Source organism: Mesorhizobium sp. B2-5-7 (genome assembly GCF_006440875.1).
GTDB classification, from domain to species: domain Bacteria; phylum Pseudomonadota; class Alphaproteobacteria; order Rhizobiales; family Rhizobiaceae; genus Mesorhizobium; species Mesorhizobium australicum.
In genome coordinates, this window is record NZ_VFUO01000008.1 from 115,344 (window position 1) to 172,230 (window position 56,887).

52 protein-coding genes and 1 tRNA gene (2 of these 53 only partly in view) are annotated in these 56,887 nt (G+C 62.9%); 28 read left to right on the forward strand and 25 right to left on the reverse strand.

Going from position 1 to position 56,887, the window contains the following annotated elements:
- From FJ543_RS28350 to FJ543_RS28360, 3 genes are all read right to left on the reverse strand, one after another.
- Positions 1-361: the start of a penicillin-binding protein 1A gene (locus FJ543_RS28350; protein WP_140618563.1), read on the reverse strand. Its footprint begins 1,793 nt before the window's first position; the window shows 361 of its 2,154 coding nt (coding positions 1-361); its start codon is at positions 359-361; its stop codon lies beyond the left edge, outside the window.
- Positions 362-584: 223 nt separating this feature from the next.
- Complete coding sequence (locus tag FJ543_RS28355; protein ID WP_140663165.1) at positions 585-1,517, reverse strand: dimethylarginine dimethylaminohydrolase family protein; 933 nt, start codon at positions 1,515-1,517, stop codon at positions 585-587.
- 41 nt (positions 1,518-1,558) lie between these two features.
- On the reverse strand, positions 1,559-3,145 hold the full coding sequence (locus tag FJ543_RS28360; RefSeq protein ID WP_181174102.1) for an amidohydrolase: 1,587 nt from the start codon (positions 3,143-3,145) through the stop codon (positions 1,559-1,561).
- 75 nt (positions 3,146-3,220) lie between these two features.
- Between FJ543_RS28360 and FJ543_RS28365 the strand changes: the two genes are divergently transcribed.
- From FJ543_RS28365 to FJ543_RS28385, 5 genes are all read left to right on the forward strand, one after another.
- Positions 3,221-4,117, forward strand: coding sequence for a LysR substrate-binding domain-containing protein (locus FJ543_RS28365; protein WP_140878508.1), 897 nt, complete (start codon positions 3,221-3,223; stop codon positions 4,115-4,117).
- Positions 4,118-4,239: 122 nt separating this feature from the next.
- Positions 4,240-5,334 carry an ABC transporter ATP-binding protein gene (locus FJ543_RS28370; RefSeq protein WP_140878510.1) on the forward strand — a complete coding sequence of 365 codons (1,095 nt, stop codon included), beginning with the start codon at positions 4,240-4,242 and terminating at the stop codon, positions 5,332-5,334.
- 70 nt (positions 5,335-5,404) lie between these two features.
- On the forward strand, positions 5,405-6,517 hold the full coding sequence (locus FJ543_RS28375; protein WP_015318633.1) for an ABC transporter substrate-binding protein: 1,113 nt from the start codon (positions 5,405-5,407) through the stop codon (positions 6,515-6,517).
- Positions 6,518-6,539: 22 nt separating this feature from the next.
- The gene (locus tag FJ543_RS28380; RefSeq protein WP_015318632.1) at positions 6,540-7,373 is read left to right on the forward strand and encodes an ABC transporter permease; all 834 of its coding nucleotides are present in this window, start codon (positions 6,540-6,542) and stop codon (positions 7,371-7,373) included.
- The gene (locus FJ543_RS28385; protein ID WP_140878512.1) at positions 7,373-8,188 is read left to right on the forward strand and encodes an ABC transporter permease; all 816 of its coding nucleotides are present in this window, start codon (positions 7,373-7,375) and stop codon (positions 8,186-8,188) included. Before FJ543_RS28380 ends, FJ543_RS28385 begins: the two co-directional genes overlap by 1 nt.
- Here the strand turns inward: FJ543_RS28385 and FJ543_RS28390 are convergent.
- Positions 8,185-8,973 (reverse strand): fumarylacetoacetate hydrolase family protein, encoded by a 789-nt coding sequence (locus FJ543_RS28390; protein ID WP_140878514.1) that lies wholly within the window; start codon positions 8,971-8,973, stop codon positions 8,185-8,187. The two genes, FJ543_RS28385 and FJ543_RS28390, sit on opposite strands and share 4 nt — an antisense overlap.
- 322 nt (positions 8,974-9,295) lie before the next feature.
- Here FJ543_RS28390 and FJ543_RS28395 point away from each other — a divergent pair, with 322 nt between their 5' ends.
- The 14 genes from FJ543_RS28395 (at position 9,296) to FJ543_RS28460 (ending at position 24,832) form a co-directional block, all read left to right on the forward strand.
- Entirely contained in the window at positions 9,296-9,703 is a 408-nt protein-coding gene (locus tag FJ543_RS28395) for a DUF3168 domain-containing protein (RefSeq protein ID WP_015318629.1), read from the forward strand.
- A 170-nt stretch (positions 9,704-9,873) separates the two neighbouring features.
- Positions 9,874-10,173, forward strand: a complete 300-nt coding sequence (locus tag FJ543_RS28400; RefSeq protein WP_015318628.1) for a hypothetical protein — start codon at positions 9,874-9,876, stop codon at positions 10,171-10,173.
- Positions 10,174-10,251: 78 nt separating this feature from the next.
- On the forward strand, positions 10,252-10,917 hold the full coding sequence (locus FJ543_RS28405; RefSeq protein WP_015318627.1) for a response regulator transcription factor: 666 nt from the start codon (positions 10,252-10,254) through the stop codon (positions 10,915-10,917).
- Between the two features lie 46 nt (positions 10,918-10,963).
- Positions 10,964-12,334 carry an ATP-binding protein gene (locus tag FJ543_RS28410; RefSeq protein WP_140878516.1) on the forward strand — a complete coding sequence of 457 codons (1,371 nt, stop codon included), beginning with the start codon at positions 10,964-10,966 and terminating at the stop codon, positions 12,332-12,334.
- A gap of 186 nt (positions 12,335-12,520) precedes the next feature.
- Positions 12,521-12,961, forward strand: a complete 441-nt coding sequence (locus FJ543_RS28415) for a hypothetical protein (protein WP_041163489.1) — start codon at positions 12,521-12,523, stop codon at positions 12,959-12,961.
- 121 nt (positions 12,962-13,082) lie between these two features.
- The gene (gene ccmI / locus FJ543_RS28420) at positions 13,083-14,219 is read left to right on the forward strand and encodes a c-type cytochrome biogenesis protein CcmI (protein WP_140878518.1); all 1,137 of its coding nucleotides are present in this window, start codon (positions 13,083-13,085) and stop codon (positions 14,217-14,219) included.
- An 8-nt stretch (positions 14,220-14,227) separates the two neighbouring features.
- Complete coding sequence (gene ccmE, locus FJ543_RS28425; RefSeq protein ID WP_015318623.1) at positions 14,228-14,671, forward strand: cytochrome c maturation protein CcmE; 444 nt, start codon at positions 14,228-14,230, stop codon at positions 14,669-14,671.
- Between the two features lie 32 nt (positions 14,672-14,703).
- Positions 14,704-16,689 (forward strand): heme lyase CcmF/NrfE family subunit, encoded by a 1,986-nt coding sequence (locus FJ543_RS28430; protein ID WP_140878520.1) that lies wholly within the window; start codon positions 14,704-14,706, stop codon positions 16,687-16,689.
- Entirely contained in the window at positions 16,686-17,153 is a 468-nt protein-coding gene (locus tag FJ543_RS28435; RefSeq protein ID WP_140878522.1) for a cytochrome c-type biogenesis protein, read from the forward strand. The genes FJ543_RS28430 and FJ543_RS28435 overlap by 4 nt, the downstream gene beginning before the upstream one ends.
- Positions 17,154-17,285: 132 nt before the next feature.
- Positions 17,286-18,836 carry a Do family serine endopeptidase gene (locus FJ543_RS28440; RefSeq protein ID WP_140618544.1) on the forward strand — a complete coding sequence of 517 codons (1,551 nt, stop codon included), beginning with the start codon at positions 17,286-17,288 and terminating at the stop codon, positions 18,834-18,836.
- A gap of 353 nt (positions 18,837-19,189) precedes the next feature.
- Complete coding sequence (locus FJ543_RS28445; protein ID WP_041163488.1) at positions 19,190-19,864, forward strand: response regulator transcription factor; 675 nt, start codon at positions 19,190-19,192, stop codon at positions 19,862-19,864.
- Positions 19,865-19,872: 8 nt separating this feature from the next.
- Positions 19,873-21,348 carry an ATP-binding protein gene (locus tag FJ543_RS28450; RefSeq protein ID WP_140878523.1) on the forward strand — a complete coding sequence of 492 codons (1,476 nt, stop codon included), beginning with the start codon at positions 19,873-19,875 and terminating at the stop codon, positions 21,346-21,348.
- A complete protein-coding gene (locus FJ543_RS28455; RefSeq protein WP_140878525.1) occupies positions 21,348-24,338 on the forward strand; it encodes a bifunctional [glutamine synthetase] adenylyltransferase/[glutamine synthetase]-adenylyl-L-tyrosine phosphorylase in 2,991 nt (996 codons plus the stop codon). The genes FJ543_RS28450 and FJ543_RS28455 overlap by 1 nt, the downstream gene beginning before the upstream one ends.
- Before the next feature lie 20 nt (positions 24,339-24,358).
- Positions 24,359-24,832, forward strand: coding sequence for a hypothetical protein (locus FJ543_RS28460; RefSeq protein WP_140718127.1), 474 nt, complete (start codon positions 24,359-24,361; stop codon positions 24,830-24,832).
- A 51-nt stretch (positions 24,833-24,883) separates the two neighbouring features.
- On the opposite strand, the gene FJ543_RS28465 is transcribed toward FJ543_RS28460, so the two are convergent.
- Positions 24,884-27,205, reverse strand: a complete 2,322-nt coding sequence (locus tag FJ543_RS28465; protein ID WP_140878527.1) for a PAS domain-containing sensor histidine kinase — start codon at positions 27,203-27,205, stop codon at positions 24,884-24,886.
- A gap of 196 nt (positions 27,206-27,401) precedes the next feature.
- Positions 27,402-30,047 (reverse strand): aminopeptidase N, encoded by a 2,646-nt coding sequence (pepN, locus tag FJ543_RS28470; protein WP_140878529.1) that lies wholly within the window; start codon positions 30,045-30,047, stop codon positions 27,402-27,404.
- Between the two features lie 270 nt (positions 30,048-30,317).
- Between pepN and FJ543_RS28475 the strand changes: the two genes are divergently transcribed.
- Positions 30,318-31,283 (forward strand): DMT family transporter, encoded by a 966-nt coding sequence (locus tag FJ543_RS28475; RefSeq protein WP_140618532.1) that lies wholly within the window; start codon positions 30,318-30,320, stop codon positions 31,281-31,283.
- Here FJ543_RS28475 and FJ543_RS28480 read toward each other — a convergent pair whose 3' ends face one another.
- The 3 genes from FJ543_RS28480 to FJ543_RS28490 form a co-directional block, all read right to left on the reverse strand.
- On the reverse strand, positions 31,284-32,087 hold the full coding sequence (locus tag FJ543_RS28480) for a helix-turn-helix transcriptional regulator (protein WP_140878531.1): 804 nt from the start codon (positions 32,085-32,087) through the stop codon (positions 31,284-31,286). It abuts the gene before it with no gap.
- A gap of 53 nt (positions 32,088-32,140) precedes the next feature.
- Complete coding sequence (locus FJ543_RS28485; RefSeq protein WP_140878533.1) at positions 32,141-33,010, reverse strand: uracil-DNA glycosylase; 870 nt, start codon at positions 33,008-33,010, stop codon at positions 32,141-32,143.
- Positions 33,011-33,100: 90 nt separating this feature from the next.
- Positions 33,101-33,745: a hypothetical protein gene (locus FJ543_RS28490; protein WP_015318610.1), complete on the reverse strand. Its 645-nt coding sequence runs from the start codon at positions 33,743-33,745 to the stop codon at positions 33,101-33,103.
- Positions 33,746-33,965: 220 nt separating this feature from the next.
- Here FJ543_RS28490 and FJ543_RS28495 point away from each other — a divergent pair, with 220 nt between their 5' ends.
- Both FJ543_RS28495 and FJ543_RS28500 read left to right on the forward strand, forming a co-directional pair.
- Entirely contained in the window at positions 33,966-35,645 is a 1,680-nt protein-coding gene (locus FJ543_RS28495; RefSeq protein WP_140878535.1) for an electron transfer flavoprotein-ubiquinone oxidoreductase, read from the forward strand.
- 137 nt (positions 35,646-35,782) lie between these two features.
- On the forward strand, positions 35,783-36,379 hold the full coding sequence (locus FJ543_RS28500; RefSeq protein ID WP_140823785.1) for a DUF922 domain-containing protein: 597 nt from the start codon (positions 35,783-35,785) through the stop codon (positions 36,377-36,379).
- Between the two features lie 63 nt (positions 36,380-36,442).
- Here the strand turns inward: FJ543_RS28500 and FJ543_RS28505 are convergent, their stop codons facing one another.
- From FJ543_RS28505 to FJ543_RS28520, 5 genes are all read right to left on the reverse strand, one after another.
- Positions 36,443-37,453, reverse strand: a complete 1,011-nt coding sequence (locus FJ543_RS28505; RefSeq protein ID WP_181174107.1) for an endonuclease/exonuclease/phosphatase family protein — start codon at positions 37,451-37,453, stop codon at positions 36,443-36,445.
- Positions 37,454-37,599: 146 nt separating this feature from the next.
- Positions 37,600-39,060, reverse strand: coding sequence for an AMP nucleosidase (locus FJ543_RS28510; RefSeq protein WP_224584541.1), 1,461 nt, complete (start codon positions 39,058-39,060; stop codon positions 37,600-37,602).
- 117 nt (positions 39,061-39,177) lie between these two features.
- Complete coding sequence (locus tag FJ543_RS28515) at positions 39,178-39,372, reverse strand: hypothetical protein (RefSeq protein WP_015318605.1); 195 nt, start codon at positions 39,370-39,372, stop codon at positions 39,178-39,180.
- 40 nt (positions 39,373-39,412) lie between these two features.
- Complete coding sequence (locus tag FJ543_RS31615) at positions 39,413-39,568, reverse strand: hypothetical protein (RefSeq protein ID WP_181174103.1); 156 nt, start codon at positions 39,566-39,568, stop codon at positions 39,413-39,415.
- Positions 39,569-39,776: 208 nt separating this feature from the next.
- Positions 39,777-40,118: a DUF2147 domain-containing protein gene (locus tag FJ543_RS28520; RefSeq protein WP_140878539.1), complete on the reverse strand. Its 342-nt coding sequence runs from the start codon at positions 40,116-40,118 to the stop codon at positions 39,777-39,779.
- Positions 40,119-40,556: 438 nt separating this feature from the next.
- Here FJ543_RS28520 and FJ543_RS28525 point away from each other — a divergent pair, with 438 nt between their 5' ends.
- Together FJ543_RS28525 and FJ543_RS28530 are read left to right on the forward strand one after the other, a co-directional pair.
- Positions 40,557-40,823 (forward strand): sel1 repeat family protein, encoded by a 267-nt coding sequence (locus FJ543_RS28525; RefSeq protein WP_010915070.1) that lies wholly within the window; start codon positions 40,557-40,559, stop codon positions 40,821-40,823.
- A gap of 427 nt (positions 40,824-41,250) precedes the next feature.
- Entirely contained in the window at positions 41,251-42,372 is a 1,122-nt protein-coding gene (locus FJ543_RS28530) for a branched-chain amino acid ABC transporter substrate-binding protein (protein WP_140718108.1), read from the forward strand.
- 81 nt (positions 42,373-42,453) lie between these two features.
- Here the strand turns inward: FJ543_RS28530 and FJ543_RS28535 are convergent, their stop codons facing one another.
- The 7 genes from FJ543_RS28535 to FJ543_RS28565 form a co-directional block, all read right to left on the reverse strand.
- Positions 42,454-44,439, reverse strand: a complete 1,986-nt coding sequence (locus FJ543_RS28535; protein ID WP_140878541.1) for an acetyl/propionyl/methylcrotonyl-CoA carboxylase subunit alpha — start codon at positions 44,437-44,439, stop codon at positions 42,454-42,456.
- A gap of 49 nt (positions 44,440-44,488) precedes the next feature.
- Positions 44,489-44,863, reverse strand: a complete 375-nt coding sequence (locus FJ543_RS28540; RefSeq protein ID WP_181174104.1) for a hypothetical protein — start codon at positions 44,861-44,863, stop codon at positions 44,489-44,491.
- A 120-nt stretch (positions 44,864-44,983) separates the two neighbouring features.
- Positions 44,984-45,514, reverse strand: a complete 531-nt coding sequence (locus FJ543_RS28545) for an O-acetyl-ADP-ribose deacetylase (protein ID WP_140663113.1) — start codon at positions 45,512-45,514, stop codon at positions 44,984-44,986.
- Position 45,515: 1 nt separating this feature from the next.
- Positions 45,516-47,123: a carboxyl transferase domain-containing protein gene (locus tag FJ543_RS28550; protein WP_140878542.1), complete on the reverse strand. Its 1,608-nt coding sequence runs from the start codon at positions 47,121-47,123 to the stop codon at positions 45,516-45,518.
- A gap of 1 nt (position 47,124) precedes the next feature.
- A complete protein-coding gene (locus FJ543_RS28555; RefSeq protein ID WP_140878544.1) occupies positions 47,125-48,288 on the reverse strand; it encodes an isovaleryl-CoA dehydrogenase in 1,164 nt (387 codons plus the stop codon).
- On the reverse strand, positions 48,257-48,907 hold the full coding sequence (locus FJ543_RS28560; protein ID WP_140878546.1) for a TetR/AcrR family transcriptional regulator: 651 nt from the start codon (positions 48,905-48,907) through the stop codon (positions 48,257-48,259). Before FJ543_RS28560 ends, FJ543_RS28555 begins: the two co-directional genes overlap by 32 nt.
- Positions 48,908-48,973: 66 nt before the next feature.
- On the reverse strand, positions 48,974-49,258 hold the full coding sequence (locus FJ543_RS28565; RefSeq protein WP_140788136.1) for an acylphosphatase: 285 nt from the start codon (positions 49,256-49,258) through the stop codon (positions 48,974-48,976).
- A gap of 68 nt (positions 49,259-49,326) precedes the next feature.
- On the opposite strand from FJ543_RS28565, the gene FJ543_RS31620 reads away from it, so the two are divergent.
- On the forward strand, positions 49,327-49,596 hold the full coding sequence (locus tag FJ543_RS31620; RefSeq protein WP_181174105.1) for a hypothetical protein: 270 nt from the start codon (positions 49,327-49,329) through the stop codon (positions 49,594-49,596).
- Here FJ543_RS31620 and FJ543_RS28575 read toward each other — a convergent pair.
- Positions 49,593-50,705 carry a pyridoxal phosphate-dependent aminotransferase gene (locus tag FJ543_RS28575; protein WP_140878548.1) on the reverse strand — a complete coding sequence of 371 codons (1,113 nt, stop codon included), beginning with the start codon at positions 50,703-50,705 and terminating at the stop codon, positions 49,593-49,595. The two genes, FJ543_RS31620 and FJ543_RS28575, sit on opposite strands and share 4 nt — an antisense overlap.
- Before the next feature lie 120 nt (positions 50,706-50,825).
- On the opposite strand from FJ543_RS28575, the gene FJ543_RS28580 reads away from it, so the two are divergent.
- Both FJ543_RS28580 and FJ543_RS28585 read left to right on the forward strand, forming a co-directional pair.
- Positions 50,826-52,490, forward strand: coding sequence for a tetratricopeptide repeat-containing sulfotransferase family protein (locus FJ543_RS28580; protein WP_140878550.1), 1,665 nt, complete (start codon positions 50,826-50,828; stop codon positions 52,488-52,490).
- 236 nt (positions 52,491-52,726) lie between these two features.
- Positions 52,727-54,388 carry a sulfotransferase gene (locus tag FJ543_RS28585; protein WP_140878552.1) on the forward strand — a complete coding sequence of 554 codons (1,662 nt, stop codon included), beginning with the start codon at positions 52,727-52,729 and terminating at the stop codon, positions 54,386-54,388.
- Between the two features lie 124 nt (positions 54,389-54,512).
- On the opposite strand, the gene FJ543_RS28590 is transcribed toward FJ543_RS28585, so the two are convergent.
- The 3 genes from FJ543_RS28590 to FJ543_RS28600 form a co-directional block, all read right to left on the reverse strand.
- Positions 54,513-55,706: a porin gene (locus FJ543_RS28590; protein WP_015318591.1), complete on the reverse strand. Its 1,194-nt coding sequence runs from the start codon at positions 55,704-55,706 to the stop codon at positions 54,513-54,515.
- A gap of 96 nt (positions 55,707-55,802) precedes the next feature.
- On the reverse strand, positions 55,803-56,054 hold the full coding sequence (locus tag FJ543_RS28595; RefSeq protein ID WP_140618505.1) for a GIY-YIG nuclease family protein: 252 nt from the start codon (positions 56,052-56,054) through the stop codon (positions 55,803-55,805).
- A gap of 94 nt (positions 56,055-56,148) precedes the next feature.
- Positions 56,149-56,239, reverse strand: a tRNA-Ser gene (locus FJ543_RS28600).
- A gap of 451 nt (positions 56,240-56,690) precedes the next feature.
- Between FJ543_RS28600 and FJ543_RS28605 the strand changes: the two genes are divergently transcribed.
- Positions 56,691-56,887 carry the start of a porin gene (locus FJ543_RS28605; protein WP_015318589.1) on the forward strand. The gene runs 940 nt beyond the window's last position, so 197 of the gene's 1,137 nt are visible here — the first part of the coding sequence; its start codon is at positions 56,691-56,693; the stop codon falls past the right edge of the window.

The window sequence follows — 56,887 nt, forward strand, 5'->3', positions numbered from 1 at the left end:
GCACGGAATCGCGCTGTATGATGCCGCGCTGGCCGATCTCGTTGCCATAGCGGTCCAGGAAGGTGACGGCGAAGTCGCCCTGGGCACGCCAGTCGCCGGTGGTGTCCTGGAAAGCGGGTATCGCCAGCGCCAGCATCACCACCATGCCGCCGGCGCCGAGTGTAAAACCTTCGCTCAAAAGTTCTATGAAGCCGCGGCGCCAGCCCTTGAGACGGAAGCGCCGCGAGAAGATCGTCGCGGCCTCCCAGAACTGGCGCGCCTTGAACCCGATTTCATAGAGCGAGGAGTCGAGCCACGCGTCCAGCGCCAGCAACCAAGCGGCGATCGGACCTCTTCTCTTGCGTGGTTCAGGGCTGACCATTCAAAAAACCCGGCTCGGTTCTGGCGCGACCTGAAAACCGCAAGCGGGCAATTTCAGGGCGGCGCCCTGTCCGACTATTCATCCATTTACCGACACTCACAAGGGCGGCGAGGACACAGGGGCACGGTTTGTTGATGGAAGAGCCAGGTACCCGGCGGCCGGTTCCTCGCCCGCCAGGTACTCGATCCGGCGAGCGGGGGCAGTTTTGCCGTTTTCCCGACTATCAGGCCGCCTCGCGTTTCAGCGCCTGTGCCATGCAATGGATGCCGCCGCCGGTCTTGGAGATTTCGCTCATGTCGACGGCCGCGACCTCGAAGCCGCGCGCCTTGAGCTTTTCGATCAGCGTCTTGCTGGACGTCGGCGCGATCACCCGGTCCTTGCCCAGCGACATGAAGTTGCAGCCGAGCGCCATCGTATCCTGGAAGGGAACGTCGATGATCTCGTGACCCTTGCCCTTCAGCCAGTCGACGATGCCAGGCTCGGTGCAGGCGAGGCAGACGGCGGTGAGCTTTTCGGCGATCGGCACCACCATCAGGTCGATATGGACGTAATATTCGTCGATGAAGGCAATGCGTGTCTCCCAGCCTTCCTTCTCGAACCAGGCCTGCACCTGCCGGGCGCCTTCCTCCTGCGTGCGGGCGCCGCCGCAGCCGATCAGCACCACGCCGTCCTCGATGACATTGAAGTCGCCGCCCTCGAAAGTGCCGGCCGTCACCATGTCGTAGATCGGGATGCCGAGCTTTTCATAGGTGCGGATGGCGGCGTAGTTCTCGCCGCGCCGCCACCAGTTGGCCATGGCGGTGATGATGGCGCCATAAGGCGTCATCACGCTGGAATCGCGGGAATAGACCTGCATCGGCAGTTCCGGCGTCGGCTCGTGCCAGTGAATGTTGACGCCGAAATGCTCGTAGGCCGCGACAAGATCCTTGTGCTGTGCCTGCGCGATCTGAACGTTGCAAGGGGCTTCACGCAGGTGCTTGCGCGACAGCGAACTGGTCGACAGGTGGCGCAGGAAATTCGGCGATCCGAGCAGCACGTCGGTCAACACGTCGGTTTCGTTGGCGAAGCCCCAGACGGTCAGCGGCTGGGTGCCGCCGGCCGGGTTGCGGCGTTGCAGCGAAAACGGCTCGGTGATGATGCGGTCATGGACGGTCATGCGGGTTCTCCTCGTGGGCTCGTTCTAAAGGGTTGGTCAGGTCATGCATTGCTTGGGATCCACCAGTCGCGGCCGCGCGCGGTGGTGACATATTCCGGCCAGCGAAAGTTGATCGGCGGGTCGTAGTCGCAGAGCGGCGCGATCCAGTTGGAGCCGCCGACGCCACCGCCGGTACGGGTGATGAACTCGTCCATTGCCGCATCGCGGGCGGTCTGGTCCTCGAGCAGGCGCAGCGCCGCCAGCGCGACCGTCTTGGCGGCGCAGATGACCATCGGGTCGATCGTCGCGGGAATGCCACCCAGCGCATTCATCACCCAGGAGGGATAGGCACCGCCATTCGCCGAGCGGAGCGCTGGGCGGGCGACATAGAAGCGGGCGGTCGGCGCTTGCCAGCTCATGTCGGTGTAGTCGTCGGAGGTCGAGTTCACCTGGGACGGTGGCAGGTCGCGGCGCAGGATCGCCTCAGCCTCTTGTGGCGAAATCAGCCGCTCAAGCTCATCGATAAAGGGGTTTTCGGTAGCAGTGCCGCCGGCATTGACCTGGATTTCCCGCGCGATTGTTCTGGCCAGTTGGTCCCAGCGTGGCGGCCCGACTGTCGACAAGGCTTCATAGGCAATCCCGGCCATGGCGTGGTTCGCGAGCCCCGGCCGTGACTTCGACACCCAGTGCCGCTCGTAGCGGCAGCCGCTGATCGCGGCCGCGGCCGCGGCGTTGCGGTCGAGCACCGCCGTTACCTGCTCGGCCATGCCGATGGTGGGCACGCGGATCATGTACTGGATCTCGGCCAGTCCCGCCGGCAGATTGTCGGCCGTGGCCTGGCCGGCCGTCAGGATAGCCTCGCTGATCGACCAGCCGCCCTGGTGTGGCAGCATGGAATCGCGCAACGCCTTGGAAGCCATGTACATGGTCATCAGTGCATCGTTGGCGCCCGGTGCCCTGACCGCCGAATGCGCCTGCGGGATCGGTGCGCCGTCGCTTGCGCGAACCCAATTTTCGGGTTCGTCGCAGACGAACCGATAGATCATCGCGTAGGCCGCGCCGCAATGCGTGTCCCAGCGCGCGGTATTGCAGAGCGGCAGCATGTAGAAGGGATGGAAGGAGATCATGCCAGCAAGGCCGTCATAGTAGCCTTTTGCCGCATGGATCGGCTTCGAACCGCGCACTTTCTCAGCCGGCTCGCCGGTAAAGCGCAGCGTGCCTTGAATGTCGTGGCGCTGCATGGCGGCTTTGGTGGCGAGCAGGCCGCCGAGACTTGCTATGCCGAGCCCCGAATGCGGGTCGGTATGGCCGCCGGCCTCGGCGCCAAGGCCAGGTCGCGGCTGCCTCACCGTCACGGCGTCCTGGCAATTGCCGGGCACGGCATCATATTCGGCATACATGCCCACTGTCGGTCCGGCACCGTTCGTCCAATGGGCGCAAAAGGCGGTCGGCATGCCGCCCGAGCCTTCCTCGACCGAAAATCCCTCGCGCTTGAGTCGATCGACATACCAGGCGGCCGATTGGTACTCGCGCCAGGCGGTCTCGCCGAAATCGAAGATGGTGCGTGTCCATGCCGACAGCAGGGGCTGGATGCCGTCGAGGCAGGCAAGCGCGGTCTCTTGCGCCGATGTCGTCACCGGTTTGTCCATGCGTCAAAGAAAGCAGTGAAGTGGTTCGCCAAAAAGTGATATGTTTTCGTGGTTCATGCAAATTCGGTTCACCTCTTGAGAATTCCATCGACACAGGCGCTACGCGCGCTCGACAGTTTCGCCAGGCATGGCAGCGTCTGGCGCGCCGCCGACGAACTGCACCTGACCCGCAGCGCGGTGAGCCACCAATTGCGGCTGCTCGAGCGCGATCTCGGCTTCGATCTGCTGGAGCGGATCGGCAAGGGGGTGGCGCTCACCCCGCGTGGGCAGCGCTATGCCAGCGACGTGCGCAAGGCGCTGACCGTGCTGGGTGACGCGGTGACGCGCGATGCCGGCACTGGCGTCGGCGGCTCGTTCGCCGTCTCCTGTACGCCGGGTTTCGCCTCGCTGTTCCTGTGCACCCATATCGGCGAGTTCCGGCAGATGTACCCTGATGTCGCGCTGCGCATCCTGACGCCCCGGCGGCTCGACGATGTCAGCAATGCCGACGCAGACGCCTTCATCGCATTTGGCGTGGGCAACTGGCCGAACCGCATGGCCGATCTGTTGTGCGAAATCTCGTTCACGCCGCTCTGCAGCCCGACGCTGCTCAACAAGGTCGGAGGCCTTTCCAGGCCGGCGGACGTACTGCGCGCCAATCTGCTTCATCTCGACGACACCGAGGATTGGGCACGCTGGCTGGCGCTGTCCAAGGTCGAAAACCCGGACACCGAAGGCGGCATCTTCTTTTCCGACATGAACCTCGTCTTCTCGGCGGCGATTGCCGGGCAGGGGATCGCCATGGGTGACGAACTGACCAGCCGCCGTGCGCTGAGCGAAGGCCGTCTGGTCAGGCCTTTCGACATCGCGATCAAATCGCCGCGCTCCTATTTTCTGGTCTCCGAACACGCAAAGGCCTCGCACCCGGTCCTGGAAGCGTTCGCGGGATGGCTGAGGTCGACTCTCTCCGAGAATCGCATTCAGCCTTATTGAGGGGCAGGGTGGCGTCAGCCCGCCATAGATGAATGAAATTTGCCGATCAGGCGAAAACTATTCGGTTGCGGTGAGCTTCCGCCCTGCCTACGATTTGGCTCAACGGTAAGGATAGAGGCAGGATGCAGCAACCCGGCCGGGCCGCAGAGATCAAGGCAATCGGGATCGGCAAGAGCTTCGGCTCGTTCCGTGCGCTGGACAATCTGACGCTCGACATAGGCCGCGGCGAATTCCTGACGCTGCTTGGGCCCTCCGGCTCCGGCAAGACCACCTTCCTGATGATCCTGGCCGGCTTCGTGCAGCCGAGCGAGGGCAGGCTTTTCAGCGACGGCGCCGATATCACCGACCGCCCGGCCGAGCAGCGTGCCGCCGGCATGGTGTTCCAGGGCTATGCGCTCTTTCCGCATATGAGCGTCGAGGCCAACATCGCCTTCCCGCTCAAGGTCCGCAAGAAATCGGCCGCCGAGATCAAGAAGCGTGTCGGCGAGATGATCGAGCGCGTCGGTCTGGTCGGCCACGAGAAGAAATTGCCCTCGCAGCTTTCCGGTGGCCAGCAGCAGCGCGTCGCGCTGGCCCGGGCGCTGGTGTTCGAGCCGGGCGTGCTCCTGCTCGACGAGCCGTTTTCGGCGCTGGACAAGAGCCTGCGCGGCCAGATGCAGGCAGAGATGAAGCGCCTGCACCAGGAGACCGGCACGACCTTCGTCTTCGTTACCCACGACCAGAGCGAGGCGCTGGCGCTGTCTTCGCGCGTCGCCATCTTCAATCATGGCAAACTGCTGCAGGTCGGCGCGCCGGACGAGGTCTACGACCGGCCGGACAATCGCTTCGTCGCTGAGTTCCTCGGTGAGATCAACATGCTGCCGCTGAAGGGGGTTAGGCCTGTCGACAACGGCTCGACCGGCCTCTGTGAGGACCGCGCGGTAAGTATCCACTGCAAGGCTGAGAAGGTGCGTGGCGACGCCATCCTGGCGATCCGGCCCGAACACATGTCGATAGCACGCGAGGCCGCCGCCGGAGAGAACGGCATTGCCGCGACGGCAATCGCCTCGACCTATCTGGGGGCGGCGACCAAACTCGACCTCACCACGCGCCAAGGTGCCAAAGTCACCGTCTCGGTGCCCAACGAGGTCGCGGCGGCGGCGCTCAGCAAGGGCAATTCCGTGTGGCTGACATGGCCGGCGGAAAAGGGTTTCCTCCTTCCGGACGGAGGACAATGAGCGCCGGCGCGGCCTGATCAGCCGCACCGGCTTCCGGAATCAAAATCAACGAAAACAAAGGGGAACTGACATGAACGACACCAAGAAACAGGCCATCGAAACGCTGTCCGAAAGGACGAGACGCGGCGAGATCTCGCGTCGGCAGTTCGCGCAACTCGCTGCCCTCGTGCTCGCCGGCACGCCGATGCTGCTGCGCTCGACCGGTGCCTTTGCCGCAGCGAAGGAACTTGTGCTGGTCAACTGGGGCGGCGATGCCATCACGGCCTACGACGCGGCCTATGGCCAGGCCTTCACCAAGGATACCGGCATTACGGTCAAGATGGACGGGTCGGGCCCGACCGAAGGCGCGATCGCCGCGCAGTCCAAGAGCGGCGCCCCGACCTGGGACCTGGTCGACGTCGACCCGTTCTCGGCCATTACGCTCGGCGCCCAAGGCATGCTCGAGCCGATCGACTACAACATCGTCGACAAGAAGAAGATGCGGCCGGGCTTCGGCTGGGACTATGCCGCCTCGACCTATTTCTTCTCCTATGTCATCGCCTACGATTCCGAGAAATACGGCAAGGATGCACCGACTGGCATGGCCGATTTCTTCGATGTGAAGAAATTCCCGGGCAAGCGTTCGCTCTACAAATGGGGCGTGTCGAGCTGGGAAGCGGCCCTTTTGGCCGACGGCATCGCGCCGGCTTCGCTCTACCCGCTCGACCTAAAACGTGCGCATGACAAGATATCAGCCTTCAAGGAAAACGTCGTCGCCTATTGGGGCGGCGGCGCCGAGAGCCAGAGCGTGCTGCTCAATGGCGAAGCCTCCATGGCGATCGTCTGGTCGACGCGCGCCTCGCTGATCGAGCAGGATTCCGGCGGCAAGATCAAGTTCATCTGGGACCAGGGCCTGATCTCGCCCGGCGCGCTGGCCGTGCTCAAGAACAACCCAGGCGGCAAGGATGCGGCGATGAAGTTCATCGCCAGCGCCCAGGATCCGGAAAAGCAGCTCGTCATGTTCGACAAGCTTGGCCAAGGTCCGGCCAATCCGGCGGCCGACGCGCTGATCCCCGCCGACAAGAAGCGCATCAACCCCGTCGATCCCGAGAACATGAAGAAGCAGATCCCGCTCGACATGGACTGGTACGCCAAGAACTATGGGCCGGCGCTCGACGAATACACCAAGATCATCTCCGCCTGACCAGCGGCGATGCTGATCTGACATGAGAGGCGTTCTCTCTGACAGGATGGGCGCGGCGCTGTTGATGGCGCCGCTGCTCCTTTTTCTCGGCCTCGCCTATGCCTGGCCATTTCTCGGCGTGGTGAAGTGGAGCTTCACCTTGCCGACGCCCGGGCTTGGCCAGTACGAGGCGTTGCTCACCGACGATCTGGTCCAGTCGGTGTTCATCCGCACGCTGCGCATCGCCGCGATCGTCACTATAGTGTCGGTCGCTGCCGCCTATGCTATTACGGTCGTCTGGGTTCGCGGCAGCCCGGCGCAGCGCCTCATCGCCGAATTCTGCATCCTGGTGCCGTTCTGGATCTCGGTGCTGACACGCGCCTTCGGCTGGGTGGCACTGCTGTCCAATCGCGGCCTGATCAACACCTGGCTGCAGTCGATCGGTTTTATCTCCGAACCGCTGACTTTGGTACGCAACGAATTCGGCGTCATTGTCGGCATGACGCATTTCCTCATTCCTTTCGCCGTCTTTCCGCTGGCTTCGGCCATGCGCAGCCTTGACGAGCGTGTTCTGCTCGCCGCGCGCGGCCTCGGCTCAAGCCGCATGCGCACCTTCTGGACGGTGTTCGTGCCGATGACGCGCTCCGGCATCATCGGCTCCGCGATGATCGTGTTCGTCTTCTCGCTCGGTTTCTTCGTCACGCCGGCGATTCTCGGTGGCGGGCGCAGCGTCATGATCGCCGAACTGATCTATCTCAGGATATTCCAGAGCCCGGACTGGGGGCTGGGGGCCGCGATCAGCGTCGTGCTAGTACTGTTCGTGGGCGCGCTGATGGCGCTCTTGTTTCGTTATGTCAGACCGAAGCAGCTGATCTGATGCCGACTTATCGCCCCGGTCCTGTCTCGCTGGTTATCGCCGCCCTGGTGGCGCTGTTCCTGCTGTTGCCGCTGCTGGCCGTCATTCCCGTGTCGCTGACGCCGAGCCGCATGCTGGCGATGCCGACGGGCGAATTGTCGTTGCGCCACTACCGATCGTTGATCGAGGATCCGCGCTGGCTCCAGTCGATCCTGCTTTCGATCCGCATCGGCATCGTCAGCAGCGCCATTTCAACTGTGCTGGCGCTCTGCTTCAGCCTCGGCGTCTGGATGTTCCAGCCGCGCTTCACCGCGACCCTCGTCGGCTTCGTGCTGTTGCCGATGGTGGTGCCACCGGTGGTTTCGGCGGTCACGCTCTACTTCCTGCTCACCTCCATCTCGGGCGTCAGTTCCTTCTTCGGCTACGATACCTGGCTCGGCGTTGCCATGGCGCATTCGGTGATGACGGTGCCGTTCGCGACGGTGCTGATCCTGGTCTCGCTCAGCCAGCTAGACCGACGCATCGACCTTGCCGCGCGGGGGCTTGGCGCAAGTGTCTGGGCGCGCGCCACGCGCGTCATCATGCCCAACATCAAATTCGGCATCGTCACCGCGGCGCTGCTGTCCTTCGTGCTGTCCTGGGAAGAGATCGGCGTCACTTTGTTCATCACCTCGGTCAACGCCATCACGCTGCCGCGCCTGATGTGGATGGGACTACGTGACAACATCGACCCGGCGATCGCCGCCCTGTCGGTGATTTTGATCATCATCACCGTGCTGGTTCTGGCGGTGAGGAGCGTCGTGGTCAGGCTGAACCGGGGGAGCAAGCCGGTCTAGACGAATCGCACCGAGACTTTGCCGAACCTGCCCAAATCGCCAATGACTTCGTCACCGGCGGCGACGCTGATCGGTGTCACGCAAGTTCCGGTGATCACCACCTGTCCCGGTTGGGGCGCTATGCCAAGCCGCGACAGCTCATTGACCAGCCATGTCAGCGCGATACGCGGGTCGCCGAGGACAGCCGCGCCCGTTCCGTCGTGCCGCGACTTACCCGAAACGAGACCGGTCACCGGGTACTCCGCCAGGTTCACGTCGCGCCAATCGTCTTCGGCAGGCTGGCCGATGACAAACAGATTGGCGCAGGCATTGTCCGCGATCAGCTGCGGCGCGCCGACAGCGCAGAAATCATCATATCGTGAGTCCGGTATTTCGATCGCCGGATGCAGGGTCGCCACGGCGTCCATCACGTCAGCGATTTCATAAGGTGCGGCGCGAGGTGGGATCTGGCGGCCGAAACGGAACGCGAATTCGACCTCGGCGACCCGCATCTTGCTCGTCGCCAGCGAGACGATCCCGCCGACCTCGACCGCTTTTTCGGCGAGCAGACGCCCGGCCATCGGGCCGTCGACGTTGATATGCCTTTGACCGGCCAGGCTGGTTGCCGCGATCTTCCAGCCGAAAAGCGGGGCCGCCGAATGCTCCATGACATGCGACTGGATGGCGTAACCTTCGGTGCGCGTTTTCGGCCGCAGTTCCTCGGGTATGGCGTCGACATGGGTGCCATTGTCCCAATGGCCTACCAGCAGACGTGACGCGGCCCTGGCCTTTTCTGGATCGAGCATGGTCAGCTCCGGAAATCGGGAACATGCTCCTCTGTCCGGCCAAGCCGGCAAGGAACATTCCGTCGTATGGACCAGCCTATATGGGGCAAGATCGCGTGACCAGACAATCAGAGGCAAGCTCATGGTCAATTTGCCAGGCCCTATCGCGCCGACTGACGAGATTGTCGGCAAGTCGTATTTTCGAGATCATCGGCGTTCATGATTCCGATGACGAATCGCCATCGTCTTCGCGTGGCGAACCGCTATATCTGAGAAGGGATGCGGACATGGGCAGGCTTTGGAAAAGCATTGTCGGTGGCGCAACGGCTTGAGGAAATGGACGATGACCGCGCCCGGCGATTTGCAGCAGGCCCTGTTTCTAAGACTGAAAAGCGATGCGTCGCTGTCGGCGCTGCTGGGTGGCGCCGGACTGCTCGAGCGGGCAACCGACAACGTCGCCTTTCCCTATGTGACTTCAGGCCAGACTTCTGCCTTTGACTGGGACACCGGCGCCGAGAACAACGACGACCAGCTGATCACGCTGCATGTCTGGTCGAAGGCGCATGGCGAGGCCGAGACCCGGGCGATCATGGATGCCATCAAGGCGCGGCTTGCCGGAGCGGTGTTGGTTATAGGCCCGCGTGGCCAGACGCGGCTGTCGCTGGAATTCAGCGAGGCGCGTTACGATGAGGAACTCCTTGTCCACCATGGCCTGCTGCGATTCCGTGCGCTGACGCAGGAAAACGCCTGACGCACTTTCAATATCACCAAAACGGAGTCTAGACTGAGCTTTCGCGGGTTTCACTGGGGGGCGGTGAAATCCAAGATGTCTGTCTCGCGTTGCAGGGGTGTGGCGAGCATGGTTTCAGGGCCGTTCACTGTTCATTTCACGTTCAGCACCGATGCGTTACAACGCGGGTCATGAAAACGCTTCGCTCCCATTTCCGAACCGCGACCCTGGCGCTTAGTGCCGCCGGGCTGTTTGCGTCGCAGGCAATGGCGATACCGGTCATCGAGCCCGACCAGGCCAGCCCAATCGTCCTGGCTGCATCCGACTGCTATGCGATCGGTCAGCAGGTGGCTCAGCAGAATGGCGGAACGCTCGCCAAGGCTTCGGCATCGACGCGTGGCGGCCAGCCGGTCTGCGTCATCGTCGTGCTCGTGCCCGGCAAGGACGGACAACGTCCGCGCCGCTCCGAAATCGTCGTTCCGCAGAACTGACCGGTCTTCCCTCCGTTTCCCAGGCCGGCGGAATCGGCCTATATCTGAAATCTTCAATCAACAGGCATTGGTCCCCGTATGCGCGTACTCGTCGTCGAGGATGACAAGGATCTCAACCGGCAGATCTCGGATGCGCTGGTCGATGCCGGCTATGTCGTCGATCGTGCCTTCGACGGCGAGGAGGGCCATTTCCTCGGCGACACAGAGCCTTACGATGCCGTTGTGCTCGACATCGGCCTGCCGCAGATGGACGGCATCAGCGTGGTCGAGCGCTGGCGTCGCGGCGGCCGCAAGATGCCGGTGCTGATCCTGACCGCGCGTGACCGCTGGAGCGACAAGGTCTCCGGCATCGACGCCGGCGCCGACGACTACGTCACCAAGCCGTTCCACATCGAGGAGGTGCTGGCGCGCGTCAGGGCCCTGATCCGCCGCGCGGCCGGCCACGCCTCGTCGGAACTGACCTGCGGGCCGCTGCGTCTCGACACCAAGGCTTCGAAGGCCGATGTCAACGGCGTGCCGCTGAAATTGACCTCGCACGAATTCCGGCTGCTTGCCTATCTGATGCACCACATGGGCGAGGTCGTTTCGCGCACCGAACTGGTTGAGCATCTCTACGACCAGGACTTCGACCGCGATTCCAACACCATCGAGGTCTTTGTCGGACGATTGCGCAAGAAGATGGGCATCGACATGATCGAAACCGTACGCGGCATGGGCTACCGCATGCGCGAGCCGGAGGCGTAAGGCGGAACCGCTCCCCACCAACCCGACCGCGGGCAGACGGCTCTCGCTGCGCGCGTGGCCGCGCTCGCTGACGTTCCGCGTCATCGCCTTCTCCACCGTGTGGGCGATCCTGACCCTGGTCGTCATCTTCACCCTGATCACAACGCTCTACCGACAGGCCAGCGAGCGGGGCTTCGACAGCCTGTTGTCGGCGCATCTGTTCAACCTGATCGGCTCCATCGGCATCTCCGACAGCGGCGCGTTGACCGGCTCCCCCGATCTTGGCGATCTCCGTTTCTCGGAACCGAATTCGGGCTGGTACTGGTCCGTCGAGCCCGCCTCGGAAGGCGTGCATGGCGATCTTCACTCGTCGTCCATGACCCGGACCATCCCGTCGCCGGACGTGGCGGATGTTCCCTTCAACGCCAATTTCCAGCGCAGCTATGCCGCGCAAGGCATCAATGGCGAGGAACTGGTGGTGTTCGAGAGCGAATTCGTTCTCGACGCGAAGAACCGCGCCGCGCGCTTCCGCGTCATGGGCAACAAGACCGAGTTGGAGCAGGAAATAGGAACGTTCCAGCGCCGCCTGCTGACCTATCTCGGCCTGTTCGGCATCGGCATGATCGCCATCAACGCCATCGCCATCCTGTTCGGGCTGCAGCCGTTGCGCAGGGTCCGGAACGCACTCGCCATGGTGCGCGAGGGCACCGCACAGAGGCTCGACGGCCGCTTCCCGGCCGAGATCGAACCGTTAGCCAACGAAACCAACGCCTTGATAGAAAACAACAAACGCATCGTCGAGCGCTCGCGCACCCAGGTCGGCAACCTCGCCCATTCCCTGAAGACACCGCTTGCCGTTCTGCTCAACGAGGGCCGGGCGCTTGGCGGCGCCAAGGGACAGTTGATCGCCGAGCAGGCCGCCTCCATGCAAAAGCAGATCGACCATTACCTGCAGCGTGCCCGCGTCGCGGCGCAGCGCGACAGCGTCGTCTATCGCACGCCGGTGGCACCGCTGGTGCAGCGCATGGTGCGCGTTTTGCAGAAGCTGAACCCGCGGACCAGCCTGTCGCTGTCGCTGCCGGCCACCGAGATCGTCTTTGCCGGCGAACGCGAGGACCTCGAGGAACTGCTTGGCAATCTTCTCGAAAATGCGGTGAAATGGGCAAGGAGTGCTGTCGCGATCTCGGTCGTGCCCTTCGCCGGCAAGGATGAGAGCCTGTTCGAGATCAGCATCGAGGACGACGGACCGGGTATTCCCGAGGACAAGGCCCGTGAAGCGCTGAAGCGAGGGCGGCGCCTCGATGAGACCAAGCCTGGGACAGGCCTGGGCCTTGCCATTGTCGCCGATCTCGTCAACGAGTATGGAGGCGTCCTCGCACTCGAGCGGTCCGGCATGGGCGGACTGAAGGCGACGGTGCGATTGCGGAGCCTGCAGTAATGCTACCCAGGCCAATCGGCAGCAATGGAAGGCGCATATTGTGGCGGCATATCGATTGACCCCAGAGCAGCCGCCAGTGGCCAAATTTCCGACAAATATCAACACTATAGCCACGCCTACTTCTCCGATGACGCGGCCCCCGGCGCATCCATGGCAGACTCCAACTCAAGAAAACCGGTTGTTGGCATGAAGATTCGCGTCGCGCTTGTTTCCGCATTGCTGGCCGTGTCGGGCTGCACCACCTTGAGCGGCAAGGGTCCGACCGTGGCGGCGACACCGGCCTCGACGCCTCCGGCCGGCGGCAAGGTCGTTACCAAGTCGATCATCTCCGCCATGGGCGGCGGCCTCATTGGCGGGTCGATCGGCAACGGTCTGAGCGACACGGAGAAGCGCAGCGCGCTCGAGGCCGAATACAAGGCGCTCGAATACAACACCAGCGGCCAGAAGGTGACCTGGAAGGGCGATCAGGCCTCACGCTATGGCGAGGTCGTCCCTGCCCAGCCTTACCGCGTCGGTTCGCAGGATTGCCGCCAATACACGCAGACGGTGTTCACGGGCGGCGCCAGCGTCACGGCGCACGGAACAGCCTGCCGCAATGCCGACGGCAGTTGGACGCCATTGACCTAGCCAGCCGGGTCTCGTTGCGATCCGGCCGGTGGATTTCGATCGCGACATTCGGCGCGTGCCGTCAAAGCGTCGCAGGATGCCTGTGTTGGCAGGGCAGGGCTCTGCCGTTATTGGAAGAACCATGCTGTTCTGGGTCATAGCCGCAATTCTCACGCTGGGCGCCAGCCTGGCGGTGCTTTTGCCGTTGGCTGGTGCCTCCAAGGGCGCATCATCGAGCGGCGATCACGATCTGGAAGTCTATCGCGATCAACTGTCCGAACTCGACCGCGATGCCGGGCGCGGTTTGATCGGGCCCGCTGAAGCGGCCGAGGCGCGCGCCGAGATCGCCCGCCGCATCCTTCGCCTGGGCAACGCGGATATGGCGGCCAAGGCGTCCGGCAGGTCATCGGGCACCGTACGGCTTGTCGCGACCGTTGCGGTGCTGGCGGTTCCGTTGGTCAGTTGGGGGCTCTACAGTCAGATCGGCTCGCCTGACCTGCCGTCGCAGCCGCTCAGTGAGCGGTTGGCCAAGAACCCCGCCGACAGTTCGGTCGATGAGCTGGTGGCGCGCGCCGAGGCCCATCTTGCCGCCAATCCTTCCGACGGCAGGGGCTGGGACGTGCTGGCGCCGGTCTATCTGCGTATGCAGCGCTTTGCCGACGCCGCGGCGGCCTACCGCAACGCCATTCGCCTGGACGGCGACAGCGCTGTCCGTCAGGCCGGTCTCGGCGAGGCGATCGCCGGTGCGGCGGGCGGCATTGTTTCGGCCGATGCCCAGGATGCCTTCGAGGCGGCCTTGAAGCTTGACCCGGCCAATGGGAAAGCCGGTTTCTATCTGGCCATGGCACTGGCGCAGGAGGGTCGTGGCAAGGAAGCGGCCGCGGCCTGGCAGGCTATGCTTGGTACGCTGCCGCCGGATTCGCCGTGGCGCGGCGCTGTCGAACAGGCGCTGGCCAAATCCGGCGGCCCGGAAGTCGCCTCCGGCACGACCGCGAAAGGCCCCGATGCCGCCGATGTCGACGCGGCGTCCTCCATGTCGCAGCAGGACAGGGAAGCCATGATCAACACCATGGTCGCCGGCCTGGACGACAAACTTCGTCAAAATCCGCGCGACCCGGAAGGATGGATGCGGCTGGTTCGTTCCTATGTCGTGCTGGGCAAGGCCGATCAGGCGCGCGATGCGCTGGGCCGCGCCATCGCGGTCTTTGGCGCCGATAGTGACGAAGCCAAGAAATTCACCGCCTTTGCCGCCTCGCTCGGCTTGACGGCGACGGAGTAGAATTGGGTATGACGCGCAAGCAGAAACGATTGTCGGTGATCGCGGGCGGATTGGTTTTTCTGGGCGCCGCCACCGGGCTGACCTTCTATGCGCTTGGCCAGAAGGCGTCCTATTTCTACATGCCGGCCGATCTGACCACCGCCAGCGTTCAGCCGGGCCAGCGCATCAGGCTCGGCGGTTTGGTCGAAAAAGGCACCATCCAGCGCGGCCAGGGCGCAACAGTTGCCTTTTCGGTCACCGACACCCACAAATCGGTCAAGGTGACTTATACCGGCATTTTGCCCGACCTTTTCCGCGAAGAGCAGGGTGTCATCACCGAGGGTACCTTCGGCCCTGACGGCGTCTTTGTCGCCGACAGCGTTCTGGCCAAGCATGACGAGCGCTACATGCCCAAGGAAGTAGCCGACGGCCTGAAGGCCAAGGGCGTCTGGCAGGAGAGCAAGAGTGAGTAACTCTGGCGGAAGAGCAAGTGTGAGCCGCGCGAATGGTTGAAACCGGACATTTCGCCCTGGTTCTGGCGTTCGCGCTTTCACTGGTGCAGACGATCGTGCCGCTGTTTGGCGCGCGGCTGAACAACCAGCGCCTGATGGCGGTCGGCGGTCCGGTCGCGGTGACCGGTTTCGCGTTGACGGCGCTGTCCTTCGCGGCCCTTGCGGGCGCCTATGCAAGCTCTGATTTTTCCCTGGCGAACGTCTGGGAGAACTCGCATTCGCTGCAGCCGCTGATCTACAAGATCACCGGAACCTGGGGCAATCACGAAGGTTCGATGCTGCTCTGGGTGCTGATCCTGACCTTCTTCGGCGCGCTTGTGGCCGCTTTCGGCTCCAACTTGCCGGCGACGCTGCGCGCCAATGTGCTCGCCGTGCAGGGCGCTATTGGCGCTGCCTTCTTCCTGTTCATCCTGGTGACCTCCAATCCCTTCATCCGGCTCAATCCGGCGCCCATCGAAGGCCGCGATCTCAACCCGATCCTGCAGGATCTTGGCCTCGCCATTCACCCGCCGATGCTCTATCTCGGTTATGTCGGCTTCTCGATCTGCTTTTCCTTCTCGGTCGCCGCCCTCATCGAGGGTCGCATCGATGCCTCCTGGGCGCGCTGGGTGCGGCCATGGACGCTGGTCGCCTGGATGTTCCTGACCGGCGGCATCGCCATGGGATCGTACTGGGCCTATTACGAACTCGGCTGGGGCGGTTTCTGGTTCTGGGATCCGGTCGAGAACGCTTCCTTCATGCCGTGGCTGGCGGGCACCGCGCTGCTGCATTCGGCCATCGTCATGGAAAAGCGCTCGGCGTTGAAGATCTGGACGCTGCTGCTCGCCATCCTCACCTTCTCGCTGTCGCTGCTAGGCACCTTCCTGGTGCGTTCGGGCGTCCTGACTTCCGTCCATGCCTTTGCCACCGATCCGACGCGCGGCGTCTTTATCCTATGCATCCTGACGCTGTTTATCGGCGGCTCGCTGGCGCTGTTTGCGCTGCGCGCCTCGAAGCTGACGGCAGGCGGCCTCTTCCATCCGGTTTCGCGTGAAGGCGCGCTCGTCCTCAACAATCTATTCCTGACCACGGCGACCGCCACGGTGCTCGTCGGCACGCTCTATCCGCTGGCGGTCGAGGCTTTTTCGGCCGACAAGATTTCGGTCGGAGCGCCGTTCTTCAACCTCACCTTCGCCCCCCTGATGGTGCCGCTGCTCGTGATGGTTCCCTTTGGGCCGCTGCTGGCCTGGAAGCGCGGCGATGTCTTCGGCGTTGCGCAGCGGCTGATGGCCGCGTTCGCAGCCGCACTTCTTGCGACGCTGGTTACTGTCCTGTTCATCGACGGCGCTTCGGTGCTTGCCGCGCTTGGCGTCGGCCTCGGCGTCTGGCTGATCCTCGGCGCGCTGACCGACCTCGCCACCAAGGCGGGGGTCGGCAATGTCGCCGCGCCGACAATGGTCAGGCGTCTGGTTGGTTTGCCACGCTCGGTCTTCGGGACTGCTTTCGCGCATCTTGGCCTCGGCCTGACCGTGCTCGGCATTGTTGGCACGCTCTGCTTCGGGACGGAGAAGATCCTGTCCATGCATGCTGGTGAAACCGTCGAAATCTCCGGCCGCACGGTGCGGTTCGTCGGGCTCTATCCTGCGCAGGGACCGAACTACAGCGAGGATCGCGGGCGTTTCGAGCTGATCGGCGTCAGCGGCAGCCCTGTCGGCGAAGTCAGCTCCGCCAAGCGCTTCTATCGGGTGCGGCAGATGACGACGACGGAGTCCGGCATCAAGACTATTGGCCTTTCCCAGCTCTACATTTCGCTCGGCGACGAGGGCAAGGACGGCTCGGTCGTGGTGCGTCTGTGGTGGAAGCCGCTGGTAACGCTGATCTGGGGCGGCGGCCTGGTGATGATGGCGGGTGCGGCGATGTCGCTGATGGACAGGCGCCTGCGGGTCGGCGCGCCTTCGCGCCGTCGCAAGCAGGCGGTGGCGCCGGCGGGTCTGCCATGAGGGCAAGGCTTTCGTTGACGTCGATAGTCCTGTTGCTGGCGTTGTTCTTCGCCGGAACGGCAATGGCGGTGAAGCCCGACGAGATGCTGGCCGACCCGGCACTCGAGGCGCGGGCGCGGGCGCTGTCGGAAGGCCTGCGCTGCATGGTCTGCCAGAACCAGTCGATCGACGAGTCCGATGCGGACCTTGCCAGGGACCTGCGTATCCTGGTGCGACAACGCCTTGTCGCGGGCGATACCGACCGGCAGGTGATGGATTATGTGGTTTCGCGTTACGGCGAGTTCGTGCTGCTGAAGCCACGCTTCGATCTGCGCAACGCGCTGCTGTGGGGCACGCCGGTTCTCCTGCTTCTGGCCGGCGGCGTGTTTATAGTGCTCAGTGCGCGGTCGCGCCGGCTTCCGGCAACGGCAGCGCTTTCGGTCGATGAGCAGGCCGCATTGGACGCGATCCTCCGCCGCGACTGACGGCTGCCGTCGCCCGCCAACATTACCAAAGTTTCATGTGCCGGAAATGGCGTCGTAATGTGCGCTTCCCTAATTCTCGTTCCTTGAGGATGCCGATCAAGGCGCGTCCGCTTGAAAGAGGATAAGAGATCCATGAATATTGCCCCCGATTCATATTTCCGCACCCGCAAGCGTCTTCTGGCTGCTGCCGCGTCTATCGCGGTCGCCGGTGCGATCGGCGTTGGCGCGCTGACCAGCGGAACCAGCCCCGTTCTCGCTGACGCCGTGCGCGTCGAGGCCCCGCAGGTTCCGAGCTTCGCCGATGTCGTGGAGCGTGTGTCGCCAGCCGTGGTCAGCGTCAAGGTCAAGGCCAAGATCCAGCCGACCGCCGATGATGGCTCCGACGATCAGGACGGCCTCGACAATCTTCCCAACAATCCGCAGCTGCGTCGTTTCTTTAAGGAATTCCGCGGCTTTGGCGACCAGGGCGGCCAGAACGACGAAGGTCATCGTCGCTTCGGTCATCGCGACCGCAACAATGGCGAGCCGCGCCCGGTAGCGCAGGGCTCCGGCTTCTTCATCTCCGAAGACGGTTACCTCGTCACCAACAACCACGTCGTCGAAGAGGGCACCGCCTTCACCGTTGTGACCAATGACGGCAAGGAACTCGATGCCAAGCTGGTTGGCACCGATCCGCGCACCGATCTCGCCGTGCTCAAGGTCGATGGTGGCGGCAAGTTCACCTATGTCGACTTCGCCGACGATTCCAAGGTTCGTGTCGGTGACTGGGTCGTGGCTGTCGGCAATCCGTTCGGCCTCGGCGGCACCGTCACCGCCGGCATCGTCTCGGCGCGCGGCCGCGATATCGGCGCCGGCCCCTATGACGATTTCCTCCAGATCGACGCCTCGGTCAACCGCGGCAATTCAGGCGGCCCGACCTTCAACCTCAACGGCCAGGTGGTCGGCATCAACACCGCCATCTTCTCGCCTTCCGGCGGCAGCGTCGGCATCGCCTTCGACATTCCGGCCTCGACCGCCAAGCAGGTCGTCGGGGATCTGATGAAGAGCGGTGCGGTGCAGCGTGGCTGGCTCGGCGTCGAAATCCAGCCGGTCACCTCCGACATCGCCGAATCGCTCGGCCTGAAGTCCAACAATGGCGCGTTGGTTTCGAGCGCCCAGGACGACGGCCCCGGCAAGAAGGCCGGCATATCAGCCGGCGACGTGATCACCCAGGTCGACGGCAAGGACGTTGCGTCGCCGAAGGAACTCGCCCGCCTGATCGGCGCCTATTCGCCCGGCAAGTCGGTTGATGTCACGGTCTGGCGCGACGGCAAGAGCCAGACGGTCAAGGTCGATCTCGGCAAACTGCCGGCGAGCGACAAGCAGGCCTCGAACGACCAGCAACAGCAGCCTGCCGCTCCGGCAAAGCCTGACACGCTGGCCGATCTCGGTCTCACCGTCACCAAGTCTGAAAACGGCAAGGGTCTGGTGGTGACAGACGTCGACCCCGACAGCGCCGCCGCCGATCGCGGCATCCAGCCGGGCGACGTCATCACCGCGGTCAACTCGGCGGAGGTCAATGGCACCGAAGACGTCACCAAGGCCATGGCCGATGCGGTCAAATCCGGACGCAAGGCGGTGCTGATGCAGATCACCCGTGACGACAACAACCGCTTCGTCGCGGTGCCGGTGGCCAAGGGCTGAGACGACTTTTCCAATGCGGCGGTTTCAACACCCCCGAGTCGCCGCATGGGAAAGTAAGAAGGAGAGCCCGTTAGTCAGTCATCGCGCTCTCCTTCAGCGGCAGCGGGCTTCCCATCGCCCGCTGCCGCGCCCGTATGTGGCTGCCCACTCAGGCCCTCGTGCCCGATGCCGGTTGGTCCTCGGTTGCAGGTAACGACATGACCGGGAACTGGCATGTTCGGCCTAACGAAGCCACGGAACAAAGATTTTATCGCGTACGCTCTCGATCGTCTTGATCGCGATGCGCTTTGGCAAAGGCTAAAATGCAGATGCCGGCTACTCAACCTTCAAGCGAAATCGCGTATAACGGCCCTATGAAGATTCTCGTCATAGAAGACGATCGCGAGGCTGCGGATTATCTGCAGAAAGCCTTCACCGAAGCCGGTCATACCGCGCATGTTGCGGGTGACGGCGAGACCGGCTTCGCGCTTGCCGATGCGGGTGACTACGATGTGATGGTCATCGATCGGATGATGCCGCGCCGCGACGGCCTGTCGGTTATTGCCGCCCTCCGCTCCAGGGGCAACACGACGCCGGTGCTCATCCTTTCGGCGCTGGGCGAAGTCGATGACCGGGTCACCGGCCTGCGCGCCGGCGGTGACGATTACCTGACCAAGCCCTATGCCTTTTCCGAACTTCTGGCTCGTGTCGAGGTGCTCAACCGACGCGCCAGCGCCAAGGAGGCCGAGACCGTCTACCGGGTTGGCGATCTTGAACTCGACAGGCTATCGCATTCTGTCCGCCGGGCGGGCCGTGAGATCACGCTCCAGCCACGCGAATTCCGCCTGCTCGAATATCTCATGCGCCATGCCGGCCAGGTTGTGACGCGCACGATGCTGCTCGAAAATGTCTGGGACTATCATTTCGATCCGCAGACCAATGTCATCGACGTCCACGTCTCCCGGCTGCGCGGCAAGATCGAAAAGGGCTTCGACAAGCCGATCCTGCATACCGTTCGCGGTGCCGGCTACATGCTGAAGGGCGGCTAGGCGGCGGCATGGCGCTTTCCGTGCCCGCCATCATGAAGACGACGGCCGCGCGGCTTTCGGCGCTTTATCTCTTGCTTTTCGCGCTCTGCGCGGTGCTGCTCGTCCTCTATATGACTTCGCTCTCGGCGCGCATGCTGACCGGGCAGACGCAGGAGACCATCAACGACGAGGTGCTCGGCCTTGCCCGCGCCTATCAGCGCGGTGGCCTTCCGGTATTGGTCCGCGTGGTCGAGGCCCGCTCGCGGCAGCCCGGCGCCAATCTCTATCTGATCGCCGATGCCAACGGCCAGATCCTGACCGGTAACGTGCAGAGCCTCGAGCCGGGCGTTCTCGAAAACGAAGGCTGGACCACCAGCCCTTTTTCCTATCAGCGCTTTGGCGAGGGAGAACTCGACCGTCTACGCAACTTGCCTGCCGACAAGGGGACCGCACAGCCCGACCAGAGCGACGCGCAAGCGCAGGGCGAGAAGGGCCACAACGCCATTGCCCTGGTGCTGCGGCTGCCGAACCAGATGATCATGCTGGTCGGCCGCGATCTCGGGGAACCAGAGCGGTTCCGTGCCGTCATCCGCCGTTCGCTGATGCTGGCGCTCGGCATGATGGCCCTGGGTGGCATCCTGATCTGGTTCTTTGTCGGCCGCGCGGCGCTGAAACGCATCGATGGCGTATCGGAGGCAAGCCGGCGCATCATGGGCGGGGATCTCTCCGGCCGGCTGCCGGTGACCGGCGCCGGCGACGAGTTCGACCGGCTTTCGGAAAACCTCAATGCCATGCTGGCCAGGATCGCCACGCTCAACGAAGGCCTCAAGCAGGTTTCCGACAACATCGCGCATGACCTCAAGACGCCGCTGACCCGGCTGCGCAACCGGGCCGAAGCGACGCTTTCCGGCAAGCAGAAGACATCGGACTATCGACAGGCGCTGGAAGGCACCATCGCCGAGTCCGACCAGTTGATAAAGACCTTCAACGCCATCCTGATGATCTCCCGCCTGGAGGCGGGCTATTCTTCCGAGCACACCAACCGCGTCGATCTGGCGGCGGCCGTGCGTGATGTCGTCGAACTCTATGAGCCGGTGGCCGAGGAGGCTGGCGTTTCGCTGGACGCCGAGGTGAATGGTGCTTTTGTCGTTGACGGCAACCGCGAGCTGATCGGCCAGGCGCTCTCCAACATCGTCGACAATGCGATCAAGTACTCGACCGATTCGACGTCCAAGCCGGCGGTCCGTGTAAAGCTCGAACGCACGCATGGCGAGATCAGGCTTTCCGTCATGGACAATGGCCAGGGCATTCCCGACGACGCCGATCGCGCCCGGGCGACGGAGCGCTTCGTGCGGCTGGAGAAGAGCCGTTCGCAGCCTGGTTCCGGCCTTGGCCTCAGTCTCGCCAAGGCGGTCATGACATTCCATTACGGCCGGCTTGACCTGCTGCCTGGCAATCCAGGACTATCCGTGGTCATGAGTTTCCCGGCACGCGAGGATCACTGATGGCGGCCGTTGCCAAGCGGAGCAAGACAGACTGGCTGCTCAGCCTGGAAACCCCGCTTGTCCCGCTCGACGAAGCCCGGGCACGACAGGAGCTGGCCGAAATCGCGGACGCAGCGCGCGAAGAGGGGCTGACACGGGTGGCCAAATTCCTGGCCGGCAAAGGCAAGGCGCAGGATCTCCTCGCCGCTGTCTTCGACCTTTCGCCATTCCTGCGCGATACGGCGCGGCGCCGGCCGCAAATCCTGGACGGGCTGTTCGACCTGCCGATAGAGGCCCGTCTGAAGGCGATCACCGCCGCGATCGACCAGGCGCCGCTGGCCGAAACGGTCTCGGAATCCGGCCTGATGATGGAGCTGCGCCGGCATAAGGCCGAGGCGCATTTCCTGATCGCGCTCGCCGATCTTTCGGGCGAGGCCGAAACCTCGCTGACCGTAAGGCGGTTGAGCGATCTCGCCGACGCCTGTACGCGCGCGGCAGTCGATTTCCTGCTGCGTGACGCGCATGGCCAGGGCAAGCTCAAGCTGCCCGACCTCGACAACCCGTCGCATCGATCGGGCTGGATCCTGCTCGGCATGGGCAAGCTCGGCGCGCATGAGCTGAACTTTTCCTCCGACATCGACCTCGTCGTGTTCTTCGATCCGGAGGCACCCGCCGTGGTCGATCCTCTCGACGCCACCGACCTGTTCTCACGCCTGACGCGCCGGCTGGTTCGCATCCTGCAGGACCGCACCGAGCATGGCTATGTCTTCCGCACCGATCTGAGATTGCGTCCCGATCCCGGTTCCACCCCGCTGGCTATCCCGGTTGAAGCCGCGCTTCGCTACTACGAAGCGCGTGGCCAGAATTGGGAACGCGCCGCGATGATCAAGGCGCGCCCGGTGGCCGGCGATCTCGCCGCGGGCGATGCCTTCCTCAAGGAACTCCAGCCCTATATCTGGCGCAAATACATGGATTACGCGGCGATTGCCGACGTCCATTCGATCAAGCGCCAGATTCATGCCCATAAGGGCCATGGCGAGATCGCGGTGAAGGGGCACAACGTCAAGCTAGGGCGCGGCGGCATCCGCGAGATCGAGTTCTTCGTCCAGACCCAGCAGCTCATCGCCGGCGGCCGCTTTCCGGAGCTGCGCGGCCGCGAAACCGTGCCGATGCTCGGTCAACTCGCGGCCCGAGGCTGGATCACATCAGACGCACGAGACGCACTCGCCCTCCAGTACTGGTTCCTGCGCCGCGTCGAACACGCCATCCAGATGGTGGCCGACGAGCAGACGCATACGCTGCCGGAAGACGATGAAGGGCTGGAGCGCATCGCCCGCATGCTGGGTTTTGCCGATGCCGCCGCGTTTGCCGGGGCGTTCCGTGCCTCGCTGCAGCAGGTTGAGCGCCACTATGCGGCGCTGTTCGAAACCGCGCCCGAGCTTTCGGCCGGCATCGGCAACCTGGTCTTCACCGGTGACGTCGACGACCCGGACACGCTGCAGACCCTGCACGGCCTCGGCTTTCAGCGGCCGAGCGATATCTGCCGTGTCATCCGTGGCTGGCATTTCGGCCGCTATCGCGTCACCCAGTCGGCGGAAGCGCGCGAGCGGCTGACGGAACTGACGCCGGCACTGCTCAAGGCCTTTGGCCAGACGCGCCGGGCCGACGAGGCGCTGGTCCGATTCGACGAGTTCCTCGCCGGCCTGCCGGCCGGGATCCAGCTGTTTTCGCTGCTGCAGTCGAATCCCGCACTGCTCAAGCTGATGGCGACGATCATGGGCGCGGCACCAAGGCTGGCGGCCATCATCACTCGCCGGCCGCATGTCTTCGACGGCTTGCTCGACCCGGCATTGCTGACCGAGCTGCCAGACCGCGCCTATCTCTCGGGGCGGCTTTCCGCCTTCCTCGAGGGCGATAGGGCCTATGAGGACGTGCTCGACCGCTTACGCATATTTGCTTCCGAACAGAAATTCCTCATCGGTGTGCGGCTGCTCGCGGGCTCGATCGACCCGGCCCGCGCCGGCCGCGCCTTCTCCGATCTTGCAGACCTGACCATTGCGGCGGCGTTGCAAGCGGTGATCGCCGAATTCGCGGTGCGCCACGGCACGATCGCCGGTGGCGTGGTTTCGCTGCTCGGCATGGGCAAGCTCGGCAGCCGCGAATTGACGGCCGGATCGGATGTCGATCTCATCCTGCTTTACGATCACGACGCGGACGCCGAGGACTCCGATGGTGAAAAGCCGCTGGCGCCGTCGCACTACTACACCCGCATGACACAACGGCTGATATCCGCGGTATCGGCGCCGACGGCGGAGGGGGTGCTTTACGAGCTCGACCTGCGTTTGCGGCCGTCCGGCAACAAGGGACCGGTCGCCACCCATATCGATGCCTTCAAGAAATACCAGCGCCAGGAAGCCTGGACGTGGGAACACATGGCGCTGTCGCGAGCGCGGCCGATTGCCGGCGACGCCGGCCTCTGCGCCGAGGTTGAAGCGGAAGTCGCCGCGCTGCTCGGCCAATCGCGCGACGCGGCGAAGGTGAAAGCCGAAGCTTCCGACATGCGCGCCATGATCGAGCAGGAAAAGCCGCCCCGCGACCCCTGGGACATCAAACTCATACCGGGCGGTCTGATCGATCTCGAATTCATCGCCCAGGTGGCTGTCATCACTGGGCAGGTCGAGCCCGGGCCGCGCGCCACCGGCACGGCCGAGATCCTGTCTCGTCTGACGCCCCGTTTCGCCAATGCCGTGATCCGGCAGGACCTTGGCGAGGCTTACTCCCTTTATCTGGCACTGACCCAGATGACGCGGCTGTGCCTCACCGGACCGTTCGAACGTGACGACGTTCCGCCGGGGCTTTCGGATCTGCTTCTGGCGGTCACCGACCTGCCGGATTTCGGTGTGCTGGAAGCACATCTCAAGGAGACGTCGCAAAAGGTCAGGAAGGATTTCGACCTTCTGCTTCGTGCCGGAGGGTCGCGACCAACGACCGTTCGGCCGCATCGGGGGTGACGATGCAACAGGAGAAAACCATGAGAAAGACAACCAAGCTCGCACTTGCATACATCGCCCTGGCCGGAGCCGTCGGCGGCGCGGCCTATGCCGAGAACCTCGACAGCGCCAACGTGCGTGAGCGCACCATGATGCGGCTCGACAAGGCTATGAAGGACAATGACGGCAAAATCACCTTCGACCAGTTCTCCGATGTCATGGATGCGCGGCTCAAGAAGCTTGTCGCTGACAATGGCGGCAAGCTGACTGTCGCTCAACTCGCCGACGCGCTGGAGAAGGCGCGCTTCGAACGCATGGCCAGGCGCATCATCGCCCGTTACGACAGCAAGGGCGACGGCACGCTGACATCGGATGACATCACCGGCCGCGAAAAGAAGCTTTTCGCGATGCTCGACAAGAACAATGACGGCAAGATCGAGAAGGGCGAACTGCCGAAGGACGGGCGCGATGACCGTCAATGGGATGGCGAAGGCAACGAAGGCGGCGTGCAGTAAGATTTGGTTGATACGGGCTCCGCTCCGAGGTCGTCGACCGGAGCCTGTCGCTCAGGCCGCGGCCTTGACCGCCATTGGCGCCTTCTTCACGGGAATGCGCACCGATACGATCGTGCCGACGCTTTCGGTCGAACGGATCTTCAGTGCACCGCCTTGCAACTCGGCCAGCGAGCGCGAAATGGCAAGGCCAAGGCCGGAGCCGGCATGGTTTTTGGAAAACTGGTTCTGCACCTGCTCGAAGGGGCGCCCCAGCTTGCCGAGGGCTTCCTTTGGGATGCCGCAGCCATTGTCCTCGATCGTCAGCACCAGCGCGCCTGACGTGTTGCGGGCCCTGACCGATATGTGGCCGCCCTGGCCGGTGAATTTCACCGCGTTGGACAGGAGATTGATGACGATCTGCTTGATCGCCCGGCGATCGGCAAACAAAGTCAAGGCGTCGGCAATGCGCGTTTCCACGGTGATCGCCTTCTGCGCCGCCTGCAGCGAGACGACACGCACCGTCTCGCTGATCAGCGGACCGAGGTCGATCTGTTCCTGGTCCAGCGAGAACTGGCCGGCTTCGATCTTGGACATGTCGAGAATGTCGTTGATGACGCCGAGCAGATATTTGCCGCTGCTGTTGATGTCGGTGGCGTACTCCTCGTAGCGCTCCGAGCCCAACGGACCGAACAGCCCCTGTTCCATCAGTTCGGAGAAGCCGATGATGGCGTTGAGCGGTGTGCGCAGTTCATGCGACATGTTGGCCAGGAATTCGGATTTGGCCCGGTTCGCCGCTTCGGCGCGCTCGGTTTCCTTCATGTATTTGCGGTTGAGGTCGACCAGTTCGCGCGCCCGTTCCTCTTCGGCACGGCGGGCGAGGCTGAGATCATGGATCGTCGCCATCAGCCGGCGTTCGCTGTCGACGAGTTTCTCCTGGTGCAGCTTGATCTGGGTGATATCGGACCCGACCGAGACGATGCCACCGTCCCTGGTCCTGAGCTCGTTGACCTGCAGCCAGCGGCCGTCGGACAGCTGCCGCTCGAACGTGGCGCCGCCCTGAGGACCGTTGGTGTTGGCGAGCCGGCGCTCCGAAGCAAAGGCCAGCATACGTTCTTCCAGGGAAGCGCGCGTCACACCCGGCATCACGTCGCGGTCCGAGAGCCCGTTGTCCTGCTGGTATTTGGAATTGCACATGATCAGGTTCTGAGCCGAATCCCACAGCACGAAGGATTCATTGATGTTCTCGATCGCGGTCCTGAGGCGAAGATCGGCCGCTTCGGAGCGCAGCGCCAGGTGGCGCTGCTCGGTGACGTCGACGGCGATGCCTATGAGCTGGATCTCCGGCGCTTCCGGGTCCATGACCTGGGCGCGGGCGCGCATCCACACCCACTGGCCATCGGCATGCCGCATCCGGAACACCTGGTCGATGTGGTCGATCTCGCGCGCGACGATCCTGTTGGCGAGTTCGAACAGGTCGCCATCCTCGGGATGGATGATCTCGTCGACCTCGCCGAAGGACAGCATCGTCTCGCAGGGCTCATAGCCGAGCATGTCGTACATCGAGCGTGACCAGTACATCTTGCCGCGCACCATGTCCCAGTCCCACAGGCCGCAGCGGCCGCGGACCAGCGCCATGTCGATACGCTGATGCGCTTCGACATAGATGCGGTCGGCTGCCTGCGCGCGCGCCGCCTGTCCGAAATAGGCGTAGAGGATGATGATCAGCACGCCGGCCGTCAGCACAAACAGGGTGACGTTGAGCGAGACGGTCTTGCGCCACGTGTCGAAGACCGCCTCTTGGGGGACGAGCGCCGCCGCGGCTCCCTTCCTGTCCTTGCTCAGGCTGACCGCCGCGTACCAGTCCTGCCCGCCGATGTTGACCTCCATGACGCCAGCCCGGTCGCCGAACATGAACAGAGGTTGGCCGCCCTGGACGAGGCCGTCGAGCGAATGGCCTTGCCAGGGCACCGAACGCGGCGTCACCGCGGTGATCCTGAAGGCGCTGTCGGTGATGACCAGCACATGGCTGCGGCCCATGGCGCCCTGGCGGCTGGTGGTCTCCAGCAGGTCCTGGGTGGCGCCCGGCAGCGTGTCCGATGTGGTGGCGAGCGAACTGGCGAGCTGCGCGGCGGCCAGCGTCAGGATAGCCTTGGCATCGCGCTCCACGTCGTCGCGCTCGTTCATCAGCGAGATTACACGCAGCGCCGCGATGACGAGCAGGAAGATGACGATGAGGGCCGGTATCGACCGGCGCAGCAGCGGTTCGGCCGCTAGAAGCCGCTTGTAGGCCGGTTCGGCAATGAGCCGCGTATTCCCGGCAAGGCCGTCGCCGCGCGTCTCGCGACGCGCAAAAACCATCCCACCGGGCGCGCCCCACGCGTCCGCCTTTGCCATAAATGGCACTCCCCGATTTCAGTATGCCGCATTTCTATGTGCTGGTGATCCGGCAACACCGCACTTCCGAATCGCCATTAAAGAATCAAAGGTGATTCGCCTTGTCCAGTGGTCCAGCGAAAAAAGATTAAAAATCGACTAAAATAATGGGCTTTTAGAACCCCGCCGTCTTCCGCAGGGAAGAAGGCGGGAGCGCCTAAGCCAACGTGCGCTCGACGATGTCGCGCAGATCCGCCGACAGGTTTTCGGCATTGGCGATCGAAACCAGCACTTCCCGGGCCTGGGCTTGCCTGCCCGGTTCGAGCGAGCGCCATGACCTGAGCGCCGTCGCCAGTCTTGCCGCCACTTGCGGATTGCGCCTTTCAACCTCGAGCACCGTTCGTGCGAAGAAGCGGTAGCCTTCGCCGTCGGCGCGGTGAAAGCCGGTCTGGTTGGCGCTGGAGAATGTGCCGATCAACGAGCGCACCCGGTTCGGGTTGCCCATCGAGAAGCCCTGGTGAGCGGTCAGGGCGCGAACCGTCTCCACCGCCTGCGGCCCAGGCACGCTGGCCTGGATCTGGAACCATTTGTCCATCACCAGCGGGTCCGACGCATATGTCTGTTCGAAAGCCGCCAGCGCCTTGCTTGCCTCCGGCGATCCGTGGTGGCGATGCGCAAGCACGGCCAATGCGGCCGCCCGGTCGGTCATGTTGCTCGCGGACTGGAAATGCCCGGCCGCCAACGCCGCTCCACCTGGCAGCAGCGAGAGATAATCCAGCAGAATGTTGCGCAAGGCGCGCCGTCCGGCGCTCGCCGCGTCGGGGCTGAAAGCGCTCTTGTCGGCAAGGCTGTCGTAGAGGCCGGAAAATGCCTCGCCATTGGCCATGCCGATCGACAGCGCAAGCGCCTGTCGGGCCGCGTGGATGGCGTCGGGATCGATGTTCTTGCCGATGTCGCGGGCGATGTCGGCGTCTCCAGGCAGCGCCAGGGCCAGGGCCCGATAGGCTGGCTCCAGCGTCTCGTCGCTGGCGATGCTGCCGGCAAGCTCGGTCAGCCGTGGGGCGAAGTCCGGCTGTTTGCCGCCAAGGATCTGGCGGAAGGCAGCGATCAGAGCATCGGTCAACAGCGTGTTGAAGGCCTGCCAGCGCGAGAAGGCGTCGCTGTCATGGCGGGCGAGGAAGTACTGGTCGGCCGCCTTCTGCTCGGCCGACAGCGTCACCGGCGCCGAAAAGCCACGGTTGAGCGACACCGCCGGGCGCTCGGCCACGCCCGAGAAACGCACCACATGGCGACGCTTGCGGACATGGATGACGCCGTCCTCGACGCTGGCGCCCTCGACGCCGCTATACGCGACAGGTTTGCCGCCGGCGCCGATCAGGCCGAAGGCGAGCGGGATATGCATCAGCCGCTTGCGGCTTTCGGAGGGGGTCGGCGGCACCGACTGCTCGATCTCGAGCGTGAATTCCTGTGCGGCCGGATTGTGCGTCGAACCTACCGTCAGGTTGGGTGTGCCCGCCTGATGATACCATAGCGCGAATTGCGACAGGTCGCGGCCGGACGCGTCCTCGAACACCTTTATGAAATCCTCGATGGTCGCGGCCTCGCCGTCGTGGCGTTCGAAATAAAGGTCCATGCCGGCGCGAAAGACCTCGGCCCCGACAATGGTGCGGATCATGCGCACCACTTCGGAGCCTTTCTCGTAGACCGTCGCCGTATAGAAATTGTTGATCTCGCGGTAGCGGCGCGGCCGCACGGGATGCGCCAGCGGGCCCTGGTCCTCGGGAAACTGGTGGGCCCGCAGCGTGCGCACCTCGGCTATGCGCTTGACCGCGCGCGAGCGCTGGTCGGCGGAGAATTCATGATCGCGGAAGACCGTCAGCCCTTCCTTCAGGCAAAGCTGGAACCAGTCGCGGCAAGTGATTCTGTTGCCTGTCCAATTGTGGAAATATTCATGCGCGATGATCGCCTCGATATTGGCGAAATCGGCGTCCGTCGCCGTCTCCTGGTCGGCCAGCACGTATTTGTCGTTGAAGATGTTGAGACCCTTATTCTCCATCGCGCCCATGTTGAAGTCCGACACGGCGACGATGTTGAAGACGTCGAGGTCGTACTCGCGGCCAAACGCCTCCTCGTCCCATTGCATCGACCGCTTCAGCGCGTCCATGGCGTAGCCGGCGAGCGCCTCCTTGCCGGGCTCGACATAGATGCCGAGCTCGACCTTGCGGCCGGACATGGTGACGAAATTGTCGGCGACCTGGCCGAGATTGCCGGCCACCAGCGCGAACAAATAGGATGGTTTGGGGAAGGGGTCGTGCCATGTGGCGTAGTGCCAGCCTTCGGCGAGATCGCCGCTCTCGACCGGATTGCCGTTCGACAGGAGCAGCGGCGCTTCGTCGCGTCGCGCATCGATGCGCACCGTGTAGACCGACAGGATATCGGGGCGGTCGAGGAAATAGGTGATGCGGCGAAAACCCTCCGCCTCGCATTGCGTGCAGTACACGTTGTTCGAGCGGTAAAGGCCCATCAAGGCCTCGTTGCCGGCTGGGGCCAGTTCGGTTTCGATCAGCAGCTGGAAACGAGGTGCCGCCGGCGGTTTGAGCAGGGTCAGTTGGTCGGGGCTCGCCAGCAGATCCGCCGGTCTCACCACCTTGCCGTCGACTTCGACGCGTTTGAGCGTCAACCCATCGCCGTCGAGCACCAGCGGAGCCGACGTGGATATGTCCTCGCGGCGTTCGACGGTCAGTATCGCGGTGACGACCGTTGCCTGCGGCGAAAGACGGAATTCAAGGCTGGTTTCCGGAATGAGGTAGTCGCTGGGGCGATAGTCCTCGAGTTTGAAGACCTGGCCTGTATCGGTGCGCATTCCCTGGCTCTTCCTGTCTTTTCCGGGGACCGGACATGATCTGACCGGTCCAAAAATTTGAAGTCCGCGCTCTTTACACGAAACACTCCCTCGACAAAACTGCGGCAGGGCCTAATTCAGGTCATCCTTTCCTTGTCGCGAGGCAGTCATGACGGCCGTCACACCGAAATTCGGGATGGGCGCTTTCGTTCGGCGCGCCGACAATTTCCCGTTCTGCCATTTCGAGAACCGTAGCGTGCCCTCGACCGCGGGCAGAGACGCATTGCCAAAGTGACATCAGGAGCGGGGGCGCAACCAGAGACGACGGGCGGCCACGGCACCCTGAGAGGCATCGTGCTGAAGATCGTCTCCGTGGCGGTATTTGTCGGCATGCAAACCTGTATCAAGGCGGCGGGCGATGTGCCTGCCGGGCAGATCGTCTTCTTCCGTTCCTTCTTCGCCATCTTCCCGATCATTGTCTTCCTGACGTTGAAGGGACATCTGGCCACGGCATTCGTCACGAAACGTCCCTTCAACCACGTCGCGCGTGGCGTCGTCGGCGTCGGTGCCATGGGGCTCGGCTTTTTCGCGCTCACCAGGCTGCCTCTTCCCGAGGCGATCACCCTGAACTATGCACAGCCGCTGCTGGTCGTGGTGTTCTCCTCGGTCTTCCTTGGCGAGACGATCCGCGTCTATCGCTGGAGCGCTGTCGCGATCGGCCTCATTGGCGTGCTCGTCATTTCCTGGCCGGAACTGACGCTGCTCAATTCGGATGAAGGTCTCGACGACCAGGAGGTCCTGGGCGTCATGGCCGCGCTGGCGGCCGCGGCAATCTCCGCTGTCGCCATGCTGTTGGTGCGCAATCTCGTGCAGACGGAGAAGACGGCGACCATCGTGCTATGGTTCTCGTCGACGGCGAGCGTGCTCTCGCTGTTGACGCTGCCCTTCGGCTGGCAGTCGCTGACGCCAATACAAGCCACGTTGCTCATCCTCGCCGGCTTTTGTGGCGGGCTCGGCCAGATTTTGATGACCGCGGCCTACCGTCATGCCGAAGCCTCGGTCGTGGCGCCTTTCGAATACACCTCGATGATCCTGGGCGTCGTCGTCGGCTACTTCGTTTTCGGCGACGTGACCTCGCCCGGCACGCTGGTCGGTGGCGTGATCGTGGTCGCCGCCGGCATCTTCATCATCTGGCGCGAACGGCAGCTGGGTCTGGAGCGGACGCGCACCCGCAAAGCTGCGCTGCCGCAAGGGTGATCAGGACCGTTCCTTCGCCAAGCGTACCAGCATCGCCCGTGTCTGCTCATCGGCCGGGAAAAAGGATTCGATCGCCAGTTCCGAAAGGGTGACATCCAGTGGCGTGCCAAACACGGTGATGGTGCTGATGAAGGAAAGCACCCTATCGCCATGGGCAAGCCGCAGCGGATGCACGATCGCATTCGGCTCGACCGGCGCCGGCCGGCTGCTCTGCAGGCCAGAGGGATAACCGCGAAGCTCTTGCTCCAATGCCACCAGCACCGGGTCACCGGCAGCATCGTTCTGATGTTTCAGCCGTTCGAGCAGGTGGGTGCGCCATTCCTGGAGGTTCACGATCCGCGGCGCGACACCACCTGGGTGCAGGCTGAGCCGCAGCACATTGACGGGTGGCTGGAGCAGAGAGGGCTCGGAAACATCGGCCAGGAATGGCCCGATCGCCGTGTTCGCCGCAACCAGGTTCCAGTGCCGGTCCACCGCCAATGCCGGAAACGGCTCATGCCCCTTGAGCACCATCTCGACCGCCGCCATTGCCGGTGCCAGCGTCGTGTCGGTGAGCGGCCGTTCGCTGAAGCTCGGCGCGAAGCCCGCGGCCAGCAGCAATTGATTGCGCTGCCGCAGCGGGATCGCAAGCTGCTCGGCCAGATGCAGCACCATGTCGCGCGAGGGCGCGGCACGACCGCTTTCGACGAAGGAGAGATGCCGTTGCGAGATCTCGGCCTCCATGGCGAGGTCGAGCTGGCTCATGCGACGTCGCGTGCGCCATTCGCGGATCAGGCTACCGGCGGAGGTTTGGGGCGTTGTCATGCAGGACGACTAGGCTGACGCTGAATGTATTTCAATTACCTGCAAGGTCATCGTTAGCTCACTTCTCGCAGCTTCGCCTTCACTTCGAGAAAATCCCGCCATGCGAGCTTCTTGTGCGCGGGCGTGCGCAAGAGATAGGCCGGATGCAGTGTCGGCATGGCCGGAATGGCAATGCCGGAACCCGTTGTGTGGACGCGCCAGTTGCCGCGCAGCCGCAGGATTCCTTCCGAGGTGTTGAGCAATGTCTTGGCCGACGGGCCGCCGAGATTGATCAGCACCTTGGGATTGACCAGCTCGATCTGACGCTCGATGAACGGCCGGCAGATCTCGGTTTCGTGCGGCGTCGGCGTGCGGTTGCCGGGTGGGCGCCAGGGAATGACATTGGCGATGTAGACCGAGCTACGGTCGAGGCCGATCGCCGCCAGCATCCGGTCGAGCAGGCGACCCGAGCGGCCGACGAAGGGCAGTCCTTCAATGTCCTCATCACGGCCGGGGGCTTCACCGACCAGCATGACAGCGGCTTGCGGGTTGCCGTCGGCGAATACCAGGTTCTTGGCAGTGGCCTTGAGATTGCAGCCCTCGAAAGCGGCCATGTGCTGGCGCAGCTCGTCCAGGGTCGTCGCCGTCATTGCCAGTTGGCGTGCCAGCGCCGCCTGCGCTTCGTCGGGCACGGCCGAGGTGGGCGGGCGCGGGGCCGGAGCATCCGGCAAGGCGCGCCCATCGAGGCGCGGTGGACCCGCGGCCGGCTCCGGTACCTTGCTTTCGCGTGGCGCCGCCGCCGGCGTGCGCTCCGCCGGCTTCGGCACGGCCTCCGCGAACCGATTGACCGGCGCATCCTCCAACGCCTCGTCAACACCCGCGCTGGCATAGAAGGCGAGCAGATCGGCCAAATCGACCGGATTGTTGGGAGAGGCGGCAGTCATGGCCGCACCATCGTCCGGGCGGGACCAATTTGCAACCTCGGCGAAGTCGGTCGCGGCAGCCAATCCCGCTTGCCAAGGTGAGGTCGCGGTCTAGCCAGTGGGTATGCGTGGATCCTGAACCAAATAGAAGGTCCATCGCGGCGTGTAGTCGGTCATCAGGAATTCGAAGCTGGCGGTCTTCAGCGGGTCCACCTTGCCGTTTTTGAACAGCAGCCGGTCATAGGGCTCGAAATCGCGGTCGAAATCGGCGAAATTGCTCGACCAGATATTGTCGGGCGTCTTGTTGCGCTGGTCGAACGAAAGCCCGTCTCCGAACACGCTTGGCTGGTCCAGTATTTCCTGAAGCTCGAACTGGAACTCGATCCAGGCCTGGCCGCTGTTGTTGAGCACGTCAATGCGCATATACATGATGCCATTGGCGAACTCGCCTGCTCTGCCGAATGCCTGGATCGGCTTTGTGGTGCGGATGGTCAGCGTCACGGGTGTCGCCGAATTCAGCTCTTCGGTGATGACCAGCGGATCGTCCTTGGTTCCGATGCCGGAGGCTCCGGTGATGCGGAAACCGCCAAGCTCGTCGGAAAACGAGTATGCGCCTGTCGCCCAGACCTTCACTTCATCCGCGACGGCATGACACGGGCTCGACGCCAGAAGGGCCAAAATAAGCGCCCGGCAGGCCCGGCCGGGCGTTGATGGAAAGCGCGTCGAAGAGAAGCCGCCTGGCCCGGGAATGCGCATGGCGGGAAGTATGGCCGATAAGCAAGCCGTCGAACAATAAAAAACGCAAGCCTCGCGGGCCGCGCCGCGTGGAAATGGCCTCTCTGCCGCGCAAAGCGCGACTCTTTGGCCAAATCGGCATTGTCACGTATGCGCCGGTTTCCTGTCGCCAATTGATGCGCTATGCAGCGCAGGAGCCAGCAAGATACGCCAACGGCGGCAAGCCAGTGCGGAGGGGTTGATGAGCGATATCGAACGCGAAAGCATGGAATTCGACGTGGTCATCGTCGGTGCCGGACCGGCCGGCCTTGCCGCGGCCATCCGCCTCAAGCAGGTCAATCCCGAGCTCTCCGTCGTCGTGCTGGAAAAGGGCGGCGAAGTCGGCGCCCACATCCTGTCGGGGGCCGTCGTCGATCCGATCGGCATCGACCGGTTGCTGCCTGGCTGGCGCGAGGAGGATGGTCATCCCTTCAAGACGCCGGTCACTGCGGACCATTTCCTGGTGCTCGGCCCCGCCGGTTCGTTCCGCCTGCCCAACATCTTCATGCCGCCGCTGATGAACAACCACGGCAACTATATCGTCTCGCTCGGCAACGTCTGCCGCTGGCTGGCTGGCAAGGCCGAGGCGCTCGGCGTCGAGATCTACCCAGGCTTTGCCGCGGCCGGCCTGCTCTACAATGAAGAAGGTGCCGTCACCGGCGTCGTCACCGGAGACATGGGCGTCGAGAAGGACGGCACGCATGGTCCGGGCTTCGCGCCGGGCATGGCGCTGATGGGCAAATATGTGCTGATCGGCGAAGGCGCGCGCGGTTCGCTGGCCAAGCAGTTGATCGCTAGATATAAACTCTCCGACGGCCGCGAGCCCGGCAAATACGGCATCGGCCTCAAGGAACTCTGGCACGTCAAGCCGGAGAACCATCGGCCGGGTCTGGTGCAGCATTCCTTCGGCTGGCCGCTGGACATGAAGACTGGCGGCGGTTCGTTCCTCTATCATCTGGAGGATAATCAGGTGGCGGTCGGCTTCGTCCTCCACCTCAATTACAAGAATCCCTATCTGTCGCCTTTCGAGGAATTCCAGCGCTTCAAGACCCATCCGGCGATCGCGGGCACGTTCGACGGCGCCAAGCGCCTGGGCTACGGCGCGCGCGCCATAACCGAGGGCGGCTGGCAGTCGGTGCCGAAATTGTCGTTCCCGGGCGGTGCGCTGATGGGGTGCGCGGCGGGCTTCGTCAACGTGCCGCGCATCAAGGGCTCCCACAATGCGGTGCTGTCGGGGATGCTGGCGGCCGAGCATGTCGCCGAGGCGATCGGCGCGGGCCGTGCCAATGACGAGCTTTCCGCCTATGAGGATGCCTGGCGGGCGACCGACATCGGCAAGGACCTGAAGAAGGTGCGCAATGTCAAGCCGCTGTGGTCGCGGTTCGGCACCATCATTGGCGTCAGCCTCGGCGGCCTCGACATGTGGCTGAACACGCTGTTCGGCGTCTCGCCCTTCGGCACGCTGAAGCACGGCAAGGCCGACTATGCCACGCTCGAGCCTGCCGCCCAGCACAAGAAGATCGTCTATCCGAAGCCGGATGGCGTGCTGACCTTCGACCGTCTGTCCTCGGTGTTCCTATCCAACACCAATCACGAGGAAAACGAGCCGGTCCATCTGCTGGTCGGCGACATGGACCTGCAGAAACGCTCGGAACATGATGTCTTTGCCGGACCTTCCACACGCTATTGCCCGGCCGGCGTCTACGAATGGGTCGACAAGGACGGCAACGCCGCCGCCGACCCGCAGGCGAAGGATGTGCGCTTCGTCATCAACGCGCAGAACTGCGTCCACTGCAAGACCTGCGACATCAAGGACCCGAACCAGAACATCGACTGGGTGCCCCCGCAAGGCGGTGAAGGACCGGTCTACCAGGGCATGTGACCCCTGCGCCGCCGGGCCGTCCAGGGCGCGGCAGCAAAATTGCAGCGGAGTTCTGGCTGCGAGAGCATGCAGCGCAGCAGAACCGTTGAAACTATCACCGGCTTATGGTTCCCTCTCCGGGGACAAGGAGAAGGCCGATGCGCCGGACAGTTCTGACATGCCTCGCCGTCATCGGGACACTGTGCGCGCCTGAGGCCTTGGCCGGCACCAGGGCAATCGTCCAGACGCGGACCTACGACATCACGGGAAACTCGGGTACGGCCTTCATCGACGCGATGGACAGCAAGGGGCCCAAGCACGGCTTCATGACGCATGCCATAGCCACAACCGCCTATACGGTCGACTGGGATCTCGGCGGAGGCCAGGACAACGGCGTCTGCCGGCTGCGGCGGGTCAACGGCACGCTCAATCTGTTCTACACCTTCCCTCGCGTCGGCTCGCCCATGGCGCCGACGTTGAAGAGGCGTTGGAACAGGTTTTTCGCCGGTGTTCGCGCCCATGAGGAAACACATGGGCGCATCGCCAGGGAGATGATGCGCGTGACAGAAAGGTCGATAACTGGCCTGCGGGTCGCCAACGACCCGTCATGCGACAAGGCGCGCGGCGAGGCTCGGCTTCGCATCAAGGCCGTTTATGCAGAATATGAGGCGAGGCAAAACGCCTTCGATCGGCGTGAGCATCGCGATGGCGGCCATGTCGAACATCTGATCGCTGCCTTGATCGGGAAACCTTGAACGAGCAATCCGTTCGCCATCTCAACGCTTCGCCGCGGCGCGGGTGCTCCATTCGTTGATGCGTCAGCCGTGCGGCTCAGCAGGCAAACCGTGCGCCGCGAGCGCGGTGGCGTGCCCATCCTCAGGCTGTTTCTCATCGGACCGGACCGAGAATTCGACCAGCACCGGCAGGTGGTCGGAGCCGGTATCTTCCAGCCGCGTCGAAGACAGGATCGTCACGCCGCCTTTGCTGAACACCTGGTCGATCGGCAGGCCTGCATAGCGGCGCAGGAAGTCGGGCAGTGTCCGGTGGATCCAGGTCGGGCCGGCGGAAGGCATGAGTGTCAGCCCGCCGAGAGCCGCGACCCGCCGCACCGCGGCACTCCACGGCACGGCGTTGCAATCGCCCGCCATGATCGCGGTCTCGCCGAGCGCGGCCAGTGGCTGCGCCAGTTCGCCGATCTGCCAGTATTGCTCCTTCGGCCAGGGCCAGCTCAAATGAACCGCGGCGACATCGACATCGGTGCCGCCGAAGTCGACCGTGGCGATGGCCATCGCGCCGCGCGGCTCGCAGCGCGGCGCGGCGTCGGCGGCAAAGGGCCGGCGCGACAGCAGCGCCACGCCGAACATGCCGTTGGGGTAGGGGCAGAGGATTCGGTAGGGGTAGGCGCTGGCGATGTAGCCAAGCTCGGTCGTCCACATCTGCGACACCTCGTCGAGCGTGATCACGTCCGGATTGGTGCGGCCGATCAGTGAGAGCACTTTCTTAGGTGTTGGGTTGTTGAAGCGCAGATTCATCTGCAGCAGGCTGTAGACGATCTGGCCGGTCGGCTTGGCGGCCGCCTGTTGTGGCCACCATTTGGGCAGCGCACCCGTCGTTGTGGCCAGGCAGGAAATGGCAAAAAGCAGCCCAGCCGCGGCTTGCAGCCGAAACGAGCTGGCGAGCAGCGGCAGCGCCAGAAGTGCCATCAGCACGCTGAGATGAATGCGGAAATGCGAGAAGGAATCGAACGCCGGGTGCAGTGCGCCGAAAAATCCGGCCAACAAAGCGGCCGACAATGCCGTCATCGCCAGGAATGCCAGCCCAGCCGTCATGTTCAAGCGCGCGCCTGTTGCCATTGAGGTCGTGTCTGCGAGGTTGTATCCGCTGAATGCCGCCTGTCGGTCCGTTCGATTTGCTTATCGGCCAAATTGCGGCCTGAGCAAGACGACGAATTGCCTCGCCGAGGCTTCGCGGTCGCCTACTGGAATGCCGTTTCCGAAAAGCTCCGGAGCTTGCGCGAATGCAGCCGCTCCATCGGCATCTCCGCCAGCTTCTCCATCGCCCTGATACCGATAGTCAGGTGCTGCGCCACCTGCCGCTTGTAGAACTCGGTCGCCATCCCAGGCAGCTTCAACTCGCCATGCAGCGGCTTGTCGGAAACGCACAGCAGCGTGCCGTAGGGGACGCGGAAGCGGAAGCCATTGGCGGCGATGGTCGCCGATTCCATGTCGAGCGCAATGGCGCGCGACTGCGACAGCCGCTGCACCGGTCCGCGCTGGTCGCGCAGTTCCCAGTTGCGGTTGTCGATGGTGGCGACGGTGCCGGTACGCATGATGCGCTTCAAATCATAGCCCGACAGGCCGGTGACCTCGGCGACGGCTTCCTGCAGCGCGACCTGGATCTCGGCCAACGGCGGGATCGGCACCCAGACCGGAAGATCGTCGTCCAGCACGTGGTCCTCGCGCACATAGGCATGCGCGAGCACATAGTCGCCGAGCGCCTGGGTGTTGCGCAGCCCGGCGCAGTGACCAAGCATCACCCAGGCATGTGGCCGAAGCACCGCGACATGGTCGGTGATGGTCTTGGCGTTGGAAGGACCCACGCCGATATTGACCATGGTGATGCCGCCATGGTTCGGCTTCTTCAGATGGTAGGCCGGCATCTGCGGCAGGCGCTGTGGCGCTACGCCTTCGCTGGGCGCGCTCTGCCCGGCCCGGGTGATAACGTTGCCAGGTTCGACAAATTCCGTGTAGCCGTCACCGCCCTTTTCCATCAGGTCGCGGGCGCGGGCGACGAACTCGTCGATATAGAATTGATAGTTGGTGAACAGCACGAAGTTCTGGAAATGCTGCGGGCTGGTTGCGGTGTAGTGCGTCATGCGGTGCAGCGAATAGTCGATGCGCTGCGCCGTGAACGGCGCCAGCGGCCGGGGCTCGCCGAAGGCCACTTCGAACGTGCCATTGGCGATCTGATCGTCGGTGCCGTCGAGATCCGGCACGTCGAACAGGTCGCGGATCGGCCGCTTGATCCGTTCGGCAGCGGCGCCGTCGACATAGGTGCCTTCCAGGAAAGCGAAATGCAGCGGGATCGGCGTGGTCGATTCCGAGACGGTTACCGACACGCCGTGATTGCGCATGATCAGCCGAAGCTGCTCGATGAGGTAGGTCTCGAACAGGTCCGGCTGGGTAACCGTGGTGGCGAAATGCCCTGGTGTTGGCATGTGGCCATAGGCCTGGCGCGAGTCGACCTGGGTGAACGAACTCGTGGTGACGCCGATCTCGGGGTAGAAGGCCCGGTAGCGCTTGCTGCTGTCGCCGCCGGCGGCTAGGGCCGCGAAGGAATCGCGCAGAAACTTGGTATTGCGGTCGTAGAGCACCTGCAGCGCGGCAACGGCCTTTTCGGCGTTATCGAAGCTTTGCCGGCCAAAGGGCTCGGGCATGACGACAGATTCGATGGCTTGGGGATAGATTCGCTTTTCCATGGCTCAATATAGAGACTTGGACGGGCGGTTGGGAGGGGGCTCGCCGCCGAAGGCGCTCAAAGCGCGCTTTTTTCTTCAACCGCGCTGCAGGCTGACCAGCAGTACGAACCCGACGCCTGACTTTCTGAGCGCCGGCGCCTCGATCGTCGAGCCGCTATCGGCGCGCATCATCGGCACCGCCAGGACCGGAGCGGCCAGAAGTATCAGGATGAGCGCCGCCCGCGGCAGGAGCCGGAGGGTCTTGGAGAGGTTGGCGGCGATGCGGTTCATGATCTCTGGGCTTTTCTTTTCGAGGTCCGGGTTCTCTGTTTCAGTGACGAAAATCGGTCGGGCAGGCGAGGTGGCACATTCTGGTGGCGTCGTCCCAGGAGCGCGGGGAACGGCCCGCTTCGGCGACGAGGATGGCGAAGAACATTCCAAACAGGCTCATCAGCAGGCAGACGATGGTGAAGCGGCGAGCAAGCATTGGGTCCGTGTCTCCTTCAACACGCATGACAATGCCCTTACGCCTCTGAACCAGCTCTGATGCCGGCGTTCATCTGCCGTTCAAATTGATTGAAGGGATGTTGACTGGGTTGCGGCAACCAGAATGCCGACCGAGCGCTGCCTGCTCATCGACAGAACGGAAACGGGGCCCGCCAGGCCCCGTTTAGAGATCACACGGAAATGGTCGCTTAGAGTCTATGCCAGGTCTGGCTCTTGCAGATCAGTCCGCCGAGCACGCAACCGCTCATCTTGAGCGAGGCGCCCGACAAGGTTGCCTTGCCCGAATAGGTCTTGTCATTTGCCGGATCGGTGATGTTGCCGGTGTATTTGTTGTCGCCGGCCGCCTTGAGCGAGCCGATGGTCTTGCCGGCATATTTGCCTGATTTGAGCGTGATGGAGAACGAGCTGCTGCCTGAAATGGCAGCGGTGTCGCCGGCTTGCGTTTTCCAGTTGCCCTCGATCGGATCGGCCCACGCCGCGCCGCTCAGGATCAAAGTGGCCGCCAGGGCCAGGCTCACTTTTCGAGACATGTCTTCCTCCCTTTGGATAGCCGGCCGGATGCTCCGCCTCGCCGGTCTGCCGCTTACGCAAACGTAAGCTAATCCAGCTTCCGTCAAAACGAAAGCGGTGCCGCAACGGAAGGCTTTGGCATTTCGAAAGCGCCTGAATCCGCCCTGTCGGCCGGAAATGAAAACGACCGGCGCCTCGTGTTTGTTTTCTAGGGTTAGCAGAGTGTTGACCGCGCGCTCGAAAATTTTCGTCAAATTTGGCGAAAACCGGCTGAATTGCTGGCTTCGTATCCTTAACGAATTTTCGCGTTTACCTCTTGTTTTAGCTTTGTTTTCCTCAAATTAAGCACGCCATTTAACGACGGATTCAAGCCTGCGCGGCATTCTCGAAAGCATCGAAAGAGCGGCCCGGACAAGACGAACGGAGGCAGCTCTCGGGAGCCAGACAGGGGACTAAAAATGGCACGTTTTGAAATGCTTGAAGCAGGCTTCGGCGCCATGGGGGCAACTGCCCAGGCCGACATTCTTTTCGAACTGGGCATGATGTATGCGACCGGCCGCGATTGCGAAACCGACGTCGTTGCCGCCCACAAATGGTTCAACATCGCCGCCATCAAGGGATCGGCCCGCGCCGCCGAGTTGCGCTCGGAACTCTCGGCGGCCATGTCGAAGGTCGAGATCGCCAAGGCGCTGCGCGAAGCCCGCGAATGGATGACCATGCACTGAGTTCCGCCAGACGGGGACGCTCCGGCCAAGACCGCAGAAAGACGGTCGGGCCAACAGGGAAAAGGCTGCGCAGACAGCCAGGCCACGGCCATCGACAACGAGAATGCGGCACGCCGACAGGTCCAAGCCGCGCGACGGACCATGATCCCGAAGACTCCGGTTTTCGGAAGGATCATGGCCAACAGGAAGACAGGGAAGGTGGGTTGGGTTCACAGCGCGGGGGCGCCGGGGAAACAGCCTGACAGGCAAAAAAAGCCACGACCGGCCGGAACAAGGCTGGCGTGGCTTTTTGCGTGGATGAGGCCGCGCAGGCCCAATCGAGTGGCGCCAATGCGCCTAGACAGGTCCGATGAAGGATGAAATTGTCCCGCCTCTCTGGAAGAAGCGCGGCCGGGCGGCCGCGCGTGAGTGGAGGAGTTCTATTGTCATGAAAAAAATGAGTGTTTTGAGCGCGGCCATTTTCGGCCTGATGATGAGCGCGCCGGTCGCGTTCGCCGATGACATCACCATCTCGGTGGTCGGCCCGATGACCGGACAGCTCGCCACCATCGGCGATCAGTTCAAGCAGGGCGCACAGGCCGCCGCCGATGCCATCAACGCGGCTGGCGGCGTCAACGGTTCCCAGATCAAGCTCGACATCGAGGACGACCAGTGCGATCCCAAGCAGGCGGTGTCGGTCGCCAATCGCATCGTCGCCAACAGCGTCAAGTTCATCGACGGGCATGCCTGCTCGGGTTCCAGCATTCCGGCCTCGGCGGTCTATGCCGAAGCCGGCGCGCTGATGATGAGCCCGGCTTCCTCGAACCCGGTGCTGACCGATGCGGCCGCCAAGGCCGGCTGGTCGACGATCATGCGTCTCTATACGCGTGACGACGCACAGGGCGCCTTCATCGGCCCGTGGATCGCCAAGAAATACGCCGGCAAGAACGTCGTCATCCTGCACGACAAGAGCGCTTACGGCCAGGGCGTGGCTGATGCCGTCAAGGCGACCATGAATACCGGTGGCCTCAAGGAGGTCTATTATGACGCCATCAACCCCGGCGAGAAGGACTATTCGGCGCTTGTCACCAAGCTGAAGGATCTCAAGGCCGATGTCGTCTATTTCGGCGGTTATCATCCTGAAGCTGGCCTGATCCTGCGTCAGTCGGCGGAACAGAATTTCAAGTTCCAGCTGATCATGCCGGACTCGATCGCTTCGCCGGAATTCTGGCAGGTTGCCGGCCCGGCCGGCGAGGGCACGATGTTCGTGTTCCCGTCGGATCCGCAGGCAAAGCCGGAAGCCAAGGCAGCCGTCGAGAAGATCAAGGCCGGCGGCTTCGTGCCGGAAGGCTTCACGCTGTTCTCCTATGCCGTGGTCCAGGCATTCGCCGAAGGCATCAAGCGTGCTGGCAGCGATGATCCGGCCAAGGTTGCCGAGGCGCTGAAGAATGGCACGGCGATCAGCACCGTTGTCGGCGACGTCACCTTCGACGAGAAGGGCGACCTCAAGAATGCCAGCTACGACATCAACCAGTGGCATGACGGCAAGTACGCGCCGATCGCGCAGTAATCGCCCTGGCAGTCGGGTACTCCAAGGGAATGGCCGGGTTCGTCCTGGCCATTTCCGTTTGCGGTCCGCGGTGCGCTCCTTCTATCCGCCGGCGGCCGCGGTGGACGCGTTCTGGTCCTCGGCGAACCGCACCAGCACTGTCCCGTCGGTGACCTGTGCGCCTTCCCCGGCGACCTCGGCGATCACCCCGTCATGCGGGGCGGCGATGGTGTGCTCCATCTTCATCGCCTCGAGGATCAGCAGAGGTTGTCCTTTGATCACAGCGTCGCCTTTCGCCACGCGCACAAGCTTGACCAGGCCCGGCATCGGTGCGCGCAGGCTGCCGGTGGCGGCGGCCGCTTCATCGCTCCTGGCCAAGGGGTCCGGCACCGCGAAAGTATAGCCGACGGCGCCTTCGAACACCGTGATGTGGCCAGGCCAGCGGGCGAGGCGGGGAACGGCGCGAAGATCATGCAAATTGGTGCTGTCATAAGGCGCATCGAGCGCCACCTGGAAGCGCCCGTCCGATCGCACTGAAATCCTTGCCTGAATGGCTTCGTCGCCGAACGTCAGCCGCATGCGCTGCGCCCCGCCGTGGAAATGCGCATAGCCGGCGAGTGATGACCATGGGTCGTTCGACGACGGCAATGCTCCGGCACCCGAGGCCGCCATGGCGGCAGCCGAGATGATCTCGCCGGTCGGCGGCGCGACCGCCGTCAACGCCTCCTGGTGTCTGCCGATCAGGCCGGTATCGATGTCTTCAGCCGCAAAATCCGGATCGGCGGCAAGAGCGGCAAGAAAAGCGGTGTTGACGGTGGAGCCGGCAATCTCGGTTTGCGCGAGCGCGGTGCGGAGCGCTTCCAGCGCCTGCCGTCTGTCTCCGGCATGGACGACCAGCTTCGCGATCATCGGGTCGTAGTAGGGCGAGATGGCATCGCCAGCCCGCACGCCGGTCTCGATGCGCATTGTTGCCCCGTCGGGCGCCGCGTCGGGAAACTTCAGGTGGTGCAGCGTGCCTGTCGCCGGCAGAAACCCCTTGGCCGCATCCTCGGCATAGATGCGCGCCTCGAAAGCATGGCCACAAAGCGTGATCTCGCTCTGCGTCTTCGGCAGTTTTTCGCCGCCGGCGACCCGTAACTGCCACTCGACGAGATCGGTGCCGGTGACCATCTCGGTGACCGGATGCTCGACCTGCAGCCGGGTGTTCATTTCCATGAACCAGAAGCGATCGGCCTCGAGGCCTTGCGAGGCGTCGACGATGAATTCGATGGTGCCGGCGCCGGAATAGTTGATTGCTCTGGCGGCTTTTACCGCCGCCTCGCTCATTGCCTTGCGCAAAGCCGGCGTCATGCCGGGGGCGGGGGCCTCCTCGATTACCTTCTGGTGGCGGCGTTGCGCCGAACAGTCGCGCTCGTAGAGATGCACCGCATTGCCGAAATTATCGCCGAACACCTGCACTTCGATATGGCGCGGCTTGTCGACATATTTCTCGACCAGCACGCGGTCGTCGCCGAAAGCGGCCTTTGCTTCGCGCCGGGCGCTGGAGAGTGCCTCGGAAAAGTCATCGGGATGCTCGACGCGGCGCATGCCCTTGCCGCCGCCGCCAGCGCGCGCCTTGATCAGCACGGGATAGCCGATCTCGCGGGCCTTTGACGCAAGCAGCACGATTTCCTGCGCCTCGCCATGATAGCCCGGAACGACCGGAACGCCGGCTTTTTCCATCAGCCGCTTGGCGGCGTCCTTCAGCCCCATGGCGCGGATCGAGGCCGCCGACGGGCCGATGAAAACGAGGCCTGCCGCCACCACCTGGTCGACGAAATCGGGGTTTTCCGACAGGAAGCCGTAACCGGGGTGGATAGCCTGCGCACCCGTGGCCAGGGCCGCGGCGACAATCCTGTCACCGCGCAGATAGCTCTCGCCGACCGGCGAAGGACCGATATGGACCGCCTCGTCGGCCATCTCGACATGCAGGGATCTCGCGTCGGCATCCGAATAGACGGCGACAGTGTGCACGCCCAGCTTGCGAGCCGTGCGGATGACGCGGCAAGCGATCTCGCCCCGATTGGCGATCAGGATTTTGCTGAACATGGAGCCTCCCGGGTCAGTATCGGGCGGCGCCATTTTGGTAGGCACCGGCCTATTTCGAAGCGGCGATCTCGCAGGCGCCGCCGGTGGTTACCTTGTAGTGCGCGCGCGTGGTCAGACAGGATTTCATAGCCAGTTCTTCCGCTGCCTTTTGTGACGGCGCGTTCAGATGCCCGCCGCAGATTATGTATGATGACATGATCCGGGCATAGGGCGTGGTAGCGTAGGCCGAATGGCCGCCGGCCGCCACATAGGCCTTGTAGGTCTTGGTACATGGATCTTTCAAATTTCGTGGCAAATAGGGCGGGAAACGCTTGTCTCCCTCGCTTCCCGCCAGCGATCCGGCCACGCCCACGCCATGCGCGGCGGTTAGCAGCAATGCCGAAAGTATTAAAGTAGACGCATTCCGTGAATATTTCCGTTCCATTCTCACCCCATCCCCATTGCAAAGTGCAGGACGAGCGATAGCGAATATTCTCCGGCGCCGCCAGAGCTGCGGGATGAGCTCGCGATTTCGTGAGCGAACGAAAGGCCTGGCCTATAAAATTCAATCTCCACCCAATGTTGCAAGATGTTGACGGTATAGTTCCGCCATCGCTTCGTCGAAGCAGCAGAAAACAACGATTTCGGGAAGCGCGTTGTGCTTGATGAAGTCATTGACCTCATAGACGGCGATTTCGGTCGCCTCGTCTTTCGGGTAGCGGTAAACACCGGTCGAGATCGCGGGAAACGCCACCGAACGGCAATCATTGGCGGTCGCGAGTTCCAGCGACCTGCGATAGCAAGAGGCCAGCAGTTCGGCTTCGCCCTTGCCGCCGCCCTGCCAGACCGGCCCGACCGTGTGGATGATATGTCGAGCTGGCAGCTTGTAACCCTTGGTGATCTTGGCGTCGCCGACCCTGCATCCGTTCAACATCCGGCATTCTATCTCGAGCTCACGACCCGCCGCGCGGTGGATGGCGCCATCGACTCCACCGCCGCCGAGAAGCGAGGTGTTGGCAGCATTGACGATGGCGTCGACATCCAGCTTCGTGATGTCGCCGGTGTGGATGCGGATCCTGTCTTGGGCCTTGCTCATCTCACATCCTGAACACGCCGAAGCGTGTCTCCTCGATCTCGGCGTTGAGCGACGCGGAAAGGCTGAGCGCCAGCACCTCGCGTGTCCTGGCCGGATCGATGATGCCGTCGTCCCAGAGGCGGGCGGACGAGTAGAGCGGATGGCCCTCATGCTCGTATTTCATCAGGATCGGCTTCTTGAATTTCGCTTCCTCCTCGGCGCTCCACTCGCCGCCCTTTCGCTCGATGCCTTCGCGCTTGACCATGGCGAGCACGGTTGCCGCCTGTTCGCCGCCCATCACCGAGATGCGCGCGTTCGGCCACATCCACAGGAAGCGCGGTGAGTAGGCGCGGCCGCACATGCCGTAGTTGCCGGCGCCGAACGAACCGCCGATGATGACGGTCACCTTCGGCACCCTGGCGGTCGCCACCGCCATCACCAGCTTGGCGCCGTCCTTGGCGATGCCGCCCGCCTCGTATTTGCGGCCGACCATAAAGCCGGTGATATTCTGAAGGAAAACCAGCGGAATCTTGCGCTGACAGCACAACTCGATGAAGTGCGCGCCCTTCAGCGCGCTTTCGGAAAACAGCACGCCATTATTGGCGATGACGCCGACCGGCATGCCATGGAGGTGGGCGAAACCGGTAATCAGCGTGGTGCCGTAGTTCTGCTTGAACTCATCGAATTCGGAGCCGTCGACGATGCGCGCGATCACCTCGCGCACGTCATAGGGCTGGCGCAGGTCGGTCGGGACGATGCCATAGAGCTCATCCGCGGGATGAAGCGGCTGATGAGCTTTCTGTAAGCTCAGGCTTACAGCCTTGTTCCGATTCAGGTTCTTGATGATGCGCCGGCAAATGGCGAGCGCGTGTTCGTCGTCCAGCGCATAGTGATCGGCGACGCCGGAAAGCCTGGTGTGTACATCCGCGCCGCCCAATTCCTCGGCGCTGACGTCTTCGCCGGTGGCCGCCTTCACCAGCGGCGGTCCGCCGAGGAAGATGGTCGCCTGGTTGCGCACCATGATCGTCTCGTCCGACATCGCCGGCACATAGGCGCCGCCAGCGGTGCAGGAGCCCATGACGCAGGCGATCTGCGGAATGCCGGCCGCCGACATGTTGGCCTGGTTGTAGAAGATGCGGCCGAAATGCTCGCGGTCGGGAAAGACCTCGTCCTGGTTGGGCAGGTTGGCGCCGCCGCTGTCGACCAGATAGACGCATGGCAAATTGTTCTGCAGCGCGATCTCCTGCGCGCGCAGATGCTTCTTCACCGTCAGCGGATAGTAGGTGCCGCCCTTCACCGTGGCGTCGTTGACAACGACCATCACCTCGGTGCTCTCGACGCGGCCGATGCCGGCGATCAGGCCGGCCGACGCAATCTCCTCGCCATACATGGACCATGCCGCGAACTGGCCGATCTCGAGGAAGGGCGAACCGGTGTCCAGCAATTGCGCCAGGCGTTCGCGCGGCAGCAGCTTGCCACGACCGACATGGCGATCGCGGGCCTCATCCGAGCCGCCGCGCTCGACTGTCCTGGCCTTTTCAGCGATGTCGGCAACCAGCGCGCGCATGCGCTCGGCATTGGCACGGAAGGTTTCGGAGGAGGGCGAGATCTGGGTTTGGAGGATAGCCATGCTACACCCCCTCCGCCATGATCTCGCGGCCGATCAGCCAGCGACGGATCTCGCTGGTGCCGGCGCCGATCTCGTAGAGCTTCGCGTCGCGCAAAAGCCGGCCGGTCGGATAGTCGTTGATATAGCCGTTGCCGCCAAGCAGCTGGATCGCGTCGAGTGCCATCTGCGTCGCTTTCTCGGCGGCGAACAGCACGCATCCAGCTGCATCCTTGCGGCTGGTCTGGCCGCGGTCGCAGGCGGCGGCGACGGCGTATACGTAGGCACGCGCGGCGTTCATCGCCGTATACATGTCGGCAAGCTTGCCTTGCACCAGCTGGAATTCCCCGATCGGCTGGCCGAACTGCTTGCGCTCGTGAACATAGGGGATCGCTACGTCGAGGCAGGCCGCCATCAGGCCGATCGGGCCGCCGGCAAGCACGGTGCGCTCATAGTCGAGGCCGGACATCAGCACCTCGACGCCGCGTCCTTCCTCGTGCAGCACATTGTCGAACGGCACCTCGACGTCCGAAAAGACCAGTTCGCCGGTGTTGGACCCCCGCATGCCGAGCTTGTCGAGTTTCTGCGCCACCGAAAACCCCGGCATCGCCTTTTCGACGATGAAGGCGGTGATGCCGCGCGATTTCCGGTCCGGGTCGGTTTTGGCGTAGACGACCAGCGTTTCGGCATCCGGGCCGTTGGTGATCCACATCTTGGTGCCGTTGAGCACATAGCGATCATTGCGCTTTTCGGCGCGCAGCTTGAGCGACACCACGTCGGAGCCGGCGCCGGGCTCCGACATGGCCAGCGCGCCGACGTGCTCGCCTGAACATAGCGGCGGCAGGTATTTTTCCTTCTGTGCCGGCGTTGCCCAGCGGTTGATCTGGTTGACGCAGAGATTGGAGTGGGCGCCGTAGGAAAGGCCGACCGATGCCGAGGCGCGCGAAATCTCCTCGACCGCGATCACGTGGGCGAGATAGCCCATGCCGCTGCCGCCGAAATCGGGATCGGCGGTTATGCCGAGCAGGCCAAGAGCGCCGAGTTCTGCCCATAGATGCGCCGGGAATTCGTTCTCCCTGTCGATGTCAGCGGCTATCGGCGCGATTCGGTCCTGGGCGAAGCGCCGCACCAGGTCGCGCAGCGCCTCGACGTCCTCATCATGCCCGAAGCTGAGCGTGTTCGTGTACATGCCGTTCCTCCCCGGTACCAATGCCGATGTTCGCGCCGACCAGGCGCATTGTCATCGAAAGGTATGTCTGCGTGACCTCGGCGATCGACAATCGCTCGCCCGGCCGGAACCAGACGATGACGCCGGTCATCATCTGGATCAGAGCCATGGCCGTCAGGCCGGTGTCCTCGATGCGGAAAATACCCGCCTCGGCGCCATCGCGCAGGATCGAACGCAGGTCCTTTTCGTAGGCCGTGCGCATGCGCAGGATCTGTGTCAGCCTGTCGGGCGACAGGCTGCGCAATTCCATGTTCGACACATGCGTGGCGTGGCGGCGCCCGATATGAAAGGCGATGTGGTTGCGCACATAGGCGGCAAGCTGCCGCACCGGATCCGCGTCGGCCGGCCTGGAACGCTTCCAGGCCTCGCGAAGCGCTTGCATATGGTCGCGCATCAGCGTGAACAGCAGGTCTTCCTTGGTCGGAAAATAGCGATAGAGCGCGGCCGCCTGCACGCCGACCTCGGCGGCCAGCTGGCGCATCGACATTGCTTCATAACCGTAACGCGCAATCAGGGTGGCCGCCGCTTCACGGACTGCCGCTTCGGTTCGCTCGCCGTGTGATCCTGTGGTGCGCGCCATCGTCGCCTCGTTGACGGCAGAATAATAAAACAAACGTTCAATTAATTCAAGCAGGCGGAAATCCGTCTATCCGATGATCCTGAAATCTCCAGGCGTGGCCCAGGTTTCCAGCTCTTCCACATCGATGCGAGAGACAGCCGCGCCAGGCGGGCCTTGCCGAAGCCGTTCAATCATGGCCGCAATCGCCGCGTCGGCGCCGGTAAGCCATGCCGTCACCGAGCGGTCTCTTTCGTTGCGCACCCAGCCCAACAGCCCGAGCCTTGTCGCTTCATCGCGCGTCCACGCCCTGTAGCCGACCCCTTGGACCGTGCCGTATATGTGCGCCTGCACTGCCCTTTTCCGCTCATTCATGGCTCGCTCCCGTTCCATAGAGTCTGGCGCAGCATCGAACGAAGGCAACGGTTGAAACGGTGACCCCGATGAAAATCGAGGGCCTCCGTTCCAAATTTTCTGCCGCCGGCCTGACCGAGATGTGTACCGATCCCGCGCCACTCCGGCCGCGCGTTCTTTCGCTCACCGCGCGCGGCCAGGCTGCGCTTGCCGCACTTCATGCGGCCACGGATCGTGATCTGGCCCGCCTGACCGCGGGCTTGAATGACAGGGAAGCCGCGGAATTGTCGGATGTGCTGGCGCGTGCCGGACATCTGCTCGGCGCCGCGATGGCTCCCGAGCGCCGCGAAGTGCCCTAGTTTCCGCGCGCCGCTGCCAAGGCGCCAGGCAATTCCTCGGCGAAGATGTCCAGTTCGTGGGCGAGACCGACGCTGACGCGGATGCAGTGGTCGAGCCGTGGCGCCATCGGCTTGCGGATGAAGACGTCGCGCGACAACAGCCCCTGCAGCACTTTCACGGCGAAAGCACCGTCATGGCCGCAGTCGATGGTGACGAAATTGGTCGCCGAGGCGAGCGGCTTCAACCCGTTCTGTTCGGCGATATCAGCAATGCGCCGACGTCCGGCGGCGACCCGGGCCACCACCGTCTCGAGATAGGCCTGGTCGGCGAGCGCCTCGACGCCGGCGATCTGCGCCATGCGGCTGACGCCATAGTGGTTGCGGATCTTCTCGAAGTCGCTGATCACTTGCGTCTCGGCCAACGCATAGCCGCAGCGTATGCCGGCAAGTCCATAGGCCTTCGAAAAGGTTCGCATGCGGATGACGTTCGGCCGCGAGATGTCGATCGGCGGCAGGGCCGAGGCTGGTCCCAATTCGCCATAGGCCTCGTCGAGCACCAGCATGGTGGTTTCCGGCAAGGCTTCGATGAAGCGGATGACCTCGTCGGCTTCCCACCAACTGCCCATCGGATTGTCCGGGTTGGACAGATAGACCAGCGGCGCCTTCTCCCTGACGACCGCATCCAGCAGACCGTCAAGGCTTTCGCGATCATTCTCGTAAGGGACGGTCACCAGCCGGCCGCCGACACCGGCAATATGGAAGTTGAAGGTCGGATAGGCGCCGAGCGAGGTGACCACGGCATCGCCAGGCGCCACGTACATGCGCGCCACCAGGCTGAGCAGACCGTCGATGCCTTCGCCGACCACGATATTTTCGACCGCCACATGGTGATGCGCCGCAGCCGCGACCTTCAGATCGTAATTGTCCGGGTCGCAATACATCCACTGGTCGCGCGCGACGCTCTCCATGCGGGCGATGACGCGCGGCGAAGGACCAAAACTGCTCTCATTGGCGCCGATACGGGCACGGAAAGCGCGCCCGCGCTCACGCTGCTGCGCTTCGGGGCCGACAAACGGCACGGTCGACGGAAGCGCTGCGATGAGGGGTGAGAGGGCAGGGCGCTGAGGCATGTCGGAAGCTCGCTTGGAAGGGACCTTCTTGCTAACGCGCCGGCTTATTAGGTGCAAGTTGCTCGCAGGCAGCAATTTGTCATGCTGGATTCGGCCGTGTCTTTTTGGTAGCCAGACACGATGAACAATCGTCTGCCGCCTGCCTGGTCCAAGCATCTGAAAACTCTGTCCGGACCGAAAAACCCGCAGTCGAAAATCGCCGAACCCAAAGCGGGGTCGCTATCACACGCGCAGGCCGATGACGCACTGCTCAGGCGGGCGGTAGAACTTCATCGGGCAAATCGGTTGCCGGAGGCGGAGGCGCTGTGTCAGCGTGTATTGGCTCATGCCCCGCGACACCCCCTTGCCTTGTATCTGCTTGGAACCTTTGCGCTCGGGCTGGATGACGAGATGGCCATTCGCTGTTTTGAGCGAGCGGTAAAGGAGGCACCTCAAAATCCGCATTACCATCTGACCCTGGGTGAAACCTATTTGAAAGTCGGCGAGCATACGGATGCAATCAGGCATTTCGAGCGTGCTTGCGAATTGAAGGCCGACTGGGTCGAGGCGCTTTGTGCGCTGGGCCGCGCCTACACCGGATTCGGCAAAGCCGACCTCGCGGTGCCCCTCTATGAGAAAGCGCTCAAGATCGATGACGGCCGTTCCGCTATCCGAATAGGGTTGGCCAACGCGCTTGTAAGCCTCGGCCGGATGGATGAGGCGGCAAACTACATGAAAGAGGCGATCGCCCGTGGCCAGGATGTCGCCGCTGCTTACAACGGCCTGGTCGGTATACGAAAATTCAAGGAAGAGCCGACGGAGTTAAAATCCATTCTGGCTGAACTGAAGAATCCGGCGCTTGATAACAAAAGTATACAACAACTCCACTACGCGGCCGGGAAGGTGCTCAACGATATCAGGCGCTATGACGAGGCGATGGGCCATTTTCAGCAGGCAAAGCGCTCGACCCGCGGCTTTGACCTTGAGGCTTACCGCCGCGGCATCGATTTCTTGATCGAACTGTTCAGCCCCGAGATGTTGGCCGCCAAGACAGGACATGGAAGCTCTTCGGAAGTGCCTGTCTTCGTGCTTGGCATGCCACGTTCAGGCACCACTTTGACCGAGCAAATCTGTGCGAGCCACCCGGATGCTTATGGCGCTGGCGAGCTGACAAAACTCCGGCGCATCACAAACAGTCTCGCGCCCAAAACGCGCTCGCCCGAAGAATTGCGAAGCTCGATCCTGACCATGACGGTGAATCAGTCGAAGGCTTTGGCTGAAGACTATCTTGCCCATATCCGTCAACGGTCCCCCAACGCCCAGCGTATCGTCGACAAATTGCCGCATAATTTCGAACTTATCGGCCTTATAAGGCTTCTGTTTCCCAAGGCACGCATCATTCACTGCCGTCGAGATGCTATCGACAACTGCCTCTCGTGTTATTTCCTGGGTTTCAATGAGGACAATAGTTATACCGCGGATCTCCATATGCTCGGACTGTATTATCGCGAATACGACCGGCTTATGCGGCACTGGGATAAGGTCTTTCCAGGCCAAATCCTTGAGACCCGCTATGAGGACATGGTCTCCGACCAGGAAGCGCAATCGCGCCGCTTGATCGACCATCTGGGGCTGCCCTGGGACGACGCCTGTCTGCGGTTCTTTGACAAGCCAGGTTCGGTGAACACGTTTAGCCGCTGGCAGGTTCGACAACCGATCTACACCTCGTCTATCAATCGCTGGAAGGGCTATGGAAGTTCAATCCTGCCGCTGATTGAGGCCCTTGGAGACTTGGCTGAGACTTAGTCTGGCACGCTTGCGCCGGAACGATGTCGAGATTTGGCCGTGGCTGCGCGAGACGTCCTGCCCCTCTGGCCTAAATCCGTTAAGCGGGTGGATGCACGCGAGTGCAGGACTGGATCAGATCTGCAGGCGTAGGGGAGAAAGATTTCGGTATCAAATAGTTCTGGGAAGTCTCCAGGTAACGGCCGGTGGTCTATCCCATGCTGGATTCTGTCGGCCGTTTTTGCTAGCGAGGCACGATGAACTCACGGCTGCCCCCAACCTGGTCCAAGCATCTCAAGGCACAGCCAGTGCAAAAGGCCAGACCCTTCGCCCAACCGGCTAAGCCTGGATCGTTGCTTGGGCCAACCGATGACATGCTGCTTAGACAAGCGCTGGAACTACAGAAAGCTGGACGGCTGCCGGAAGCCGAAGAACTCTGCCATCGTGTTCTGACGCGCTCGCCCAATCACGCGCTTGCCCTCTACATTCTTGGCACGCTGGGGCTCGGTTTCGACGACGAACTGGCGATCAAGTATTTCGCCCGCGCGGCAGCGAAGGAGTCGAAAAATCCATACTATCAGCTCAGTCTGGGGGAGGCCTTTCTAAAGGTCGCGGATTATCCGCTTGCGATTCATCATTTGCAGCGCGCCTGCGAGCTGAAGCCCGATCTCACGGATGCTCTTCGTCGACTTGGCGAAGCATATTTCATGTTCGAAAAGGCGGACGTGGCTGTGCCGCTCTATGAAAAAGCGCTCGAAATTGACCCCGACAACGCATTCGTCCGGACGGCCCTTGCGAATGCTCTCGTTGCCCTCGGCCGCATGGACGAAGCTACGGTTTGCCTGAAGGAGAGCATCGACAGGCGCATGAGCGTGCCGTCGTCCTACAATACGCTTGTAGCGGTTCGAAAATTCTCCGCCGAGCCACCCGAACTCAAAGCCATTCTGGACGAGCTTCAAAAAACGGCGAATCCCGCCGATGAGCCCTACCAGCTTCATATGGCCGCCGGTAAGGTCTTGGATGATCTTGGTCGCCACGATGAGGCCATGGACCATTTTCTCAGAGCCGCAACGAACAAGGGGTTCGATTTTGACATTGAATCCTACGGTCGACAGGTCGATGCGTGGATCGAGCTGTTCAGTCCGGAGTTCTTCGCGGCGAGGGTGGGATATGGTGATCCATCTGAGACGCCTGTATTCGTGCTTGGAATGCCGCGTTCTGGCACGACGCTGACGGAACAGATCTGCTCGAGCCATCCCGATGTCCACGGCGCGGGCGAACACTCCAAGCTGGGGCGAGTCGCGGTTGCCAACGGTCTTAAACTGCAGCCGGGACGCCCATTGGGACGACCAGTCATGTCGATGACGCGAACGCAATCCAAGGCGCTCGCCGGTGAATATCTATCCAGCTTGCGTCTCAACGCGCCCGAAGCATTGCGAATCGTCGATAAGATGCCTCACAATTTCGAACTTGTGGGCCTCATCGCCCTTCTCTTCCCTAACGCACGGATTGTTCATTGCGTACGCGATCCCGTTGATAATTGTTTTTCTTGCTTCACCTCGAATCTTAACGACGCGCATAAGTATAATTCGGACCTTGCGGTGCTTGGGCTTTACTACCGCGAGTACGATCGCCTGATGCGCTATTGGAAGTCGATTTTTCCGGGACGCATTTTCGAGAATCGCTATGAAGACCTTGTTTCCGACCAGGAGGGGCAGTCCCGTCGGCTTGTGGAGCATCTGGGTTTGGAGTGGCACGACGCCTGCCTCCGTTTCTTCGAAAGGGCTGGCTCCGTCAGAACCCTCAGCCACTGGCAGGTTCGTCAGCCGATCTACAAATCATCGGTCAAGCGTTGGAAGCACTACGAAGGCAGGCTTCGGCCATTGATCGAAGCCTTGGGGGATTTGGCTGAAGGCTAGCCGTTCTCAGTTGTTCGAACTGACTTTCTGCGCACGACGGAGGCCCCTTACCTGCGATAGTTGCAAGCGGCCTAAAAAAACCCGGCGGTTGCCCGCCGGGTTTGATTTCGCCAAGGCGAATTGACTAGAAGTCGCGTTGGAAGCGGAGGAGACCGCCGACGTTGTCCTTCTTGGTCGCGTTGACCCACACGGACTGGTTGTCGATGGCGCCTTGGCCGACGCGCTGCCAGTCGACTTCCGCCGTGACGGTGAGGCCGGGAACGACGGTGTAGGCGACGTTCGCCGCGACACCGATGTCCTTCCAGTCATCATACGACGCCTGGAGGTTGAACGATGTCTTTTCGTTGAACTTGTAGGTGCCGCCGCCCCATGCTGCCCAGTTGCCGCCCCACTGCTTGTAGAAGCCGCGGCCGAGCGCATCGATGTTGTTGGTCGGGTCGTTGAGGTTGTTGTCCGAGCCATAGCCGACCATGGCAAACAGCGACAGTTCGTTGGATACGTTGACGTCCAGGCGAACCTTGCCGGCGACTTCTTCGTAGTTGCTGTCATAGGCGACGACGCCGGTGATGGCGCCCCAGCCCTGTGTCCACTTCACACCGCCGACGACATGCGGAACATAGCTGTCGATGGTGCCAACCTCACCGGAGCCTTCTTCCAGCGAGACCACGGCCGAGAAGCCGTTTCCAGCGTCGAAGTAGTATTGGATGACGTTGGTCTGGAAATTGCCGTAAGGGACGATCGTATCGTTGATGACGTTACCGGCGTAGCCGATGAACGTATCAAAGGCCGATTCGTCAGCGCCGACACGCAGACCGCCGAGCTGGATCCAGGCAAATTCCAAGGCGCTGGTCTTGTTGCGCGCCTGCCAGCCGTCGCCGCCAGCGTTAGGGTTCGCTTCGGTGTTGCCTGCGAGACCAGGGGTGCCATAGTCGCCGTAGCTGTTGCCGAAGTTGATGCGGTACTCAGTGTAGGTCTTCAACGTACCGAGTTCGGTTTCCTGGCCAGTCCAGGTCTTCAGCGTGAAGCGGGTCTGCTTCCAGTAGGTCGAGTCGTCATCACCGTGCTGGTGGTCCGTGACGTGATTGACGCCATCGAACGAGCCACCGTCGCCCACACCGATATCCTCACGAATATAGCCGCCGACGCGCAGGCAGGTTTCGGTGCCGGGGATGTAGAAGTAGCCAGCGCCGTAGACGTCGCAAATCTTGACGTATTCAGCGGGCTCCGGCTCGGCGACGACGACGGCGTCGGCGGCGCGCGCACCGGAAACTGCGATCAGGGCCGCAGCGGAGCCGAGAAGAAGGCTCTTGATGTTCATTTTCTGACCTCCAGTCAGAATCGCGAGCGAAGGCCGACGAAAAGCTGCCAGGAGAGCCGTTTTCCTTTTTATTTCAGGTAGATAATATGATGGCGGTCAGCGAGGCGCGGTCTGCAAGAAACGCTTGGTCGCGAAAGCCTTGCCCGATCCGGTCTTGAAATATCTCTCGAGTTGGCGAGCGTTGGCCTCGGTTTCGACCGCGATGTAGCTCTTCAAGGCTACGGGCAGGTAGGCCTTTGTCGATGGAACATTGCCCAATCGGTGCGATTCGGTGCGGCGTCGAAGGTCGTTTGTCGATCCGACATAGATATCGCCGTTACGGAGCTCCAGGAAATAGACGTACCACATGGTCCCCCTACGCTACTTCGTAGCTTCGGGCGACACTCCTACGCCCAAATGCGGTTCCGGGTGGCCTGCCACCCGAAGCCCGCAGGGCGTAGGGTGGCGGAGAGGATGGGATTCGAACCCACGAGAAGCTTTTGACCTCTACTCCCTTAGCAGGGGAGCGCCTTCGACCACTCGGCCACCTCTCCGTTGAGCCGCTGGATAAAGAAAAGCGCCGGCACAATCAACAAGCCCGCATCATTAATATAGAAAATAACGGCGCTCTGTCGCCGCGGATTTCCGCGATGGGGCGGTAATGCGGCAAATCCCTGGCAGGTGACTCGCGGCCTCGCCACGATTCCATCGGCCGAATGCCGGATTCGGCCGGAAATAGCCGGCTGCGGCGGGCCCGATGGTTAACGAGAGCTTTCTGAGTGAGGCCAAATCGTGTCATTTGTGCAACAACGCTGGGGGATAGCAGCCGAACAGCCCTTTCGCCGGTACGATCGTTGTTGAACGCCGCCGGCTCATGGGTAATGTCGAGTTCGAAGGAGCGGCGCGGTGCGCATCTTTTTCGGTAGTGGGGATGGGGCAGGGAACGCTGTCCTTCAGCAAAGAATACCCAGACCCGTTTTTTAACTTTTGACTGGAGGTCAGAAAATGAACATCAAGAGCCTTCTTCTCGGCTCCGCTGCGGCCCTGATCGCAGTTTCCGGTGCGCGCGCCGCCGACGCCGTCGTCGTCGCCGAGCCGGAGCCCGCTGAATACGTCAAGATTTGCGACGTCTACGGCGCTGGCTACTTCTACATCCCCGGCACCGAGACCTGCCTGCGCATCGGCGGCTATGTCCGCTACGA

Bases quoted from the DNA above. Each gene is read 5' to 3' on its own strand.
- FJ543_RS28355 (WP_140663165.1), bottom strand. From the start codon at position 1,517: ATGACCGTCCATGACCGCATCATCACCGAGCCGTTTTCGCTGCAACGC.
- FJ543_RS28360 (WP_181174102.1), bottom strand. From the start codon at position 3,145: ATGGACAAACCGGTGACGACATCGGCGCAAGAGACCGCGCTTGCCTGC.
- FJ543_RS28370 (WP_140878510.1), top strand. From the start codon at position 4,240: ATGCAGCAACCCGGCCGGGCCGCAGAGATCAAGGCAATCGGGATCGGC.
- FJ543_RS28375 (WP_015318633.1), top strand. From the start codon at position 5,405: ATGAACGACACCAAGAAACAGGCCATCGAAACGCTGTCCGAAAGGACG.
- FJ543_RS28380 (WP_015318632.1), top strand. From the start codon at position 6,540: ATGAGAGGCGTTCTCTCTGACAGGATGGGCGCGGCGCTGTTGATGGCG.
- FJ543_RS28385 (WP_140878512.1), top strand. From the start codon at position 7,373: ATGCCGACTTATCGCCCCGGTCCTGTCTCGCTGGTTATCGCCGCCCTG.
- FJ543_RS28390 (WP_140878514.1), bottom strand. From the start codon at position 8,973: ATGCTCGATCCAGAAAAGGCCAGGGCCGCGTCACGTCTGCTGGTAGGC.
- FJ543_RS28395 (WP_015318629.1), top strand. From the start codon at position 9,296: ATGACCGCGCCCGGCGATTTGCAGCAGGCCCTGTTTCTAAGACTGAAA.
- FJ543_RS28400 (WP_015318628.1), top strand. From the start codon at position 9,874: ATGAAAACGCTTCGCTCCCATTTCCGAACCGCGACCCTGGCGCTTAGT.
- FJ543_RS28405 (WP_015318627.1), top strand. From the start codon at position 10,252: ATGCGCGTACTCGTCGTCGAGGATGACAAGGATCTCAACCGGCAGATC.
- FJ543_RS28415 (WP_041163489.1), top strand. From the start codon at position 12,521: ATGAAGATTCGCGTCGCGCTTGTTTCCGCATTGCTGGCCGTGTCGGGC.
- ccmI (WP_140878518.1), top strand. From the start codon at position 13,083: ATGCTGTTCTGGGTCATAGCCGCAATTCTCACGCTGGGCGCCAGCCTG.
- ccmE (WP_015318623.1), top strand. From the start codon at position 14,228: ATGACGCGCAAGCAGAAACGATTGTCGGTGATCGCGGGCGGATTGGTT.
- FJ543_RS28430 (WP_140878520.1), top strand. From the start codon at position 14,704: ATGGTTGAAACCGGACATTTCGCCCTGGTTCTGGCGTTCGCGCTTTCA.
- FJ543_RS28435 (WP_140878522.1), top strand. From the start codon at position 16,686: ATGAGGGCAAGGCTTTCGTTGACGTCGATAGTCCTGTTGCTGGCGTTG.
- FJ543_RS28440 (WP_140618544.1), top strand. From the start codon at position 17,286: ATGAATATTGCCCCCGATTCATATTTCCGCACCCGCAAGCGTCTTCTG.
- FJ543_RS28445 (WP_041163488.1), top strand. From the start codon at position 19,190: ATGAAGATTCTCGTCATAGAAGACGATCGCGAGGCTGCGGATTATCTG.
- FJ543_RS28450 (WP_140878523.1), top strand. From the start codon at position 19,873: ATGGCGCTTTCCGTGCCCGCCATCATGAAGACGACGGCCGCGCGGCTT.
- FJ543_RS28455 (WP_140878525.1), top strand. From the start codon at position 21,348: ATGGCGGCCGTTGCCAAGCGGAGCAAGACAGACTGGCTGCTCAGCCTG.
- FJ543_RS28460 (WP_140718127.1), top strand. From the start codon at position 24,359: ATGAGAAAGACAACCAAGCTCGCACTTGCATACATCGCCCTGGCCGGA.
- FJ543_RS28465 (WP_140878527.1), bottom strand. From the start codon at position 27,205: ATGGCAAAGGCGGACGCGTGGGGCGCGCCCGGTGGGATGGTTTTTGCG.
- pepN (WP_140878529.1), bottom strand. From the start codon at position 30,047: ATGCGCACCGATACAGGCCAGGTCTTCAAACTCGAGGACTATCGCCCC.
- FJ543_RS28480 (WP_140878531.1), bottom strand. From the start codon at position 32,087: ATGACAACGCCCCAAACCTCCGCCGGTAGCCTGATCCGCGAATGGCGC.
- FJ543_RS28485 (WP_140878533.1), bottom strand. From the start codon at position 33,010: ATGACTGCCGCCTCTCCCAACAATCCGGTCGATTTGGCCGATCTGCTC.
- FJ543_RS28490 (WP_015318610.1), bottom strand. From the start codon at position 33,745: ATGCGCATTCCCGGGCCAGGCGGCTTCTCTTCGACGCGCTTTCCATCA.
- FJ543_RS28495 (WP_140878535.1), top strand. From the start codon at position 33,966: ATGAGCGATATCGAACGCGAAAGCATGGAATTCGACGTGGTCATCGTC.
- FJ543_RS28500 (WP_140823785.1), top strand. From the start codon at position 35,783: ATGCGCCGGACAGTTCTGACATGCCTCGCCGTCATCGGGACACTGTGC.
- FJ543_RS28505 (WP_181174107.1), bottom strand. From the start codon at position 37,453: ATGACGGCTGGGCTGGCATTCCTGGCGATGACGGCATTGTCGGCCGCT.
- FJ543_RS28510 (WP_224584541.1), bottom strand. From the start codon at position 39,060: ATGCCCGAGCCCTTTGGCCGGCAAAGCTTCGATAACGCCGAAAAGGCC.
- FJ543_RS28515 (WP_015318605.1), bottom strand. From the start codon at position 39,372: ATGAACCGCATCGCCGCCAACCTCTCCAAGACCCTCCGGCTCCTGCCG.
- FJ543_RS31615 (WP_181174103.1), bottom strand. From the start codon at position 39,568: ATGCTTGCTCGCCGCTTCACCATCGTCTGCCTGCTGATGAGCCTGTTT.
- FJ543_RS28520 (WP_140878539.1), bottom strand. From the start codon at position 40,118: ATGTCTCGAAAAGTGAGCCTGGCCCTGGCGGCCACTTTGATCCTGAGC.
- FJ543_RS28525 (WP_010915070.1), top strand. From the start codon at position 40,557: ATGGCACGTTTTGAAATGCTTGAAGCAGGCTTCGGCGCCATGGGGGCA.
- FJ543_RS28530 (WP_140718108.1), top strand. From the start codon at position 41,251: ATGAAAAAAATGAGTGTTTTGAGCGCGGCCATTTTCGGCCTGATGATG.
- FJ543_RS28535 (WP_140878541.1), bottom strand. From the start codon at position 44,439: ATGTTCAGCAAAATCCTGATCGCCAATCGGGGCGAGATCGCTTGCCGC.
- FJ543_RS28540 (WP_181174104.1), bottom strand. From the start codon at position 44,863: ATGGAACGGAAATATTCACGGAATGCGTCTACTTTAATACTTTCGGCA.
- FJ543_RS28545 (WP_140663113.1), bottom strand. From the start codon at position 45,514: ATGAGCAAGGCCCAAGACAGGATCCGCATCCACACCGGCGACATCACG.
- FJ543_RS28550 (WP_140878542.1), bottom strand. From the start codon at position 47,123: ATGGCTATCCTCCAAACCCAGATCTCGCCCTCCTCCGAAACCTTCCGT.
- FJ543_RS28555 (WP_140878544.1), bottom strand. From the start codon at position 48,288: ATGTACACGAACACGCTCAGCTTCGGGCATGATGAGGACGTCGAGGCG.
- FJ543_RS28560 (WP_140878546.1), bottom strand. From the start codon at position 48,907: ATGGCGCGCACCACAGGATCACACGGCGAGCGAACCGAAGCGGCAGTC.
- FJ543_RS28565 (WP_140788136.1), bottom strand. From the start codon at position 49,258: ATGAATGAGCGGAAAAGGGCAGTGCAGGCGCACATATACGGCACGGTC.
- FJ543_RS31620 (WP_181174105.1), top strand. From the start codon at position 49,327: ATGAAAATCGAGGGCCTCCGTTCCAAATTTTCTGCCGCCGGCCTGACC.
- FJ543_RS28575 (WP_140878548.1), bottom strand. From the start codon at position 50,705: ATGCCTCAGCGCCCTGCCCTCTCACCCCTCATCGCAGCGCTTCCGTCG.
- FJ543_RS28580 (WP_140878550.1), top strand. From the start codon at position 50,826: ATGAACAATCGTCTGCCGCCTGCCTGGTCCAAGCATCTGAAAACTCTG.
- FJ543_RS28585 (WP_140878552.1), top strand. From the start codon at position 52,727: ATGAACTCACGGCTGCCCCCAACCTGGTCCAAGCATCTCAAGGCACAG.
- FJ543_RS28590 (WP_015318591.1), bottom strand. From the start codon at position 55,706: ATGAACATCAAGAGCCTTCTTCTCGGCTCCGCTGCGGCCCTGATCGCA.
- FJ543_RS28595 (WP_140618505.1), bottom strand. From the start codon at position 56,054: ATGTGGTACGTCTATTTCCTGGAGCTCCGTAACGGCGATATCTATGTC.